A 56,946-nucleotide genomic window follows, 5' to 3' on the forward strand; every position below is an offset into this window, starting at 1 on the left:
CCGTGGCCACGACCGCCGGCAGGGCGAGCAGCTGCCAGCGTCGACGCACGTCGCGGTTCCGGCGGCCGATCCACAGGAAGATCACACTCTCGCTCACCCGGACGAGGAAGTAGCAGGTCGCGAAGACCAGCGGACCGAACAGCCCACCGGGACGGTCGACGAACGCCTTCGGCAGACTCAGCGCCAGCACGAAGGCGGCGGCGATGGTGACGAAGACGACCGCCGGGACGATCCCCTGGTCGGTACGGATCAGGTTGCCCAGCAGGGCGAACGCCGACCAGCACCACCAGAGCAGGGCCAGCAGCACCAGGCACTGGACCAGGCCTTGGGCGGTCGGATTGCCGGCGGTGGCCGTGGTGACGTGCAGGAACGCGAAGACGAAGACCAGGTCGTAGAAGAGTTCCAGCGGGGTCGCCCGCGAGCCCGGCGCACTGCGGCGAACCCCGCGTGTCCCGCTGTTCTGGCCCACCAGGGGAGTCTGGCAGCCGAGCTGGGGCGAATGATGTATTCCCGGCATAATGGTGCCGGGAGATGCCGCTGGTGGTTCGGCGCTGACTCAGGCGATGACGGCGGGCTCCCGCCACCGCTGGCGGCCGGCCCGGTCCAGGTCGTAGCGGATCGCCGCGATCCGCCCGACGGCCTCCACGAGGTCCGCCGCGGGCAGGGTGAAGGGCAGCCGCAGGAAGCGCTCCAGGGTGCCGTCCAGGCCGAACCGGGGGCCGGGGGCCAGCCGTACGCCGACCTCCTCCGCGGCCCGGGCCAGCGCGCTCGAGACCGGGCCGTCCAACTCGGCCCAGAGCGTCACACCACCCCGTGGCACGGTGACCCGCCACTCCGGCAGTTGGTGCGCCAGCGCGCCGAGCAGGGCGTCGCGCTGGACGGCCAACTGGACGCGGCGGTCGGTGACGATGGCCTCGGCGTCGGCGAGCAGGTGCACCGCGACCAGTTGGTCCAGCACCGGGCTGGCCATGTCGACCCCGACCCGCACGGCGGCCAGCCGCTGCACCTGCGGCGCGGACGCGCGCACCCAGCCGATGCGCAGGCCACCCCAGTAGGGCTTGCTCATCCCGCCGATGCTGACCACCCGGCTGTGCCGGTCGTAGGTGGCGACCGGGGGTGGCACCTCGGTGCCGTCCATCGACAGGTCCACGAAGGACTCGTCGATGATCAGATCGGTGCCGACCGCATGCGCGGCGGCCACCACGCGCTCGCGTAGCGACGCGGGCATCAGGTGCCCCGTCGGGTTCTGGAACTCCGGAATCAGGTAGGCCAGCTTGGGCCGGGTCTGTCGGAGAGTGCCCAGCAGCAGGTCGGGCTCCCAGCCGCCGTCGGCGGCCAGCCCGTGGGTGCTGATCCGGGCCCGCCGACCGGCCAGCGCGGCGAGGGCGTTGGGGTAGGTCGGGGACTCGACCAGCACGGTGCCACCCGGGGCCAGTGCGAGCCGCAGCACCAGATCCAGTGCGTGCTGGGTGCCGCTGGTGACCATGATCTGGTCGGCCGAGGTGGGCAGACCCCGGGCGGTGTACGCGTCGGCCACCGCCTCGCGGAGCTCGATGATGCCGGTCGGGTGGTAACCGGCCCCGCTCAGGTAGCGGGGCAGGTCCTCGGTGGCGGCCCGCGCGGCTGACAGCAGTTGCGGCGGTGCGGCCAGCGCGGCGACGCCGAGGTCGAGCATCTCCCGGTCGTCCAGCGGGGTCCACAGGCCGGTGCTGGCCACCCGGTGGTTGCCGGGCAGCATCGTCCAACTGCCGGCGCCCCGACGGCTGGCCAGGTGCCCGGTCTCGCGTAGCTGCCGGTAGGCGGCGGTGACCGTGGTCCGGCTGATCCGCAGCGCCTCGGCCAGCTCCCGTTCGGCCGGGAGGCGGACGCCCAGCGGCAGCCGGCCGTCGGCGAGCAGCCCGCGCACCGAGCCGGCCAGCGCGGCGTAGTCGGGGCTGCGGCGGCGGCCCGGCAATGCATGCCACTGCCCGAGCAGACGGGCCAATTGGACGCCGCGTACCTGCCCGGTCATAGCCACTCCTCGGATATTGGCTTCTTCCTCGACGAGGATTGGCACCTAGGGTGGCATGCATGGCACTGCTTGGCAATTTGCGGCACCGGCCGGTTCGACGGTTGGTCCAGCTCTACCTCGGGCTCACGCTCTACGGCCTCAGCATGGCCCTGATGATCCGCTCCCACCTGGGCCTCGACCCGTGGGACGTGTTCCACCAGGGGCTCTCCGAGCTGACCGGGCTCTCCTTCGGCACTGTCACCATCGGCGTCGGCGCGCTGGTCCTGCTGCTCTGGATCCCGCTGCGGCAGCGGCCCGGCCTCGGCACGGTCAGCAACGTCGTGGTGATCGGCCTGGTCGTGGACGCCACACTGGCCCTGCTACCCGCGGCTGGCCCACTCAGCGCCCAGATCGCGATGCTGGTCACCGGGATCGTCGCCAACGGCGCCGCCACCGCTCTCTACCTCGGCGCCCAGTTGGGCCCCGGCCCCCGCGACGGTCTGATGACCGGGTACGTGGCCCGCCGGCCCGGCCGGTCGATCCGGCTGGTGCGCACCGTCATCGAGGTCACCGTGCTGGCCCTGGGCTGGTGGCTCGGCGGCGAGGTCGGCGTGGGCACCGTCGCGTACGCGCTGGCCATCGGCCCGTTGGCCCAGTTCTTCATCCCACTGTTCGCCGTGCCGGAGGGCACCGCGCCGGACAGCGCCGCGCCTCCGCCGGGCAACCCCGCGCCGGCCACCCCGACCGGCTGAGCCCTCACCGACCGTCCGCGAACCGGTACATGGCGGTGGTGCCGCGCACCGGTTGGCGGGTGGGTGTTCCCTTCCGCGACGCGCGCCGTCATCATCTCTGCATGGGGGAGAACGGTTGGCGCTGGAACGACGCCTGGATCTTCGTGTCGCTCGTCATCGCGAGCGGTGCCGGACGGCACCGTCGGTCGGCGACAAGCCGGCGGCCGGAGGGCGTCCGCCTGACCGACGTGCTCTCCACCGCCGACCACCTCAACCACGCGATTCCGCAGCGGCACGAGGTGGAGGCCGCGGTCCAGCGGTTGGTCGGCGCCGGGCTGGTCAGCGTCGCCGACGGCTGGTTCCGGATCACCGCCGAGGGTGAGCAGCTGTGGCGTACCCGCCCGCGCGCGGGTGTGGCGACCATGGTGGACACCGTGCAGGGAGTGTTGACCCGCCGGCACGCGCCCGGCAGCGCGGACTGGATCCTGGACGAGGCCGACCACGCGGCTGCCGTGCAGGAGTACGCGGTCCGTTCGATTCCCACCCCGCGTCGGTCACCGGAGGGGCACTCCGGCGAGCGCTGAGCTGCTCAGCGCACCGGATGGCCGCCGAGGCGCAGCGCGTCCTTGACCTCGGCGACGGTCAGCTCGCCGAAGTGGAAGACGCTGGCGGCGAGCACCGCGTCCGCGCCGGCGCCGATCGCGGGCGGAAAGTGGGCCACCTCGCCGGCTCCCCCACTGGCCACCACCGGCACGTCCACCACCGCGCGCACCGCGGCGATCAACTCCAGGTCGAAGCCGGCCTTGGTGCCGTCGGCGTCCATCGAGTTGAGCAGGATCTCCCCCGCGCCCAACTCGGCGCCCCGGTGCGCCCACCACACGGCGTCGATGCCGGTGCCACGCCGACCCCCGTGGGTGGTGACCTCGAAGCCGCTGGGCGTGCCGCCGTTCGGCGAGCGCCGCACGTCGAGGGAGAGCACGAGCACCTGCCGGCCGAACCGGTCGGCGATCTCGGCGATCAGCTCCGGACGGGCGATGGCGGCGGTGTTCACGCCGACCTTGTCCGCGCCCGCGCGTAGCAGCGTGTCCACGTCGGCGACCTGCCGGACCCCACCGCCGACGGTCAGCGGGATGAACACCGACTCGGCGGTGCGGCGCACCACGTCGAGCATGGTGCCCCGGTCGCTCGAGGACGCGGTGACGTCGAGGAACGTCAACTCGTCCGCGCCGGCCCGGTCGTACGCCGCGGCCAACTCCACCGGATCGCCGGCGTCACGCAGGTCGAGGAAGTTGACCCCCTTGACCACCCGCCCGGCGTCCACGTCCAGACAGGGGATCACCCGTACCGCCACCGTCATGCCGTGAGCCTATCCTCCGCACGCGGCACGGCGGTCGACCCGATCGGGTCGACCGCCGCGAGAGAGGTCTGCGTCACACGCGGACGAGCATCTTGCCGAGGTTGTCGCCGCGCAGCAGGCCGAGGAACGCGCTCGGTGCGTTCTCGATGCCGTCCACGATCGTCTCGTCGTAGGACAGCGTGCCGTCGCGCAGCCAGCCCGAGACGTCGCGCACGAACGCCGCCCGCACGTCGTTGTGGTCGTTGACCAGGAAGCCGCGCAGGGTGAGCCGCTTGCCGATGACCAGCGCCAGGTTGCGCGGCGCGGCCGACGGTTCGGTGGCGTTGTACTGCGAGATCATGCCGCAGATTGCGGCCCGACCGTGCAGGTTCATGGCCGAGATGGCGGCCTCCAGGTGGTCGCCGCCGACGTTGTCGAAGTAGACGTCGACACCGTCCGGGGCGGCCGCCCGCAGCGACTCGCGGACCCCGTCGTGGTAGTCGAAGGCGGCGTCGAAGCCCAGCGCCCGCAGCCGCTCGACCTTGGCCGGCGAGCCGGCACTGCCGATCACCCGGCCGGCGCCCTTGAGTTTGGCGATCTGGCCGACCAGGCTGCCCACCGCGCCGGCCGCGGCGGAGACGAAGACCGTCTCGCCGGGCTTCATCGCGGCCACCTCCAGCAGCCCGGCGTACGCGGTCAACCCGATCATGCCGAGCACGCTCAGGTACGCGCTGACCGGGGCGATGTTCGGGTCGACGGGGCGGGCCGCGGCGGCGTCGAGCAGCGCGTACTCCCGCCAGCCCAGCCCGTGCAGGACGGTGGTCCCGACGGCGATGTCCGCCGCCTCGCTGGCCACCACCTCACCGATCGCGGCACCGTCGAGCGCCGCGTCGAGCGCGAACGGCGGCACGTACGACTTGACGTCGTTCATCCGTCCGCGCATGTACGGGTCGACGGACATGTACTGGTTGCGGACCACGATCTGGCCCGGTCCGGGCGTCGGAACCTCGGTCTCGACGAGCCGGAAGGTGTCTTCCGTGGGCCAGCCCTGGGGGCGGCTGGCCAGGTGGATCTCACGGTTGCTGGTCACAGGGTGGTCGTCCTCTCGTCCGCGGATTGGGGCCTGGGGCCGCGAGGTCACGCGGTCAGGGTCTCGCGGACGGTCAGGGTGACGTCGACGTTGCCACGGGTGGCGTTGGAGTACGGGCAGACCTGGTGGGCCTGCTCGACGATCTGCTCGGCGACCTCGCGGGGCGCGGCGGGCAGGTCGACGACGAGCTGCACGGTGAGCCCGAAGCCGCCGCTGCCGTTCGGGCCGATGCCCACCTCGGCGCCGACCACGGAACCGGTCACGTCGGCCTTGGCCCGGCGGGCCACCAGCCGCAGCGCGCTGTGGAAGCAGGCCGCGTAACCGGCGGCGAAGAGCTGCTCGGGGTTGGCCGCGCCACCGGCGCCGCCCATCTCCTTCGGCACGGCCAGATCGAGTGCGAACGTGCCGTCGGAGGTCTCGACGTGGCCGTCCCGGCCGTCGCCGGTAGCGGTCGCGGACGCGGTGTAGACAACCTGCATGGTGGTCACTGCTCCTTCTGTCGGTGGATGGTGTCGGTGACCCGGGTGAGGGTGTCGCGCAGCGCGACGAGCTCGTCGAAGCCCAGCCCGGTGGCCAGGGCGATCCGCAGGGGAACGTCGCAGAGCCGCTCGCGCAGCGCCCGGCCCTGCTCGGTGAGGCCCACCTCGACCCGCCGCTCGTCGCGGGCCGACCGCCGCCGCACCACCAGGCCCGCCCCCTCCAGCCGCTTGAGCAGCGGGGAGAGCGTGCCGGAGTCCAGCCGCAGCTCGGCGCCCAACTCGGACACCGTGGGGGCGTCGTCGGGGCGCTCCCAGAGCACCAGCAGCGCCAGGTACTGCGGGTAGGTCAACCCGACCTCGTCGAGGATCGGCCGGTAGACGTCGGTCAGTGCGCGCGACGCGGCGTAGAGCGCGAAGCACACCTGCCGGCGCAGCACCAGGTCATCGGTCACCGCTGAACCGTAGCCCACAATTAAGTTGTGCACAACTTATCGGGGCGCGGGACGGCCCAGCAGGCCGCCTGGGCGGGTACCTCAGCGATCGCCGAGGTACGCCTCCAACTCCACCTCGACCAGGTGCTCCGGGTCCAACAGACCGGCCACCACCACCAGGGTGGCCGCCGGCCGGACCGCGCCGAAGACCGCGTTGTGCGCCCGGCCCACCTCGTCGGCGTGCAGTCGGTCCGTCACGTACATCCTGGTCCGGACCACATCGCCCGGCTCCGCACCCACCTCTGCCAGCGCGGCCAGCCCGATCCGCAGCGCCTGCGCGGTCTGCGCGGCCGCGTCACCGACGTGCACCACCCGGCCGTCCACCGTCGCCGTGCAACCGGCCGTCCAGGCCCGCTCACCGGCCCGGACCACCCGGGAGTACCCGTAGCGCTGCTCCCACGGGCCGCCCGACCCCAGCCGTGTCGTCGTCATGCCTCGGCCAACGTCCGCAGCGCCTCGGCCACCGTGAAGGCACCCGCGTAGAGCGCCTTGCCGGCGATCACGCCCTCCACCCCGGCCGACTCCAGGGTCGCCAACGCCCGCAGGTCGTCCAGGGTGGACACCCCGCCCGAGGCGATCACCGGCCGGTCCGTACGGGCACACACCTCGCGCAGCAGATCCAGGTTCGGCCCGCGCATCGTGCCGTCCTTGGTGATGTCGGTGACCACGTACCGACTCGCGCCCGCCTTGTCCAGTCGCTCCAGCACCTCGTACAGGTCACCGCCGTCGCGGGTCCAACCCCGCGCCGACAGGGTGTGACCCCGCACGTCCAGCCCGATGGCCACCCGGTCGCCGTACTCCGCGACCACCCGGTCACACCAGACCGGGTCCTCCAGGGCGGCGGTCCCGATGTTCACCCGGGCCGCTCCGGTGCCCAGCGCCGCGCGCAGCGACTCGTCGTCACGGATGCCCCCGGAGAGCTCCACCTTCACGTCCAACTGGCGCACCACCTCCGCGAGCAGGTGCGCGTTGGTGCCCCGACCGAACGCCGCGTCCAGGTCGACCAGGTGGATCCACTCCGCGCCGTCCTGCTGCCAGGCCAGCGCCGCGTCCAACGGGTCGCCGTAGATGCTCTCGCTTCCGAGGGCGCCCTGAACGAGCCGGACGGCCCGGCCGTCAGCTACATCCACGGCGGGTAACAGGGTGAGGCTCAAGGTCTTCTCCTCGATCAGGTACGACGGTCCAGGGCGATCACCACGATCGCCGGCAGTACGAGCAGCAAGAGCACGATCAGCGCGATACGCAACGCCAGGTTGTCGACGAACGTCCAGATCAGGATCAACGCCGCGCCGGTGAGCAGCACGATCGCGGCCCGCTCACCCCGAGTGTGCCGGGCCAGCCGCCCGGAGCGACCCCGCCGCAGCCGCGGCGTCAAGCTGCGGACCACCGCGCGACGGCGCTGCCGCCGGGCGACCTGGCGCTGCCGGACCGCCCGCTCCCGGGCCTGCTCGGCCTCCCGCTCCGCCCGCCGGCGGGCACGCTCCCGGCTCACGGCGACGCCCACCGCTCGGGCACCGCGCGACGGTGCTCAGTCACCGCTGGGCAACGTGGCGAGCCAGTTGCGCAGCAGCGCGGCACCGGTGTCGGCGGACTTCTCCGGGTGGAACTGGGCCGCCGACAACGAGCCACGCTCCACCGCCGCGACGAAATCCGTGTCGTGGTGGGCGGTGGTCACCGTGGCACCGGCAGCGGCCAGCGCCGCCGGGTCGCCCATCGCGTACGAGTGGACGAAGTAGAACCGGCTCTGCTCCGTCAACCCGGCGAACAGCACCGACTCCCGCGGAGCCCGGACCGTGTTCCAGCCCATGTGCGGCAACCTGGTGGCGGCCAGCCGGGTCACCCCGCCGGGCAGCAGCCCCAGCCCCTTGGTCACCACTCCGTGCTCGTCACCGTGCTCGAAGAGCACCTGCATGCCCACGCAGATGCCGAGCACCGGCCGGCCAGCAGCCACCCGTTCGGCGATCACCGGACCGGCGCCCAACGCCTCGATCCCCGCCATGCACGCCGCGTACGCGCCCACACCCGGCACCACCAGACCATCCGCGGCAGCCGCTGCGGCCAGGTCGCCGGTCACCCGGACGTCCGCTCCGGCGGCGGCCAGCGCCCGCTCCGCCGAGCGCAGGTTGCCCGAGCCGTAGTCGAGCACCACCACGTCACTCATGTCGTCACCCCGATCACCCGTTCTCCGGCAGCAGCCGCAGCACCCCGGCGACCGTGGCGAGCACCGCGAGCCCCGCGGTGATCAGCACGGCGGCCTTCGGCGCGCCCTGCCGGTAGAGCGACCAGGTGCCGCCCACCAGCACCCCGGCCAGAACCAGCAGCAACGTCGGCAACGCGGCACCCATCAGAGCCACCTTTCATTCGCGACTGCGAGGCTCCGCTGCGCTGCACTCCTCGCGCTCATCAGAGCGCGCCCTTCGTGCTCGGGATCGCTCCGGCAGAACGCGGGTCGATCGAGGTGGCCTCGCGCAACGCGCGGGAGACCGCCTTGAACTGCGCCTCCACCACGTGGTGCGCGTCCGGGTGACCACCCGGCCGGGCCGCCCGCAGCACGTCGACGTGCAGCGTGACCCGGGCCGCCTGGCCGAAGGACTCCCAGATGTGCCGGGTCATGCTGGTCGCGTACACCGGGCCGATGTAGGGGGCGAGCACCGGCTCGTCGTGCACCACGTACGGCCGACCGGAGAGGTCCACCGCGGCCCGGACCAGCACCTCGTCCATCGGCACGGTCGCCGAGCCGTACCGCCGGATGCCGGCCTTGTCGCCCAGCGCCTGGTCGAACGCCGCACCCAGGGCGAGCGCGGTGTCCTCGATCGTGTGGTGCGCGTCGATCTCCAGGTCACCCACTGTGCGCACGGTCAGGTCGAAGCCGCCGTGCCGGGCGATCTGGTGCAGCATGTGGTCGTAGAAGCCGACGCCGGTGCTGATCTCGGCGGCACCGGTGCCGTCGAGATCGATCTCGACGAGGACCTTGGTCTCCTTGGTGATCCGTTCCACCCGGGCGGTCCGACTCATTGCGAAGTCTCCATTGCAGAAAGGAAGGCGTCGGTCTCGGCGGCGGTGCCGGCGGTCACCCGCAGCCAGCCGGGCAGGCCGACGTCACGGACCAGCACCCCCTGCGCCAGCAGGGCGTTCCAGACGATGGTCTGGTCGCCGCCCACCTCGAAGAGCACGAAGTTGGCGTCGCTGTCGGCGACCCGCAACCCCCGCTCCCGCAGCGTCGCCACGATCCGGTCCCGCTGCGCCATGATCGCGCTCACCGTACCGAGAAGGGCATCGCGGTGAGCCACCGCCGCGCGCGCGGCGGCCTGGGTGAGCGCGGAGAGATGGTACGGCAAACGGACGAGCTGCACCGCGCGCACCACCGCCGGGTCGGCGGCCAGGTAACCCAGCCGGCCACCGGCGAAGCCGAACGCCTTGCTCATCGTCCGGGTGACCACCAGCCGTGGGTGGCTGGGCAGCACCGCGAGGGCACTGACCGTCCCGGGTCGGGCGAACTCGGCGTACGCCTCGTCGACGACCACCATGCCGGGCGCGACGTCGAGCACCGCGGCGATCACCGCCGGGTCCAGTGCCGTGCCGGTGGGGTTGTTCGGCGAGCAGAGGAAGACCACGTCCGGCTGGTGCTCGCGGACCTGGGCGACCGCCTCCTCGGCGGTCAACCCGAAGTCGACGCCGCGCGCGGCGGGCACCCACCGGGTGCTGGTGCCGAGGGCCAGCAGCGGGTGCATCGAGTACGCCGGAACGAAGCCGAGCGCGCTGCGCCCCGGCCCGCCGAACGCCTGGAGCAGCTGCTGCTGGATCTCGTTGGAGCCGTTGGCCGCCCACACCTGCTCGACGGTGAGCCCGTGCCCCAGATATTCGGCCAGGTCGGCGCGGAGCGCCACCGCGTCCCGGTCCGGATAGCGGTTCAGCTCGCGCAGCTCGGCCGCGAGCGCCTTGCCGATCGCCTCGACCACCGGCTCCGGCACCGGGTGCGAGTTCTCGTTGGTGTTGAGCCGCACCGGCACGTCCAGTTGCGGCGCCCCGTACGGCGACAGCCCCCGCAGGTCGGCCCGGATCGGCAGATCGTCCAGGCTGGTCACGCCGGCCCTCCCGGGAAACGGGCCTGGACCGCCTGGCCGTGCGCGGGCAGGTCCTCCACGTTGGCCAGGGTGACCACGTGCGGAGCCACCTCGCGCAGCGCGGCCTCGGTGTATTCGATCAGGTGCACGCCGCGCAGGAAGGACTGCACGGACAGCCCGGAGGAGTGCCGGGCGCAGCCGCCGGTGGGCAGCACGTGGTTGGAGCCGGCGCAGTAGTCCCCGAGCGACACCGGCGACCAGGCGCCCACGAAGATCGCCCCAGCGTTGCGGACCCGCAGCGCCCACTCCCGGGCGTCCACCGTCTGGATCTCCAGGTGCTCGGCCGCGTACGCGTCGACCACCCGCAGCCCAGCCTCGAGGTCGTCGACCAGGACCACGCCGCTCTGCTCGCCGGTCAGCGCCGTGGTGACCCGCTCGGTGTGCTTGGTCGCCGGCACCTGCCGGGCCAACTCCGCCTCGACCGCCTCGACCAGCGCCACCGACGGGGTGACCAGCACGCTCGCGGCCAGCGGGTCGTGCTCGGCCTGACTGATCAGGTCGGCGGCCACGTGCGCCGGGTCGGCGGTGTCGTCGGCCAGGATGGCGATCTCGGTCGGCCCGGCCTCGGCGTCGATGCCGACCACGCCGCGCAGCAGCCGCTTGGCGGCGGTCACCCAGATGTTGCCGGGGCCGGTGATCAGGTCGACGGGGTCGCACCGCAGCTCACCCGCCGGATCCACCGCAGCGCCGTACGCCAGCATCGCCACCGCCTGGGCCCCGCCCACGGCGTAGACCTCGTCGACGCCGAGCAGCGCGCACGCGGCGAGCACCCGGGGATCGGGCAGGCCGCCGTTGTCCTTCTGCGGCGGGCTGACCACCACCAGCGAACGCACCCCGGCCGCCTGGGCGGGCACCACGTTCATCACCACTGTCGACGGGTACATCGCCAGGCCACCGGGCACGTAGAGGCCGACCCGGTCGACCGGCAGCCACCGCTCGGTGACGGTGCCGCCGGGCACCACCTTCGTGGTGTGGTCGGTGCGCCGCTGGTCGGCGTGCACCCGACGGGCCCGGGTGATGGACTCCAGCAGCGCGGCACGCACCGCCGGGTCGAGCACCCCCTCCGCCTCGGTGATCGCCTCGACCGGCACTCGCAGCACCTCCGGGGAGATGCCGTCGAACCGAACGCTCGCCTCCTGGATCGCTGGGTACCCATGCTCACGGACCGCCTCCACCAGGGGCCGGATGCGCTCGACGGCGACGGACACGTCGAGCTGGGCACGGGGCAGCAGGCGGCGCGGGTCAGCGAGACCGTCGCGCAGGTCGATCCGATTCAGCACCCTTGCGAGTCTAGGCGGCCGTCCCGACGTCCACCCGAGCCGCCCGTCCGCCGGGACAGTGAGCCGGGCCACGCCCTTGGTGCCGAGATTGGTTAGGCTCGACCATGTGACCGCACGGCTGCCGGTGTTCCCGCTCGCAACGGTGCTCTTTCCCGGGTTGGTGCTGCCGCTGCACATCTTCGAGGAGCGCTACCGGGCGCTGGTCCGGCATCTGGTCGGCCTGCCCGAGGGTGCCCCGCGCGAGTTCGGCGTGGTGGCCATCCAGGCCGGCTGGGAGGTCGCGCCCGCCGGTCCCGCCGGCGCCCCGGCCAGGTCGAGCGTCGGCGAGGTGACGCTGCACGAGGTGGGCTGCACCGCCGAGCTGCGCCAGGTGACCGAGTTGGCCGACGGTGGTTTCGACATCGTCACGGTCGGCCGCCGCCGGTTCCGCATCGCCGAGGTCGACGACAGCGCCGAGCCCTACCTGACCGCCGACGTCGAGTGGCTGCCCGACCCGGGCGGCCCGGACGAGGTGGCCGATCTGCTGGCCGCCCGGGTGATCGCGGTGTTCCGGCAGTACCTCGGCCTGATCCGCTCCGACCCGGAGGAGATCTCCGAGCAGTTGCCGGAGGACCCGACCGTGCTCTCGCACCTGGTGGCGGCGACCGCGGCGCTCACCGTCGACGACCGGCAGCGGCTGCTGGCGATCGACGACACCGCCTCCCGACTCCGCGCCGAGCTGCGGTTGCTCAACCGCGAGGCGGCTCTGCTGCGTCAGGTGCGGGCGGTTCCGGTGCCGTTGTCGGAGCTGGCGTCCCCGCCGACACCCAACTGAACTCCCCCGGCTCGGGCTCCGGGCGTAGCCCCGGCCACCGCGACCAGCCGGCCAGCAGGGTGTACATGACCGCGGCCCCGAACGCCGGCAGCAGCAGGTTGCCGTGCGGCACCGGCAGCACGCCGAGCAGCCAGTCCACTCCGCCGGCCCGCAGGTCGGCGGGTTTGCTGAAGGCCTGCCCGGCCGGGGCGGTCGCCAGCAGCCGCTCGAAGGTGCCAAGACCGATCCGCCGTCCCACCTGCCAGGCCACCGGCGCGGCGACCAGGGTGCCGAGCACCGCGGCGAGCAACCCGACCGGGCCACGCCGCCGACGCAGCACGAACCACAGGGTGAGCGCCACGAGCAGCCCGAAGGCGAGCCCGAGCAGGCTGAACCAGCCGTCGGCGGCGATCGGCTGCTCCGGTTGCGGCTCGGCGTAGATTGCCCCCTCGGCGGTCTTGAGCACCGGGGTGTCCGGCGCGAGCACGGCCCAGAGCAGGCCGAGCGGAACGCCCAGCGCGGCCAGCGCGAGCACGGCGCCCAGCACCGTCGCCAGCGCACGCAGCGGACGACGCGGTTCGTCGAACCGAAGCTCCAGCGAGCTCTGGTACGCCGCCGAGGCCGGCAGCTGACCCGGACCGAACTCGCCCGGCGCTGTCCCGGCCGACGGGTCGACCTCCGGCGGTTTCGCATCCGGCGTACGGGGTGGCGCGGGTTGATCGGCCTCGTCGACGGGCCGCTCACGGTCGGGGTTGTCCGGGCTCACCCGATGATCCTCTCAGGCCCGGTGCGCGGCCGGGGCTCCGGTGGCGGCAGACCAGCTCACCGGGCGAACGGCTCCACCATCATCGCCGCCGCCCGCAGCCACGCCTGCCGGGTCTCCGGCTGGAGCTGGTGGTACTCGATCGACGACCCGGTCTCCAGAGCCGGGTCGTACGGCACGACGGCCACGCCCCGGGTACGGGTGGCGAAGTGCCGCTCCAGGTCGTCCTGGAGCGTCGAGCGACCCGGGGTCGGGCAGGAGATGAGGGTGATCGCGTTGTCCGCCAACTCGCCCATGCCCTCCTCGTGCAGCAGGTCGAGCATCCAGTCCGCGCTGAACGCCGCGTCCTCCCGGGGCACTGTGGTCACCACCAGCTGGTCGGCGGCCTGCATCACCGTGCGCCAGTTGGGGCTCTCCACGTTGTTGCCGGTGTCCACGCAGACCACGTCGTGGGTACGCCGCAGCAGCTCCAGCACCCGTCGGACGGTGAACTGGTCCAACCGCTGCGCGAAGCGCGGGCTCTCCTCGCCGGCCAGCACGTCGTACGAGCCGTCGGAGGCGTGCCGCAGGTAGTCGTCCAGCCGGTCCAGCAGGGTCGCGCCCTCCAGGATCTCGATCTGGGCCAGGTCGCTGATCAGATGCCGGATCGTCCGGGCGTGCCGGGCGCTGCCGGCGCGCAGGCCGAGGGTGCCGCGCAGCTCGTTGTCGTCCCAGGCCAGCACGCCCTTGCCGCGGACGCTGCCGACCGTCGCCGCGGCGAGCACGGTGGCGGTCGTCTTGTGCACCCCGCCCTTGGGGTTGGCGAAGGCGAACACCCGGGGCGTGCCCAAGTCCCGTTGGAGCACCCCGTTGGCGCGCTCCTGCTCCTGGTCGACGGCCGTTGGGCGCCATTCGATCCGGGCCGGGTGGGCACGTTCGGCGACCGCCGAGCCGATCGCCGGGGCGGGTGGTGGCGGAACGGGCGGCGTGACCGGCACGGCGACCGGTGGCGCGGGCGGCGGGGCGACCGGCGGGGGCGGTGGCGCGGCGGCCGGGTAGCCGGTCTCCGGCTGGTAGCCGGTCTCCAGCAGGGCGTACCGCGATTCCACCGGCGGGTCGCCCGGTCGGTAGCCGTTGTCCAGCAACGCGTAGCGCGACGGGACCGGGTCGGGGCCGCGTGCCGGCGGCTCGGGCTCGGCCCGGTACCTCGGCTCGGCCCGGTAGTCCGGCTCGGCCCGATAACCCGGGTCGGCCCGGTAGTCCGGCTCGGCCCGGTAGCCGGGCTCAGCGCGGTACTCCGGCTCAGCGCGGTAGCCCGGCTCGGCCCGGTAGCCGGGCTCAGCGCGGTACTCCGGCTGCTCGGTCCGGTACGCCGGCTCCGCTCGATAGTCCGGCTCGGCCCGATAACCCGGCTCGGTCCGGTACGCGGGCTCGGCCCGGTAGTCCGGCTCGGCCCGGTAGCCGGGCTCGACCCGGTACGCGGGGTCGACGCGGTAGGTCGCCTCGGCCCGGTAACCGGGCTCCGCGCCGTACGACAGGTCGGCGGGATGCCCGATGGCGGGTGCCCGCCCGGCGTAGCCGTTGGGGGCCGCACGCCGTGGCAGCGGGTCCGGCGGCGGCTCCTCGCCGCGCCGCTCCGGCTCGGTCTGCTCCGCGCCGCGACCGCCCAGCCGGGCACGGTCCAACAGCGCGCGCCACCGCGGCGCTGGTTCGGCCGGCCGGCCCCAGCCGGTCTCACTGCCCTCCACGGCCCGCCCTCCCAGCGCCATCGATCTCTGTCTGACAGGCTACGAACCCAACCCTATTCGGACCACACCTCAGAGCGCACACCAGCCGGTGCAGATCACGACGACGGCGATGGCGGCGACGGCTCGGCGAGGGTGGCGTCCGGCGAGGTGGTGACACTCGGCGGCGCCGACTCGGTGGGCTCCGGCTTCGACGTTTCGGGTGACGGAATGGTCACGACTGGTGCAGGTTCCGACGATTCGCCCACGGGGGCCGACGGCGCCGGTGCGCTGATCATCGGCGCCGGCCGCTCGGACTGGGTCGGTGCGGGGCTCGGCCCGGTGTCGGCCGGCGGGCGTACCACGTCACGCTGCTCGGGCAGGGGCGGCGTGAAGACCGTTCGGTCCAGCCGGTACACCTCGGGGGCGGGGTCGACCGCCCGTACATCCGGCCGGGCCGCGACACCGCGCAGCGCCACCGGCGTCGCGCGAACCACCGCCGCGTAGACGCAGGCGCAGCCGGTGCGGTACGCGGCCGCCTCGGCGGCGGCCACCTCGGCACCGCTGGCGTACTGCTCCCGCAACTCCCGCTCGCCCACCCCGTCGCCGTCGACCGCGGCGGCCCTGGCCCGGTAGTCGGCAGCCTCGGTCTCCTTGCGGGCCGCCACCTGTTCCATTCCGGCGACCACGTCGTCGGGCACCCGCAGCGCGGGGATCTTGACGATCTCGGTCTGCCGGCCGGGCAGCGGAACCCGCCCGAAGACGGTCGAGACCCCGACGTCGCCGAGCACCGTCGCCAGCCGCTGCGGAGGCAGGTACGCGTCGAGCGTGACCAGCGCGTACGTCCCGTCCTCGGCGGCCGGGGCGGACGCGGGCAGCGCGGCCAGGTCGGCCGCGGCGGACCGCAGGTAGCCGGGGACGGAGTCACCGTCGGCAACGCCGACCCGGGTCACCTCGCCGACCGTCCGGTCACCGACCGGAGTGTCGTCGACGGCCCAGACGGCGGTGCCCAACACCGCCGCTGCGGAGAGCACCGCGGCCCAACTGAGCACGCCGGAGCGCGCCGACCGGTCGCCCAGCCGGGCCACGGCCCGGGTCAGCGGCGGCAGCAACCGCTGGTCCAGCTGCCGCAGCAGGTTGCCGGCGCGCACGGGCGGGATCCCCTCTGTGGAACGGTGTCGGGCGGTCGCCGCTCAGTCACGCAGGATCTGAAGCGCACGGTCCAGGTCGTCAGGGTAGTCGCTGACGAACCGGACCTCGTCCCCCGTTCGGGGGTGCAAGAAGCTCAGTTCGCGGGCGTGCAGCCACTGTCGGGCCAGGCCGAGACGGGCTGAGAGGGTGGGGTCGGCGCCGTAGGTGAGGTCACCCACACAGGGGTGCCGCAGGGTGGAGAAGTGCACCCGGATCTGGTGCGTCCGGCCGGTCTCCAACCGGACGTCGACCAGGCTCGCCGCCGGGAACGCCTCCAGGGTGTCGTAGTGGGTGATGCTCGGCTTGCCGCCGGAGACCACCGCCCAGCGGTAGTCGTGGGTGGGGTGCCTGTCGATTGGAGCGTCGACGGTGCCCCGCAGCGGGTCCAGGTGACCCTGCACCACCGCGTGGTAGCCCTTGTCGACCTCGCGGTACTTGAAGGCCCGCTTCAACGCCGTGTACGCCTGCTCGCTCTTGGCCACCACCATGATCCCGGTGGTGCCCACGTCGAGCCGGTGCACCACGCCCTGGCGCTCGGCGGCGCCACTGGTGGAGATGCGGTGCCCGATCGCGGCGAGCGCGCCGATCACGGTCGGGCCGGTCCACCCGGGGCTCGGGTGCGCGGCCACCCCGACCGGCTTGTCGACCACGACGATGTCGTCGTCGGCGTAGACGACCCGCAGGCCGGGCACCGCCTGCGGCACCACCGTCGGCGGTGCGACCGGGGCGGGCAGCGTGACGTCCAGCCAGGAGCCGGCCTTGACCTTGTGCGAGTTGGGCCGGGCGGCGCCGTCGACCAGCGCGTCCCCGGCGTCGACCAGGGCCGCGGCGGCGGTGCGGGAGAGCCCGAACAGGCGGGACACGGCCTGGTCCAGGCGCATGCCGTCGAGGCCGTCCGGAACCGGAAGGGAACGGTGGTCGCCGCCAGCGGCGAACGCGGAGGTCATGCCCGCTCCCGCTGCTCGGCGCCCGGCGCGGCGGCGTCCGTCGTGGCCGGGTCGCCGTCGCGCCCCGCCCGCCGGCCGTCACGCTGGCGGCCGGTCAGCTCCAACAGGACGGCCAGCAGCACGCCGCAGACCAGCGAACTGTCGGCCAGGTTGAACACCGGCCAGACCTGACCGTACGGGTCGAAGAGGCTGATCATGTCGACCACGTGCCCGTGGAACGGGGACGGCGCCCGGAAGATCCGGTCGACGAGGTTGCCCAACGCGCCACCGAGCACCAGGCCGAGCGAGATCGCCCAGGGCAGCGAGCGCAGCCGCAGTGCCATCCAGACGATCCAGCCGACCACACCGATGGTGATCAGTGGGAAGACCCAGGTGTGGTCCGCGCCGATGCTCCAGGCCGCGCCGCTGTTGCGGGTCAGGCTCAGGTAGACGAACCCGCCGAGCAGCCGGACCGGCTCCCGGTCGGTCAGCGCGGCCAGCGCGAGGTGCTTGGTGACCAGGTCGGCCAGCAGGGCCACCAGGGCGACTCCGGCGAGAATCGCGACGGCCCGGGGCCGGCGGGTGCCGCCGCCCGGATCGGTGCGGCCGGGTTCGGCGGACGGTACTGCGGTCATGCGCTCCCCATCGACAGTCTTGGCGGTGATCGCTCACCGTCTCGTCGCCGCCGGGGAACGGACCTCAGCGCCGCTCCTCCAGCTGCTTGCACGTCACACACAGGGTGGCCGACGGGAAGGCGGCGAGGCGCTCGACCGGGATCGGGTTGCCGCACCGCTCGCACCAGCCGTAACCACCCTCGTCGAGGCGCTCCAGAGCGCGCTCCACCTGCGTGATCCGTTCCAGAATGCTGTTGGCGAGAGAGATCTCCTGCTCCCGCTCGAGCGTCTTGGTGCCCGTGTCGGCCTGGTCGTCCCCGGCCGAGTCGGTCAGCCGATCGCGCTGCAGCTCGGTGATCTCACTCAGCGTCTGATCGTACTCGGCACGAAGCTCGTCCCGACGCGCCGCCAGCGCCGCCCGGATCTTCTCGGTCTCCGCCGTGCTGCGGGTGGCCTTCGCCGCAGGCTTGCGCCCGGCGGTCCTGGTGTCGGATGGCTTCGCCATGGGTCGCTCCCTCGGCCGGGGAACCGCGCGGTCCGCGGCGCCTGGTCAGGGGGCGCCGGCGAGGGCGTCCCCTATGTACGAAAAGGGGCGCACGGCGACGATGGCCGCGCACTCCGGAGGTTGGCAAGAATACGGAACGTACAGGCGTCCGACAACGTGCCGCACCGTCGCACCGTCTAACAGCCCCTAGCCCTGCCTAACTGGGGCAAAGGGAACGCTAGCAGATCAATTGGGCACCTCATCCCCGTACTCACCAAACCATCGGGCCAGACGACCCCGCCGGCTGACGGCCCGCAACCGCCGCTCCGCCGCGTCCCGCACCCCGGCGGTCGCCACGATCAGCAGACTGTCGCCGGTCTTCAACCGGGTGTCCGGTGCGGGCACGAAGCCCACGCCGTCGCGCAGCACCAGGGTCACCGACGCGCCCAGCGGAAGGCGCAGCTCGTCGACGTGCACGCCGGCCAGTCGTGAGCCCGGTGGCACCTCCACCTGGAGCAGGTCCGCACGCATCCGCTCCAGCGGCGCGGTCTCCACGTGGATCTCGGCGGCCTCGGCCGGCGCGGTCACCCGCAACCAGCGGGCGAACGGCCCCAGCGTCCCGGTCTGCACCAGCGTGAAGATCACCACCAGCACGAAGACCACGTCGAAGAGCCGCTCGGCTCCGGGCACCCGCTCGGAGAGCGGAATGGTGGCCAGCACGATCGGCACCGCCCCACGCAGCCCGGCCCAGGACAGGAACGCCTGTTCTCGAAGGCCGACCCGGAACGGCAACGCCGAGACGGCCACCGACAACGGCCGGGCCAGAAGCACCAGAGCCAGCCCGGCGACCACCGCGGGCAGCACCGCCGCGTCCAGCCGGCCCGGCGACGCCAGCAACCCGAGCAGCACGAACAACCCGATCTGGGCGAGCCAGGCCAGCCCGTCCGCGAAACCGAGAATCGCCTGCCGGTGCGACAGGCGGGCATTGCCCAGCAGCACCCCGGCCACATAGACGGCGAGGAAGCCCGAGGCGTGCAGAACGGCCCCCGCGGCGTACGCCAGCACGGTGATGCCGACCGCGGCGATCGGGTAGAGCCCGGCCGAGGGCAGCGCCGCCCGGCGCAGCGCCCAGGTGCCGGCGACGCCCGCGGCCACGCCCACCGCCGCGCCGACACCCAGCTCGTAGCAGACCAGCGCGACCTCGTACCACCACGGGTGCGCAAAACCCCGATGGGACAGCAGCACCACCAGCAGCACCACCGGGGCGTCGTTCATCCCCGACTCGGCCTCCAGGGTCGCCACCAGCCGGGGCGGCAACCGCAGTCGGCGCAGGGTGGCGAAGACGGCCGCCGCGTCGGTGGACGAGAGCACCGCGCCGTAGAGCAGCGCCAACCGCCAGTCCAGCCCCAGCAGCAGGTGCACGGCCACGCCAACCACCACGATGCTGACGATCACGCCGACCGTGGAGAGCGCGGAGGCCAGCCCGAGCACCGGGCGCAGCGTGGTCCACCGGGCGGTGAGGCCGCCCTCGGCGATGATCACGATCAGCGCGCAGAAGCCGAGGGTCCGGGTCAGCTCGACGTCGTCGAACCGGATGCCCAACCCGCCCTCGCCGATCGCCACGCCCAACGCCAGGTAGACCAGGAGGCTGGGCACACCGAGCCGGGTGGAGAGTCGCACCGCGCCGACAGCGACCAACAGCACGGCCGCACCGAGCAGCAGCGCGATGTCCAACCCGGGCGTCACGGCTGCCTTGCCTGGGCTGTCCTCACTCGGCGGATCCGTCGCGCAGGCGGCGCAGCACCTGGGGCAACTCCGGGCCGGGCCGATCGATCAGGAAGAGCTTGTCCCGGCTGGCCGCGCCGACACGCAGTGACACGGCGGCCGGTCGGACACCCAACGCGCCGGCCAGCGCTCGACGGGCGGCCTCGGTGGCCCGACCGTCGACGGCCGGGTCGTGGACCGCGATCACGAGGGCGGGCCCGTGCGGGCCGTCGAACCGACCACCCACCCGGTCCCGGGAGGCGCCGGGCTTCACCCGTACCGCCACGGTGAGCGTGTCCTGCGCGGGCACCGGTGCCGCTTCAGATCGGCCGGGCGTCGGCGAGGAGAGCGGTCGCCGGGGCGCAGTGCGCGCACGGGGTGAAGCCGAGTTCCACGGCCTCGGCGACCGGCAACGTCTCGGGCTGCCAGCCGATCAGGTGGGGGCAGCCGTCCAGGTGGTAACGGGGGCGGCCATCGACGACCTCGACGGCGTCTGGCAGTCGGGCCACCCGGGCCGCCTCGGCGGCCGTGATCTGCTGGGCTGCCGGCTCGTCGACCGCCGCGACCGCCGGGTCGAAAACGTCGTCCGTCGACGTCGCGATCGGCGACGCCGGGCTGACCGGCCGGGCCCGCGCGGGCGCCTCGTCCGCCGTACTCACCAACGGCGACGCGTCATCGACGTGCGGCGGGTCGACCGGTGAGGCCTCGTCGACCGGCGGCGCATGGTCGACCGGCGGCTCGGGTGGTTGCCGCCACCCGGTGCCGCCGGTACCAAACGTCGTGGGCACGTGCTGGACCGGCACCTCCGGCTCGACCAACGGCGGCCCGTACGCGACACCCGGTGTGGCCTGGCTGGCCGTGCGGGGCGCGTCGGGGTGCCGCCGGTCGGTCCGGCCGGGATCCGCCATGGCGCGGTTGGCGGCTGCCTGGCGGGCGCCCACCACCAACGCCACGGCGGCCAGCAGACTGGCCGCGATGGAGATGACCAACAAGAAGCTGGAGCCACCGGCCAGGCCGAGCACCAGTAGCACCACCGCGACGAGGATGAGCAGAAGACTTGCGACTATCACGGCTCACCCCCGCCGCGTCGAACCGTCCAGGCCGGGCCGGCGACCGTCACCATTGGCGGACAGCGATCGCCGGCCGGTGCTCAGCGTCCGGCTTCGAGGGCGCCGGAGCGCCCGCCGCCGCCGTACGAACCAGCGAGACCTGCTGCGGCCAGCCCGTTGCCGCCAGCGACCCGGCCGGCTTCGGAGCGGGTCATCTCGGCTTCGAGGCCCTGGCCACGACCGTCGAGGTCACGCAGCTGGCTCTCCAGGTACGCCTTGAGCCGGGTGCGGTACTCGCGCTCGAACTGCTTGAGCTCCTCGATGTGCTTCTGCAGTGCCGTGCGCTTGGCGTCCAGGCCGCCCATGGCCTCCTGGTGCCGCTGGCGGGCGTCCCGCTCAAGGGCGTCAGCCTTGGCGCGCGCCTCCCGGGTCACCTCCTCGGCCTTGCCGCGAGCCTCGGACAACAGCTGGTCGGCCTCGCGGCGAGCGTCGGACACGTGGTCGTCGGCGGTGCGCTGGGCCATCATCAGCACGCGCAGGGCCTGCTGCTCACCGTCACCGGTGACGCCGCCGGCCGGGCCGCCGGTCGCGCGGACCTGCTCCAGCTCGGCCTGCATCGCGCGGGCAGCCTGCTCGGCCGCCGACTTGTCGCGCTGCACCCGGTCCAGTTGGGCCTTGACATCGTTGAGCTCCGCCGCGAGTCGGGCGTCGCCGCCGGGGCCGGCGGGGGCACCGCCACGGCCGCCGCGCTCCACCTGGGCGCGCAGCTCGTTGTTCTCCTCGATGAGACGGGCGAGCTCGCGCTCGACCTCGTCAAGGAAGGCGTCGACCTCCTCCTCGTCATACCCCCGTTTGCCGATCGGCGGCTTTTTGAAGGCGACGTTGTGGACGTCGGCCGGGGTCAGCGGCATCGAAACTCCTCGGGTCAGTTGCGGCCGCGAAAGCGCGTCGGTCATCAGGCAGATGCCCTGATCGACGGCCCTAACACGAACTCCATCAGCACGAACAGGATAACCAGGAGCACAAGGGAGGCCAGGTCGATGCTCACGGTACCAATTCGCAGCGGAGGGATCACACGCCTCAACGCGTTGAGAGGGGGATCAGTGACGCTCCACACGGATTCCAATCCTGCCGATGCTCCACGCCCCGGTTGCCAGCGACGGCCGTACTGCAGGACGGCGCTCAACACGAACCGGGACAGAAGAAGGAGCAGGAAGACATAAAGGATCAGGTACAACACTTGCAGTAAGATCGACAACACGGTCAGCGACGTCCCTCGGGTCGGGCGGGATCAACTCAGACTGAAAAAGCCGCCCTCAGCGATCTTGGCTTTGTCCTCTGCGGTGACCTGGACGTTAGCCGGTGAGAGCAGGAACACCCGATTGGTCACGCGCTCGATCGTACCGCGCAGGCCGAACGCCAGTCCGGCGGCGAAGTCCACCAGACGGCGGGCATCGGCCTCATCCATCTCGGTGAGATTGATGATCACCGGGACCCCGTCGCGGAAGTGCTCACCAATGGTGCGCGCCTCCCGGTAGGTGGTGGGGTGCAGCGTGGTGATCTGGTAACGCTGCTCCTCCTCGGGCAGGGCCCGCTCGCGCGACGTGACCTGCGGCGCGAGGGCCAGGTTGTCCCGAGTGTGGTAGGTCAGCGCACCGGAGGTCTCGCCCGCCGACGACCGGGTGATCGACCGGACGCTGGACCGCTCGATCCGCTCCGGCCGCTCACCGTCACCGCGCTCGGACTCGCTCAACCGCCCGCTCGACCGCTCGGAGAGTCGACCCCGCCCGCTGTCGCGCGGCCGGGGAGCCGGCGGCTCCTCGGCGTCGTCCTCGTCGTCGTCGGTGAACTCCTCGGCGTACCGGCTCTGCCGGTAACGCGAGTCGCGGTAGCCACCCTTGTCGTAGCCACCGTCGTCGTAGGCCCGCTCGTCGTCTTCTTCGACCAGACCGAGCCAGACCCCCGCCTTGCGCAGTGCACCCATCCCGCGCCCTTCCGTCCGCCGTGCGGCACGCGCCCCCGTGCCATGTCGCCCGTCGCGAGTGGACAACCATGCCCATCGGACCGGAACGGCAATCCCCCGGCGCGCGATTCGCGTCGCGCGTCACGACCCCCGACTAGGAGACGCCCGCCCCTGAAACAACACTGATGTAATTTGCTTGTCTCGCGGTCAGGCTACCGCAGCGTGGGACGCATTCCGAGCAACGCGCTACCGACGCGGACATGTGTCGCGCCGTAACGGATCGCGATTTCGAAATCTCCGCTCATACCGGCGGACAGCGCGGTGGCTCCCGGATGGACGGCCCTGAACGCGTCGGCGATCTCCGCGAGCCGGGCGAACGCCCGCTCCGGCTCCCACCCCAGCGGAGCGACCGCCATGAGACCGACCAGACGCATCCCCGGCGCGTCGGCCACCGCCTCGGCCACCGGCTCCAGACCGGCGGCCGGATCCGCCGAGCCGGGCAGGGCTCCGCCCCGGGCCGCGTCGCCGTCGATGCTCACCTGGACCAGGGCGTCGAGCGGCTCCTGCCGGTCGGCGGTGGCGGTGGCCAACGCCCGGGCCAGCCGGACACTGTCGACGGAGTGCACCACGTCGGCGTAGCGGACCACCGAGCGGGCCTTGTTGCGCTGCAACTGGCCGATGAAGTGCCAGCGTGGACGCACCCCGGCGGCAGCCACCTCGGCGGCCTTGCCGGCTGCCTCCTGGTCGCGGTTCTCCCCCATGTCGGTCACCCCGAGCCCGGCCAGCGCCAACACGTCGCTGGCCGGGTAGGTCTTCGTCACCGCGATCATCGTGACCTCGGCGCGGTCCCGGCCGGCCTGCGCGCAGGCGTCATCGATGCGGGACCGAACCTGGGCCAGACCGCCCGCGAGTTCGGCGTGCCGATCTGGTCGTACCGTGGCTGAGCTGTCGGTCATCGGCGGTGCTCAGGACCCGTTCTTGAGGAAGTCGGGAACGTCCACGTCGTCGAAGAGCACGCGACGCGGCGACTGGGCCGGAGCCGGGTTGGTGGCCGGCGTCGGCGCCGGGGTGCTCTGCGGCGCCGGCTGGTTGGTGTTGGTCTTGCGGGTCGGCTCGGCCGCCTTGTACGCGGGCGTGCCGCCGTCGAAGCCCGCCGCGATGACAGTCACCCGCACCTCGTCACCGAGCGCGTCGTCGATGACCGCGCCGAAGATGATGTTGGCGTCCGGGTGGGCCGCGTCGGTGACCAGCTGGGCGGCGTCATTGATCTCGAACAGGCCCAGGTCGGAGCCGCCGGCGATGGAGAGCAGCACGCCGCGCGCGCCGTCCATGCTCTGCTCCAGCAGCGGGCTGGAGATGGCCGCCTCGGCCGCCTCGACCGCGCGGTTCTCGCCGCGGGCGCTGCCGATGCCCATCAACGCGCTGCCGGCGCCGCTCATCACGCTCTTGACGTCGGCGAAGTCCAGGTTGATCAGACCCGGGGTGGTGATCAGGTCGGTGATGCCCTGCACACCCGAGAGCAGCACCTGGTCGGCCGTGCGGAACGCGTCCATCATGCTGATGTTGCGGTCGCCCAGGGCCAGCAGCCGGTCGTTCGGGATGACGATCAGCGTGTCGCACTGGTTGCGGAGCTCGTCTATCCCCGTCTCGGCCTGCACCTGGCGGCGCTTGCCCTCGAAGGAGAACGGCCGGGTCACCACGCCGATGGTCAGCGCGCCGAGCTTGCGGGCGATGTTGGCCACCACGGGCGCGCCGCCGGTGCCGGTGCCGCCGCCCTCGCCGCAGGTCACGAAGACCATGTCGGCGCCCTTGAGCACCTCCTCGATCTCGTCGCGGTGGTCCTCGGCGGCGTTCTTCCCGACGTCCGGGTTGGCCCCGGCCCCCAGGCCGCGGGTCAGCTCCCGGCCGACGTCGAGCTTGACGTCGGCGTCGCTCATCAGAAGCGCCTGCGCATCGGTGTTGATCGCGATGAACTCGACGCCCTTGAGCCCAACCTCGATCATCCGGTTGACGGCGTTGACGCCGCCGCCCCCGATGCCGACGACCTTGATGACCGCCAGGTAGTTGTGCGGAGGTGTCATCTCCGGTCCTTTCCTTCGAGATTGGCTTCGGCCGACCGGTTACGGCGTGGCCAGACCAGCGGCCGACGACAGCTGTCACCAACGAGGATCAGGGGTAAACCCTAACCCTCTACTAGAGGCTTACAGTTATGTCAACCACTGAAGCTCTTCGAGGCAACGTAAGCGCCACCGCGCGATGAGCCAAGGACCCGGGCGGCGTGTCGCCGCGCGGAGCGCCACGGGTCACGTCCGCCCACGCTCACGGGTCAACGAAAGGTCACCACATCCGGCGCGCTCACGTCGATCCGGTCGGTGTCCTCGTCGAGCAGCGCGGTGGCCACCCGAGCCTTGTCCGTACCCCGGGTCGCGTCGCCCCAGACCACCGTCCGGTCGCCGCGCAACCGCAGGCTGATCCGGGCCAGCCCCGCCACGTTCACGTCCACCAGTTCCGCACGCAGCTGCGGCGTCAGCGCGACGAGCACCTCCAGCCCGGCCCGGGTGCCCGGGTCGTCGGCGGCCGGCCGAGCCACCGTCACCTGTGGTAGGTCGGCGGGGCGTCGCTCCACGGTCCGGAACGCCACCCCGCTCCCGTCGATCAGGGCGAACGCCTCGCCCTGGGGCACCACCGCCACCGCGGTCCGCTCGGTCACCCGCACCACCAGCGCACCGGGCCAGTCCCGGGAGACCGTGGCCCGCTCCACCGCCGGCAGCGCGCCGACCCGACGGGCGGCGGCGGTCAGGTCCACCCGGGCCAGCGGCACCCCGTCCGGCACCCCGACCGCGTCGTGCACCTGCACCGGAGTGACCAGGTCGGCACCCTCCACGCGCACCTCCCGCACACCGAACAGTCCGGTACCGAGCACCGTCCAGGCGACCAGCCCGGCCAGGGCGAGCACCCCGGCGGCCACCGCCCACGGCAGCGCCGCACGCATGCGGCGCTGCCGGGCACGGGCCATGAACCGGCGGGTCGAGGGCGGTACCGCGTCGCGGCCCGCCCGGACCAACTGCCACCGCCGGGCCGGACCGCGGCGCGGGGCGCCGCCGTCGGCGGCGCTGGTCCGCCCTCGGGCCGGGCCGGGACTCATCCGGCCGTGGGCGCCGAGCCGCCGGGCACGGCGCTGCCACCGAGAGCCGCGCCGTCGCCGCCGGACGTCGTCCCACCCGGCACCGGATCACCGATCGCCGGGGTGGTGGCCACCGGGTCGACGGTCGCGGTCGGTGCCGAGCCGGCCGTACGCTCACCCAGGGCGGCCAGCAGTTCGTCGCCCATCAGCGAGATCGGCGGGGCGCCCATGGTGACCACCACGTCCCCGGAGCGGGCGCGACGAGCCACCTCGACCGGGGCCTGCTCCCACGACTCCACGAAGACCTTGCGGTCGGCGGGCAGATCCACCGCCGCGATCAGCGCCGCCGACCCCTCGCCGGGCTGACGCAACTCACCCGGCCCGAAGACCTCCAGGAGCACCACCTCGTCCGCGATGGCCAGCGCCTCGGCGATCTCCGCCTGGTTGTCGCGGGTGCGATACAGCCGGTACGGCTGGAAGACGACGATCAGCCGGCCGTCCCCGGCGACCTCGCGCAACGTCTGCATCGCCAGCGTCATCGAGGTCGGGTGGTAGGCGTACTCGTCGTAGACCAGCACGCCGTCCGCGACACCCTTGCGCTCGAAGCGCCGTCGCACCCCGGGAAAGACCGCCAGCGCGGCCTCCGCCGCTTCCAACGGCAGTTCCAGCAGGTACGCGGACAGCACCGCGGCAGCGCTGTTCAGCCCCATGTGCCGCCCCGGCACCGGCAGCCGGAACTCGCCCAGCGACCGGCCGTCGATCGCGGCCAGGTAGCGCACCCCACGCGCGGAGGAGACCATCTCGGTCAACCGCAGGTCGGCGTCGGCGGCCTCGCCGTAGGTGAACACCCGCCGTCCCTCGGACCGCAGGCTCTCGGCCAACCGCCGACCGCCCGGGTCGTCGGCGCAGGTGATGATGAACCCGTCCGGGTCGGTGAGGCGGGCGAACTCCACGAACGCCGCCTCCAGCGTCGCGTAGTCGCCGTAGGTGTTCAGGTGGTCCGCCTCGACGTTCGTGATGATCGAGACGTACGGGCGGTAGATGAGGAACGAGCGGTCGCTCTCGTCCGCCTCGACCACGAAGTGCTCGCCGGTGCCGTGGTGGGCGCCCGAACCGACCTCGGAGATCTCCCCACCGATCACGAAGGACGGGTCCACACCGGCCTGCTGGAGCACCATCGTCACCATCGAGGTGGTGGTGGTCTTGCCGTGCGTGCCGGCGACTGCCACCGCCCGACGGCCGGTCATCGCGGCGGCGAGCGCCTCGGAGCGGTGCAGCACCCGCAGGCCACGCCGACGCGCCTCGACCAACTCCAGGTGGTCCTGGGGAATGGCCGACGAGTAGACGACGGTGTCCACGCCGTCGAGGTTGGTCACCTCGTGGCTGAGGTGGATGGTGCCGCCGAGCGCCCGCAGGCCGGCCAGCGACGGCCACTCCCGCAGGTCGCTGCCGGAGACCCGGATGCCACGGGTGAGCAGCAGCCGGGCCACGCCGAGCATGCCCACCCCGCCCACCCCGATCAGGTGGACAGCGCCCAGGTCCTCGGCGGTGAGCGTGCCGGCCGGGGTGAACTGCGCGGTCATCGGGCCACCGCCGCCAGCACGAAGGACCGCAGCGCCTCGTCGCCGTCGCGCCGGCCGTACGAACCGGCGGCGGCACCCATGTTGTAGAGCCGCTGTGGGTCCCGGATGAGGGGGATGACGGTGCGCTCCAGCCAGTCCGGGGTGAGCTCCGCGTCGTCGACCAGCAGCCCACCGCCGGCCTCCACCACGGGCAGCGCGTTGCGCCGCTGCTCCTGGTTGCTGTGCGGGTACGGCACGTAGATGGTGGGCAGCCCGATCGCGGCCACCTCGGCGACGGTCATCGCCCCGCCCCGGGCCAGCATCAGGTCGGCGGCGGCGTAGCCCAGCTCCATCTCGGACAGGTACGGCAGCGTCACGTACGGCACCGGCAGGTCGGTGGGGATCGGCACCGGCTCGTTGCGGGCGCCCATCACGTGCAGCACCTGCACGCCGTTGCGGGCCAGCTCCTTTGCCGCCCCGGAGACCGCCAGGTTGATCGAGCGGGCGCCGGACGAGCCGCCGGACACGAAGAGCACCGGCAGGTCCGGGCGGAGCCCGAAGTGGGCGCGGGCGGCGTTGCGCAGCGCGTACCGGTCCAGACCGGCGATGGCGCGGCGCAGCGGCACCCCGACGACTGTGGCGTCCCGCAGCGACTCGGCCTGGCTCGGCTGGTTCGGGAAGCCGACGGCCACGTTCTTGGTGAACTTCATGCCCAGCTTGTTTGCCACGCCCGGCGGCACGTTCACCTCGTGGATCACCATGGGCAGCTCACGACGCCACGCGGCCAGGTAGGCCGGCACCGAGACGTACCCGCCGAAGCCGACGACCACCTCGGCGCGCACCTCGTCGATCACCTTGCCCGCGGCGCGCGCCGCGGTCCACATCCGGCCCGGTGTGCGGACCAGGTTCATGTTGACCGACCGGGGCAGCTGGTACGCCGGGATCTGTCGCAGGTCGTAGCCCTGCGGCGGGATCAGGTCGTTCTCCATGCCCCGGGGTGTGCCGAGGCAGGTGATCCGGACGCCCGGGTCGTGTCGGCGCAGGCAGTCGGCGAAGGCGAGCAGCGGGTAGACGTGCCCCCCGGTGCCACCTCCCGCGAGCACCACCGAACGCAGCGGACCCATCAGCGTCTCCTCTCGCTCGCCGTACCCCTGCGGCTGCGGTCCTGTCGGACCCCGCGCGGCGCGGCCTGATCGTCGTGGCGCCGCTCGCGGGACCGGGGCACGGACCCTCGGCCAGCGGGCGGCGTCGCCGGTCGGCGACGCCGGCCGGGAAGCGGCGGCAACGGGGCCCAGAGTAGTCGGACCCACCGGGCCGGCGGACGGGCATGCAGTGCTCTGGCCGCATCGGGTTCGGCGCGGGCGAAGGACGCCAGCATGCCGATGCCGGCCAACGTCACCACCAGGGCACTTCCGCCGTCGGAGATGAACGGCAACGGCAGACCGGTGATCGGCAGCAGCCCCACCACCCCACCGATGTTGATCACGGCCTGGCTGACCAGCCAGGTGGTCACGGCGGTGGCGGCGAGCCGGCGGAACGGGTCGTCGACCCGCCGGGCGATCCGGAAACCGGTGTACGCGAGGACCGCGAAGAGGCTGAGCACCACGACGCACCCGATCACGCCCAACTCCTCGGCGATGATCGCGAAGATGAAGTCGTTGTGCGCCTCGGGGAGCCAGTCCCACTTCAGGCTGCCCTTGCCCAGCCCGACACCGAACCAGCCACCGTGCTCGATGGCCAGCCGCCCCTGGTAGAACTGCAGACAGCCGTCAAGTTTGCAGGTCTCCGGGTCCGGTGGATTGAAGAACATGTCCAGCCGGGCGAAGCGGTAGTTGTCCTCACCGCGCTCGCCGGAGCCGGCACCCAGCGAGGCCACCGCTACCAGCAGGCCGATCCCGACCAGCCCGGCCGCCGCCAGGGCGCCGAAGACCCGTATCCGCACCCCGGCGGCCCAGAGCAGGCCCACGATCAGGGCCAGCAGGCAGAGCATCGTGCCGGTGTCGTTGTAGCCGACCAGGACGAAGAGCAGGCCGACCACCGGGAAGAGCGGGGTGGCCAGCTCGCGCCACCACCCGAGCGCGGCGCCCTTGCGGGCGACGATGTGCGCACCCCAGAGCACCATCGCGAACTTGGCCAACTCGGAGGGCTGAAGCTGGATCCCGCCGACGAAGAGCCAGTTCAGCCGCGCCTCGATCGGGCCGATCTGCCCTGTTTTCTGGTTCGTCAGCCGGGCGTAGGCGACCAGCAGGTTGAGCACCACCAGCAGGACGACCGAGGTGAACAGCAGCGGGCGGCCCAGCGACCGGTAGGTGCTGGCCGGCAGGCGCTGGCAGACCCAGAACGCGCCGATGCCGATCACCGCGAAGATGGCCTGCTTGGTCACCGAGGCTGAGGCGTTGCCGTCCTCGGCGTAGTCCTTCACGCTGGTCGCCGAGAAGACCATGGTCAGCCCGATCAGCAGCAGCAGGCCGGAACAGGACAGCAGCAGGTAGTAGGAGGTCAGCGGCCGGTCCAGCAGGCCGCGCAGCGCGGCGAGCCCGCCCGCCGCGTCGAACCCGCGCGGCGGCGTCGCCGTTACGGCCTCCGGCCCGCGTCCCGCCGCCCCGGGCTCCCGCGCCCCGGGCTCCCGCGCCCCGGGTTCGCGGGCCGCCGCGCCGCGCTCCGAACCGCGCGCCCCGGCAGCCACCGGTGTACGCGCCGCGCTCGGCGACCGTCGCGGTCGTCCGACAGTTCCGTCCTCGGTGCCGATTTCCTCCCCCACCCCGACATCATCACCGCTGAACACGCCCCACCGCCCCACAACGCCTCACCGGGCGTGTCGAACCCACCCCCACGCCGCCCTCCCGCGTCGATCTTGCACTTTCCGTGCCGGCAAAACGCCCATAAAGGACGTTCCGCCATCCGAAAGTGCAAGATCGACGGATGAGGGGGTGGGGCGCGGGGCGTCGGCCCGCGGATCAGGTCATGTTGGCGAGGAACTCGCTGTAGAACAGGCCCAGGGCGATGGCCACGCCGATGCCGGCGATGATCCAGAAACGGACCACGATGTTGACCTCGCTCCAGCCGGCCAGCTCGAAGTGGTGCTGGAGCGGAGACATTCGGAACACCCGTTTACCGGTGGTCTTGAAGGAGATGATCTGGATCACCACGGACATCGTGATGATCACGAAGAGCCCGCCGATGATCGGCAGCAGCAGGATGGTGCGGGTGGACATCGCCATGCCGGCGATCAGACCGCCCAGCCCCAACGCCCCGGTGTCACCCATGAAGATCCGCGCCGGGGACGTGTTCCACCAGAGGAAGCCCACACAGGCCCCGGCCGCCGCCCCGGCGATCAGCGCGATCTCCAACGGGTCGCGGACCTCGTAGCAGTACGGCTGGGTGTAGTTCGGGTCGGCGCACCAGTGCCGGTACTGCCAGAACGCGATCAGCGCGTACGCGGCGAGCACCATCACCGACGCGCCGGTGGCCAGACCGTCCAGGCCGTCGGTGAGGTTGACGCCGTTCGTCGCGGCCATCACCACGAAGATGAAGATGATCACCGCGCCGACCTTGCTGACCTCCAGGAAGTCGATGTCCCGGATGAAGCTCAGCGTGGTGCTGCCCACCGTCTCGGTGTTGGTCGCCAGGCCCGAACCGTTGGTCATCGTGCTCGGGAACCACAGCGCGATCACCCCGAAGACCGCACCGACCAGGATCTGCCCGAGCAACTTGCCGCGCTTGTTCAGCCCGGCGCTGTTGCGCTTGCGCACCTTGAGGAAGTCGTCGAGGAAACCCACAGCGCCGGAGAAGACCATCAGCCCCAGCAGTACCAGCGCGGTGATGGTCGGCTCCACCTGGGCGATCTGCTGGTCCGGCAGGGTGGTCAGGGCGAGGTGCCCGGCCACGTACGCGATCACCGTGGCGAGGATGAAGACCACGCCACCCATCGTGGGCGTGCCCTTCTTGCCCTGGTGCATGGCCGGGCCGTCGGACCGGATCGGCTGACCGGCCTTGAGCCGGGTGAACACCTTGATCGCGATCGGGGTGCAGAAGAGCGAGACGAGGAAGGCCACCCCGATGGCGACGATGACCGCCCTCATCGGGTCGACTCCCCACCGGCGTCGGCGCGCAGGGCGTCGGCCACCTCCCAGGTGCGGTACCGGGAGCCCTTGACCAGGACGACATCACCCGGTCGTAGCTCGCTCCGCAGCACCTCGACGGCCGCCGCCTGATCGGTGAGCAGCACCGACTCTCCTCCCCAGTTTGCTACCGCTGTCGCGCCTTCGTGGATCGGCGCGGCCGGCTCACCCACCACGAGCAGCCGGTCGACACCCAGCTCGGCCGCGAGTTGGCCGACCTCGGCGTGGCCGTCGTACTCGAACGGGCCCAGCTCGGCCATGTAACCAAGCACCGCGACGGTACGCCGCCCCTGGCCCATGCTCGCCAGCGCCCGCACCGCTACCGCCATCGAGGCCGGGTTGGCGTTGTACGAGTCGTCGATCACGGTCACCCCGTCGGGGCGGTCGAAGACGTCCATCCGTCGGGTCGAGACCAGCCCCAGTTCTCCGAGGGCCGTGGCCAGCTCGGCCAGCGGCATGCCCAGCTCCCGGACGACCGCCGCCGCAGCGAGCGTGTTCCCGACCTGGTGGCGGCCGGCCAGCCGGAGCCGCACCGGCGCGCGTCCCTCCGGGGTGACCAGGGTGTACGACGGGTGACCCCGCTCGTCGAGCGTGACGTCCTCGGCGCGCACGTCGGCGTCGGGCGCCTCGCCGTAGCGGACCACCCGGGCCTGGGTGCGGCTCGCCATCGCGTCCACCCGGGGATCGTCGGCGTTCAGCACGGCCAGCCCGTCCGGCGGCAGCGCCTCCACCAGCTCGCCCTTGGCCAGGGCGATGGCGTCCTGCGAGCCGAACTCGCCGATGTGCGAGGTGCCGACGTTGAGCACCACGGAGATCCGGGGCGGCACCAGCTCGCACAGGTACCGCACGTGCCCGACCCCGCGCGCGCCCTTCTCCATCACCAGGTAGCGGGTGTCCGGGTCAGCCCGCAGGGCGGTGTACGGGTGCCCCAGCTCGTTGTTGAACGAGCCGGGTGGCGCCACAGTGGCCCCGAGCCGGGAGGTGAGCTGACCGATCAGGTCCTTCGTGGTGGTCTTGCCGGACGAGCCGGTCACGCCGATCACGGTCAGCCCGGGCAGCCGGTCCACCGCGGCGCGGGCCAGTCGACCCATCGCGGTCAGGGCGTCGTCGACCAGCACCATCGGCACCCCGGGCACCTCTCGGCTGCCGAGCACCGCCACCGCGCCGGCCTGGATCGCCGTCGCCGCGTAGTCGTGCCCGTCGACCTTCTCCCCCGGGAAGGCCACGAAGAGCGAACCGGGCCCCACCTTGCGCGAGTCGAACTCCACCGATCCGGTGACGGTGGCGGCCGGGTCGGCGGCCACCAGCCGCCCGTCGACCGCCGCGGCCACCTCGGCCAGGCTCAGCGTGATCACGGCTGACCCGCCAGGTCCCCGAAGCGGGCGCGCAGCGCCTCGGCCAACTCGATGCTGTCGTCGAACGGAAGCACCTGGCCCGCCACCTCCTGGCCGCGTTCGTGGCCCTTGCCGAGCAGCGCGATCACGTCGCCCGGCTGGGCCAGCCGCACCGCCTCGTCGATCGCGGCGCGGCGGCCCGCCACCTCGATGATCCGGGCGGCCGTGCCGGCCCGGTACGCCCCGGCGAGCACCTCGGCGCGGATCTCCCCCGGGTCCTCGGTGCGCGGGTTGTCGTCGGTCACCAGCACCACGTCGGCTCCCTCCGCCGCGGCGGCGCCCATCACCGGCCGCTTGCCCCGGTCCCGGTCCCCACCGGCGCCGATCACACAGATCAGTCGGCCGGCGCTCAACTCGCGCAGCGCGGCCAGCGCGGCCACGATCGCGTCCGACTTGTGGGCGTAGTCGACCACCCCGCGCACCGGCGCGGCCACGTCGACCAGCTCCAGCCGGCCCGGGACGCCCCCGCAGGCGGCCACACCGGTCGCCGCGGTCACCGGGTCCACCCCGGCACCGACCAGTGCGGCGATGGCCAGCAGCGCGTTGGCCACGTTGTGCCGGCCGGGCAGCGCGACACCGGCGGACAGGGCCACGCCGTTCGGGCCGTGCGCGGTGAACCGCTGCGCGTACCCCTCGCCACCCACACCGTCGGCCCACCAGGTCGCGCCCTGCTCACCGGCCGCCGAGTAGGTGACAGTGCTCGGCTTGAGCAGCGGCTTCAACGCCGGGTCGTCGTGGTTGAGCACCTCGACCGCGCAGCGCCCGTCGAACAGTTGGGCCTTCGCGGCGAAGTAGTCGTCGCTGTCGGCGTGGAAGTCCAGGTGGTCGGAGCCGAAGTTGGTGTAACCGCCGACGGCGAACCGCACACCGCCCACCCGGCCCATGGCCAGCGCGTGGCTGGAGACCTCCATGACCACTGCGGTGACCCCACGCTCGCGGGCGGTGGCCAGCATGGCGTGCAGGTCGGTCGCCTCGGGGGTGGTGCGGACACTGTCGATCACCAGATCGCCGAGCCGGGTCTCCACCGTCCCGACCAGCCCGGTGGTGTGCCCGGCGGCCCGCAGCCCCGACTCGATCAGGTACGCGGTGGAGGTCTTGCCCGCGGTGCCGGTCACCCCGATCACTGTGAGATCGGCTGTCGGGTCGCCGTACACGGCCGAGGCCAGCTCGCCGAGCACGGCGCGCGGGTCGGGCACCACCAGGGTGGGCAGGCCGGTTCCCGCCGCCAACTCCGCGCCGGCCGGGTCGGTCAGCAGCGCCACCGCACCCGCCTCGACGGCGCCGGCGGCGAACTCCGCGCCGTGCCGACGGGCACCGGGCAGCGCCGCGTACAGGTCGCCGGGGCGAACCTCCTGGCTGGCGTGGGTGACCCCGGAGACGACCACCGCGGCGGCGTCCGCCGGAAGGTCGACGGCGAGCCGGACGGCGAGATCACCGAGCCGGACTCCGGTCACGGTACGTGGACGTGGATTGCCGGGCACGGCGTCAGACCCTACCCGGTCGTCCGGTTCCGGCCGCACAGCCGCCCCGGTGGTTCGTCGGCACTCACCGATGATGTCCCGCCATCGCTGCTCAGCGCGGATAGACCACGAACTTGGGCGCGGATCCGCCGGTCGAGGGCGGCACCCGGTAGTGACGCAGAGTGAACTGCATCATGTCGCGGAACGCTGGATTGGCGATCGCCGCGCCCCCGCCGTTGGGCGCGTAGACGAAGACGGCGATCACGTAGCGGGGGTTCTCGGCGGGGGCCATGCCGATGAACGAGGACACCTCACCGGGCTGCTTCTTGCCGTTCACCAGCCGCCACCCGGTGCCGGTCTTGCCGGCGACCCGGTAACCGGGGACCGCGGCGGTCAGGCCGGTGGCGTGGTCGACGGTGGTGACCGCCTCCAGCATGGTGCGCAGGGCCGCCGCGTTCTGCGGGCTGAGCACCGACCGGGTCACCGGGGCCGGCGCGGGGGTGCGCTTGCCGTCCGGGCCGATCACCTCCTTGACCAGGTGCGGCTGCACGTACGTGCCGTTGTTGGCGATGGCGGCGTACGCGGCGGCCATCTGCAACGGGGTGGCATCGACGCTGTGCCCGATCGGCACCGACCCGCGCGACGACCCGCTCCACTCGTCGGCCGGCAGCAGTCGCCCGCTGGCCTCGCCGGGCATCCCCTCGCCGGTCGGCTTACCCAGCCCGAACCGCTTCTGGTAGTCGATCAACCGGTCCCGGCCGAGCTTCTCGGCGATGGTGATGGTGCCGACGTTCGACGAGTAGGCGAGCATCCCCGGCACGCTCATCCGCCTGCCGTCGGCCGGGTGCGTGTCGGAGAACCAGGTGTCGCCCATCTTGATGTTGTTGGCGATCGGCAACGTGGTGTCCGGCGTGATCACCCCCTCCTGCAGGGCCGCGCCGTAGGTGATCGCCTTGTGCACCGAGCCGGGGTCGACCACGAAGCTGGTCGCGGCGTCCTCCCGGGCGACCGGGTCGCTGGGCACCGGCTTCGCCGCGTCGTAGGTGGGGTTGCTGGCCTGGGCCAGCACCGCGCCGGTGGGAATCTCGATGACCACGGCGGCGCCGGTGCCGCCCGGCGCCTGGGCCATGCCCGCGCTGAGGATCTGCTGCGTCCGGAACTGGAGGTCGCGGTTGAGGGTGAGAGCGAGCGAACTGCCCGGCTTGGCGAGCGTGGTCCGGCTGTAGCCACCCGGAATGGGCGCGGCGAGGTCGCCGAGGCCGGCCTCGTACACCCGTTTGCCGTCCTGACCGGCGAGCACGTCGTCGTAGCGGGCCTCCAGCCCTTCCAACCCGACCATGTCCTGGCTGGTGAAGCCGATCAGGTTGGCCGCCAGGTCACCGCCGGGCACCTCACGGCGCTCGTCGCGGTGCACCCCGATGCCGAGGAGCTCAAGCGCCTGCACCCGCTTGGCGGTGGAGATATCCACTCCCCGCGCCAGGTACACGAATCGGGACGCCTTACCGTCCTCCAGCTTGCGAGGCTTCATCAGCTCCACGAGCTTCGACACCGGGATGCCGAGCAGCGGGGAGATCGCCTTGGCGACGGCGGCCGAGTCCTTCACCTCGGTCGGGTCGGCGTACACGTACCGGGCCTCGACACTGCGGGCCAGCGGCGCGCCGGTGCTGTCGTAGATCGCGCCCCGCGGCGCCGGCAGCTCGACCGTGCGGAGGCGGTCGCTGATGCCACCCCCGGCGTACGCCGGAGCGTCGACCGTCTGGAGGAAGATCAGCCGGATCCCGATGGTGGCGAAGAGAGTCAGGGCGAGCACAGTGCCCAGCCGCAGCCGCAGCCGCGAGTCGGCCAGCTTCGGCGGGCGTCGTGGCTTGCGCGACGGCCGCCGGGCCGCCGGTCGGTCGGTGCGCCGCGGCGCGCGTGGCGTGGTCCGGCGACGCGGCGGCGGCTCGTCCCCACCCGGGCCACGGGGGGTACGCGGCGCGACGGTGCGCACCACCCCACCGCGTCCGGCCGCCGGAGCGTCGCGCCGGCCGGCCCGGGCGGCGGCCCGACCGCCGTCGAGCACCTGCAACGCCGGCCGGAACGGGTCACCGGACCGGGTGCTGCGCGGCGTACGCCGCTGCTCGGCGCCCTGACCGCGCGCCGGCGTACCGCGCTCCTCGCGGACGGTCCGACCTCTCGGGGTGTACGCCCGGGCACCGGAGATGCCCCCGATACCCGGCTCGCCGGTGCGCGGCTCACCGTCGGCGGCCCCGGCATCACGTGCAGAACCGCGCCGGGACCCCGTAGGGTCCCGGCGCGGCTCGTCAGACCTTGGTGGCACCGGTCAGCCTCCCGCGCCCTGGCTGGTCACCGACGGCTGGCCGTTCGCCGGCTGCGGCACACCGATGGTCTTGCCGTCCGGCAGCCGGATGTAGCCCGGCTCGCCGGCGTCGACCAGGCCCAACCGCCGCGCCTCGGCGGTCAGGTTGCCCGGCGCCTCGAAGTCGGCGATCTGCTTGTCCAGTTGCTGCTTCTCCAGGTCCAGTTGAGCCTGCTGCTGCTGCAACCGCTCCAGCCGGAACGCGTTCTCATTGATCTTGGTGTTGACCGCCAGGATGCCCAGCACCCCGCCGACCACCAGCACCACGATCAGTGCCGCGAACGGCGCACGCGGCACCGAGATCGGCGGCGGCGGCGCCACCCGCAGCCGCGGCGGGCGGGCGCTGGTGGCACTGGCGGCCTTCTCGACCGGCCGCAGCGCGGCGGTGCCCTGAGTCGGGAACTCGCGCGCCCCCCGGGCGCGAGTCTCCCCCTGCCGGTTCACTCGATCGATGCGTGGCGTACCGTTTCCGAGGCGCGGAGCCCGCTCCGCCGCGGTCCGGCCCCCCGACCGCGGTGCGCGCTGCCCGCCGCCGGTGACGTCCCGGCGGTCGCGCTTGTCAATGCTCATGTCCCTCCCCCTCACCGTCCCTCTAGCCGTCCCGGTGCCCCTGACCCCCCACGGATCAGGCGGACCCCGTGCCCGGTTGGTGCATTCCCTTCACCCGTCGGCGAGACCGTTCGCGGTCGGTCCGCCCAAGCTCAGTCGCGTTCGGGTCGAGTCGCTCCGCGGCCCGCAGCCGCACCGAGGCGGCCCGCGGGTTCGCGGCGACCTCCGCCTCCCCCGGCAGTTCGGCGCCCCGGCTGAGCAGCCGGAACGTCGGACCGGACCCGGGAAGCTCGACCGGGAGGTCAATCGGGCCCTTACTGCGGACCCGGTCCGTGAGGGCCGCCTTGGTGAGCCTGTCCTCCAGCGAGTGGTAGGACAGGACCACCATGCGACCGCCCACGGTCAGTGCGTCGAGTGCGGATGGCAACGCTGTCTCCAGCGCTGCCAGCTCTCTGTTTACCTCGATCCGTAAAGCCTGAAACGTTCTCTTTGCCGGGTGACCACCCGTTCGTCGGGCTGGTGCCGGAATGGAGTCCCGAACCAGCTCCGCCAGCAGCGCGGACGAGGTGATCCGGGCCCGCTCCCGCTGCCGGATGATCGCCGAGGCGATCCGGCCGGCGAACTTCTCCTCGCCGTAGACCCGCAGCACCCGGGCCAGGTCCGGATGCGCGTACGTGTTGACCACCTCTTCGGCGGTCACACCCCGGGTCTGGTCCATCCGCATGTCCAACGGCGCGTCCTGGGCGTACGCGAACCCTCGGTCGGGCGCGTCCAACTGCAACGACGAGACACCCAGGTCGAACAGGATGCCGTCGATGGCCGGATAACCCAGCCGGTCCAGCACGTCCGGCAACTCGTCGTAGACGGCGTGCTCCAGGTGCACCCGATCGGCGAACCGGGCCAGCCGGACCCGCGCGTGAGCGAGCGCCTCGGTGTCCCGGTCGAGCCCGATCAGGACCGTCTCCGGATGCGCCTCGAGCACCGCCTCCGCATGCCCGGCCAGACCGAGCGTCGCGTCGACGTGGACCGTCCGGCCGCCTCGACCCAGCGCGGGGGCCAGCAGCTCGAGACACCGCTCGAGCAGCACCGGCACGTGCGTGCCGCGCAACTCCCCCATGATGACCCCCACTGGTTGAAACGTCCGTTCTTCTCGTGCGCCTGTCGTCGGACGGCGCTGCCGTCGTACCGCCAGATCCCCATCCGCTCCCGCCTGACACCGGACCGTCGCCCAATGACTGGATCGTGCGCCTGGCACCGGGGAAGTGATGCCAGGAACTCGAAAGCGGCTGGAGATCTCGCAGTACGTCGGGCGCCGTTACCGCCCTACAGACCGCCGGGCAGCACCCCCTCCTCGATGTCGGCGAAGTCGTCTTCGCTCTCGGCGAGGTAGGTCTCCCAGGCGACCTTGTCCCAGATCTCCACCCGTGTGCTCGCGCCGATCACCACCAACTCGCGGTCCAACGCGGCATAGGCCCGCAGGTGAGCCGGGATGGTCACCCGACCCTGCTTGTCCGGAACCTCGTCGTGCGCGCTGGCAAAGAAGACCCGGCTGTAGGCCCGGGCCGCCTTGTGGGTCATCGGCTGTGCGCGCAACTGCTCCGCGATCCGCTGGAACTCAGGGGTCGGGAAGACGTAGAGGCAGCGCTCCTGCCCTTTAGTGACCACGACACCCCCCGCCAGCTCATCCCGGAACTTGGCCGGAAGGATCAACCGGCCCTTTTCGTCCAGGCGCGGAGTGTGGGTGCCGAGGAACATCGGCCCAACCCCCTCGCCCTTGAGCGGCGTTCGCGGCGCCGCTGACCCCCCGGGCCGGTGAGCCCTCCCGGCCTCACCATTGGTCCCCACTCTACTCCACTTCCCTCCACCCGCAACCAAATTCGCCCGCGTGGCGCGCCTGACCCGGGGACAAAACCGCACGTCACAAGGGGTGGAGCGGAGTGGAGGGCTTCGGCCGCCCCTCGGCGTGGTCCGCTTTCCGACATAGATCGACTCCGTCCGGGGGAGGCCGACCCGGCCGCCCGCGCAGCCACCACTGCCGAACGGTTCACCGTCGGCGGCGATCTGGTGGGGTCGGCGGTCCGGTAACCTCGCTCGCGTGACGGACGCGAAAATGCCCCTACGGGCCAAGGTGGCCAGCTCCGTGTCACGGACCGCCGCGGCGCTCTCCCGGGCGGCCGGCCGTGGCGACGGTTCAGTGATCGGCGGGTGGATCGGCCTGAAGATCGACCCGGACCTGCTGGCCCACCTGTCGGCCGGGCGCGCGATCGCGCTCGTCTCCGGCACCAACGGCAAGACCACCACCACCCGATTGACCTCCGCCGCGGTCGGCGTGCTCGGCCGGGTCGCCACCAACTCGTTCGGCGCCAACATGCCCAGCGGGCACACCTCGGCGCTGGCCAAGGCCGGCAGCACCCCGTACGCGGTGCTGGAGGTCGACGAGCACTACCTGGCGCAGGTGCTGGAGGCGACCGAGCCGCACGTGGTCGCGCTGCTCAACCTCTCCCGCGACCAGCTCGACCGCGCCAAGGAGGTCGCCATGATGGCGCAGCTCTGGCGCGCGGCGCTGGTCCGGCACACCGACGTACGGGTGGTGGCCAACGCCGACGACCCGCTGGTCGTGTGGGCAGCCACCCCACCTGGCGACCCCGCCCGGGGCATCAACCCGCCGCACGTGACGTGGTTCAGTGCCGGCCAACGCTGGCACGACGACTCCTGGGTCTGCCCGGAGTGCGGCTCCACCATCCAGCGCTCCGGCGAGCAGTGGTGGTGCACCGGCTGCCCGCTACGCCGACCGGAGCCGCACTGGGTCGTCGAGGACGAGGGCGTGCTCGACCCCACCGGCGCCTGGCACAAGGTCTCCCTGCAACTGCCCGGCAAGGTCAACCTCGGCAACGCGGCGACCGCGCTGGCGGTGGCCGCCGAGTTCGGCGTCCGCCCGGTCGACGCGGTGTCCCGCCTCGGCATCGTCACCTCGGTGGCCGGCCGCTACGCCCAGGTCGACAAGGACGGGCGCAACATCCGGCTGCTGCTGGCCAAGAACCCGGCCAGTTGGCTGGAGGCGTTCGACATGGCCGACGAGGCGCCGACCCTGCTCTCCATCAACGCGCGCGACCCCGACGGTCTGGACACCTCCTGGCTGTACGACGTCGACTTCGCCCCGCTCCGCGGCCGGCAGGTGTTGATCACCGGCGACCGGGCATACGACCTGGCGGTTCGACTGGACGTCAACGACGTGCCGTTCCAGCACGTCCGCACGTTCGACGACGCCCTCCGGTCGGTCCCGCCAGGGCGGCTGGAGGTCATCGCGAACTACACCGCGTTCCAGGACATCCGAGCGGAGTTGGACCGTGTCATCTGAGAGTCTGCGCATCGTCTGGATCTACCCCGACCTGCTCTCCACCTACGGAGACCGGGGCAACGCCCTGATCCTCGCCCGGCGGGCCCGTCAGCGTGGGATGCCGGTCGAGGTGCTGGAGGTCCGCTCCGACGAGCGGCTGCCCGCGACCGCCGACATCTACCTGGTCGGTGGCGGCGAGGACGGCCCGCAGGCGCTCGGCGCACAGCGGCTGCTGGCCGACGGCGGCCTGCACCGCGCCGTCGCGCAGGGCTCGGTGGTGTTCGGCGTCTGCGCCGGCTACCAGCTGCTCGGCACCTCGTTCTTCGCCAAGGGTGTGCAGTGCCGCGGGCTGGAGCTGCTCGACCTGCGTTCCGACCGGGGCGAGAGCCGGGCCGTGGGCGAGTTGGCCGGTGAGATCGACCCCCGGCTGGGCCTGCCCCCGCTGACCGGTTTCGAGAACCACGGCGGCCGCACCCACCTCGGTCCGGAGGTCTCCCCGCTGGCCCGGGTCACCGCCGGGGTGGGCAACGACGGTGCCACCGAGGGCGCGTGGCGCGGCAAGTTGCTGGGCACCTACTCGCACGGGCCGGCGCTGGCTCGCAACCCGGCCCTGGCCGACCTGCTGCTGCGCTGGGCCACCGGGGCACACCAGCTCCCGCCGTTGGACGACACCTGGTCGGACCGGCTCCGCAACGAGCGCCGCTCCGCGGTGGCCGCCGCCCGGGCATGATCCGTGCCGTCCGGCGGCTGCTCCGGCAGCCGTCGGCCGCCCGATTCGCCCTGCTCGTCCTGCTGATCGGCGGGTGCGGGTTACTGCTGCTGCTGGTGCCGCGGCCGGATCCGGCGCAGTTGCCGCTGGTCGCCGACCGGCTGGGCGACCTCGCCCCGGTGGCGGCGATCCTCGGTGGTGCGCTGCTGCTGGTCGCGCTGGTGCCCCGGACCTTCATCACGCTCGCCGCAGGTGCGATCTTCGGCCCGCTGGAGGGCGCCGCGTACGCCCTGAGCGCCGCGCTGGTGGCGGCGGCGATCGGTTTCACGGTCGGCCGGTTGCTCGGTCGGGAGTTCGTGGCCGAACGGGTCCGCGGTCGCCTGGCCCGCCTCGACGGCTGGTTCGCCCGGCAGAGCGTGCTCGGTGTGGTCACCGTCCGGCTGCTGCCGATCGCCGGCTTCGGCCTGGTCAGCTACGGCTACGGCACCACCGGCGCCCGGGTGCTGCCGTTCCTGGCCGGCAGCGTGATCGCGTCCGCGCCGACCGCCTTCGGCTACGCGGCGATCGGCGCGGCGGTCAGCTCCCCCGGCCACGTCAACTGGTACGCCGCCGCCCCGGCCAGCCTCGGCCTGATCGCCAGCCTGGTGCTCATCCACCAGTGGTGGCGCGCCGAACGCAGCCGCCGTCGCGCCATGCCGGTCTGACCGGCCCCCGCGCCCGCGCCCGCGCCCGCGCCCGCGCCCGCCGATCTTGCAGTTTCTGTCCCGACATACCGTGACGCAGGGGGCGAAACATCAACCGAAACTGCAAGATCGACGGGACGGGGCGGGGCGGGACGGGACGGGACGGGACGGGGCTCGCTCGCGTCAGGCGACGACCGAGACCATCCGTCCCTTGACCACGATGACCTTGCGGGGTTCCTTGCCGTTCAGGGTCGCCGCCACCGCGTCCAGGGCCGCCGCGCGGACGCTCTCCTCGGAGGCGTCGGCGGGGACCTCGATGCGACCACGGACCTTGCCGTTGACCTGCACCGGGTAGGTCACCGTGTCGGCCACCAGCAGCGCCGGGTCGGCGGTCGGGAAGTCCGCGTACGTCAGCGAGGTGTCGTGGCCCAGCTTGCGCCACAGCTCCTCGGCCACGTGCGGGGCGAACGGCGCCACCATCAGCACCAGCGGCTCGGCCACCTCGCGGGGCGTGGCCGACAGTCGGGTCAGCCCGTTGGTCAGCTCGATCAGCTTGGCGATCGCGGTGTTGAACCGGATGCCGTCCATGTCGCCACGGACCCCGTCGATCACCTTGTGCAGCAGCCGGCGGGTCGCCTCGTCGGCCGGGTCCTCGGTGATCCGCAGGGCGCCGGTCTGCTCGTCGACGACGGCCCGCCACACCCGCTGCAGGAACCGGTACGAGCCGACCACCGCACGGGTCTCCCAGGGGCGGGAAACCTCCAGCGGGCCCATCGACATCTCGTACACCCGGAAGGTGTCCGCGCCGTAGGCGGCGCACATGTCGTCGGGCGTCACCACGTTCTTCAGCGACTTGCCCATCTTGCCGTACTCGCGGTTGACCGCCAGGTCACCCAGGTAGTAGGCGCCGTCGCGCTCGAAGACGTCCTCGGCCTGCACGTAGCTGCCGCGCGAGTCGGTGTAGGCGTACGCCTGGATCATGCCCTGGTTGAACAGCTTGCGGAACGGCTCGAACGACGACACGTGCCCCAGGTCGAACAGCACCTTGTGCCAGAACCGCGCGTACAGCAGGTGCAGCACGGCGTGCTCGGCGCCACCGACGTACAGGTCGGTGCCCCCGCAGTCACCGTCGGCGCGCGGGCCCATCCAGTACCGCTCGTTCTCCGCGTCGACGAACCGCTCGCTGTTGGTCGGGTCCAGATAGCGCAGCTCGTACCAGCAGGAGCCGGCCCACTGCGGCATCACGTTGGTTTCCCGGGTGTAGCGCTTCGGTCCGTCACCCAGGTCCAGTTCGACCTCGACCCAGTCGCGCCGCCGCGACAGCGGGGTCTCCGGGTTGCTGTTGGCGTCGTCGGCGTCGAACGTCTTCGGGGAGAAGTCGTCCACCTCCGGCAGCTCGACCGGCAGCATCTCCTCCGGCAGGGCGATGGCCGCGCCGGTCTCGTCGTAGACGATGGGGAACGGTTCGCCCCAGTAACGCTGCCGGGAGAACAGCCAGTCGCGCAGCCGGTAGGTCACGGCGCCGGCGCCGTGCCCGTTCGCCTCCAGCCAGGCGATGATCGCCGCCTTGGCGTCGGCGACCCCCAGGCCGTTCAGGTCCAGGCCGCGCTCGGGCGCGGCGCTGTTGATCGCCGGACCGTCCCCGGTGTACGCCTTGCCGTCGAAGCCCTCCGACGGCTGCACGGTACGGACGATGGGCAGCTCGAAGACCTCGGCGAACGCCCAGTCCCGCTCGTCCTGCGCCGGCACCGCCATGATCGCGCCGGTGCCGTAGCCGGCCAGCACGTAGTCGGCGATGAAGATCGGGATCTGCCCACCGGTGACCGGGTTGGTGGCGTACGCGCCGATGAAGACGCCGGTCTTCTCCTTGGTGTCGGACTGCCGCTCGACGTCGGTCTTGGCGGCTGCCGCCTTGCGGTACGCCTCGACGGCCTCCCGGGGGCCGGCGTGCCCGCCGGTCCAGGCGTCCCTCGTCCCGTCCGGCCAGTTGGCCGGCGCCAGCGTGTCGACCAGCTCGTGCTCGGGTGCCAGCACCATGTAGGTGGCGCCGAAGACGGTGTCCGGGCGGGTCGTGAACACCCGCACCGGTGCCGCGCTGGTCGGGAAGTCGATGTGGGCGCCGGTGGAGCGGCCGATCCAGTTGCGCTGCATCAGCTTGATCGGCTCGGGCCAGTCCAGGCTGTCCAGGTCGTCCAGCAGCCGGTCACCGTACGCGGTGATCCGCATCATCCACTGCTTCAGGTTGCGCTTGAAGACCGGGAAGTTGCCCCGCTCGGAACGGCCGTCGGCGGTGACCTCCTCGTTTGCCAGCACGGTGCCCAGCCCCGGGCACCAGTTCACCGGCGCCTGCGAGACGTACGCCAGGCGGTGGTCGTCGACGACCTGGCGACGCTCGGCGACGCTCAGCTCGGCCCAGGCGCGGCCGTCCGGGGTGGGCCGGTTACCGCCCTCGAACTCGGCGATCAGCTCCGCGATCGGACGGGCCCGGCCGGCGTCACCGTCGTACCAGGAGTTGAAGATCTGCAGGAAGATCCACTGGGTCCAGCGGTAGAAGTCGGTGTCGATGGTGGCCACCGAGCGGCGTTCGTCGTGGGCCAGCCCCAGCCGGCGCAGCTGCGCCTTGTACCGCTCGATGTTTGCGACCGTGGTGGTCCGGGGGTGGGTGCCGGTCTGCACCGCGTACTGCTCGGCGGGCAGGCCGAACGCGTCAAAGCCCATCGCGTGCAGCACGTTGCGGCCGGCCATCCGCTGGTAGCGGGCGTAGCAGTCGGTGCCGATGTAGCCCAGCGGGTGGCCGACGTGCAGGCCCGCCCCGGAGGGGTACGGGAACATGTCCAGCACGTACAGCTTCTCCGCGCCGGCGCGTGGGTGGGTCGGGTCGGCCAGCGGGCCGGTCGGGTTCGGTGCGTGGAAGGTGCCCTCGCGCGCCCAGGTGTCCTGCCAACGAATCTCGATCTCGTCGGCCAGGGCCGCGGTGTACCGGAACGGGGGAATGTCGCCCGCCGGTGCGGCTGCCTCACTCATCGTCTCTCCTCGCTTCGCTTCGCTTCGTCTCGGCGCCACCGGGCCGGGCCGGTGGCGGGCACAAAAAAGCCCCTCGCGCAGGAGGGGCCGCCGTGCTGTCGCTGCGTTCAGCGCATCAGCACGGCCCGGTAAGAAGCAGGAAGACTCCGGCCATGCCCCGCAGTGTACCTCGCCGTCCGGTGCGACGGCGTGCCGCCGCCGGGCGGGAGGCGAGCCGGTCACCCGGCCGCGGCGAACCGGGCCGTGTCGGTGGTGAAGCCCCCGCACTGCTGGGAGTTGAAGACCACGGCGTCCTTGCAGTACGCCGGGCTGGAGGTGGCGGTGGCGTTGGTCAGCAGCACTGTGGCGTAGTCCCGCCGGCTGCCACGTCGACGTGGTCGGCGTGCAGACGCCACTGCGCCACGCCGCCGCCGAGGCGTACGCCACCGTCGTCGGCCCGCTCGTAGATGTCGCCCCTACCGACCGGCCGGTCCACACGAGCGACCGGCCGGTTACCCGGTGAAGCGGCGGCCACTCCTCCCCGGCGAATATTCCGGGGCGTAACCGGCGGACTACCTGCGGGGGTCGGCGATAACGACAAACATGGTTAGCCTGAGAGACTAGTGAGATTCCTGCGGCAAACGAGGCTCGACGTCGCGAACCCAACGGCGGGTCCAGGTGCTCTCTAGAGAGCTGCCGTGACGGCGACGAGGAGGAGGCCCGTGACACAACAGACCTGGGACGAGGTGGGCGGCCTGTTGCCGCACGACGAGTTCCGCGCCGCCAGCGAGGCCATCGTGGCCAACATCGAGCAGGTCATCGAGGGTAAGACCGCCACCGTGCGGCTCGCCCTGGCCGTCCTGCTCGCCGAGGGTCACCTCCTTATCGAAGATGTCCCGGGTGTCGGCAAGACCAAGCTTGCCAAGGCCCTCGCGCGGTCCATCGACTGCACCGTGCGACGAATCCAGTTCACCCCCGACCTGCTGCCCAGCGACGTCACCGGGGTCAGCGTCTACAACCAGGAGACGCACGACTTCGAGTTCCGCCCCGGCGCCGTGTTCGCCAACCTGGTGGTCGGCGACGAGATCAACCGGGCCTCGCCGAAGACCCAGTCGGCGTTGCTGGAGTGCATGGAGGAACGGCAGGTCACCGTCGACGGGGTGACGTACCAGCTCCAGACCCCCTTCATGGTGATCGCCACCCAGAACCCGATCGAGATGGAGGGGACCTACCCGCTGCCGGAGGCGCAGCGCGACCGGTTCACCGCCCGCATCGCGATGGGTTACCCGGACTCCAACGCCGAGCTGGCCATGCTCGACGGGCACGGTGCCACCGACCCGCTGAACGAGCTGCGCGCGGTCTCCGACGCGGCCATCGTCCGGCAGTTGATCGCCACCGTCCGGCAGGTGCACGTGGCGGACGCGGTCAAGCAGTACGCGATCGACCTGGTCACCGCCACCCGCGAGGCCCCCGACCTGCGGCTCGGCGCGTCCCCCCGGGCGACCCTGCAACTGTTGCGCACCGCCCGGGCGGTCGCCGCCCTGGAGGGCCGCGACTACGTCCTCCCCGACGATCTGCAGGCCCTGGCGGTGCCGGTGCTCGCCCACCGCATCATCCCGACCGCCGACGCGCAGCTCGCCCGGCGCACCACCGACGCGATCGTCTCCGAGCTGGTGCACCGACTGCCGCTGCCGCACGACCGGCAGCGCAACCCGTACGACACCCGGCCACCCGCCACCGGCAACGGTCGCGCACCCTACGAGCCGCGGAGGCCATGACGTGCGTGCCGGGCTACGCGGGCTGACCACGCGCGGGCGGTCCTTCCTCGCCGCTGCGGTCGCGGCGGCGGTCTCGGCCGGCATCCTCGGCGAGAAGGACCTGCTCCGGGTGGCTGTGCTGTTGGCCATCCTGCCGTTGCTGGCCGCCGCCTACGTCGGGCGGAGCCGCTACAAGCTGGCCTGCAACCGTTCCCTGGACCCGCACCGGGTTCCGGTCGGCGCCAACTCCCGGGTGGTGCTGCGCCTGCAGAACCTCTCCCGGCTGCCGACCGGCACCCTGCTCCTGGAGGACCGGCTGCCCTACGCTCTGGGCAGCCGGCCCCGGGTGGTGTTGGAGCGGCTCGGCGCGCACCAGGCCAGCTCCGTGGCGTACACGGTGCGGGCCGACGTGCGGGGTCGCTACGACGTGGGCCCGCTGGTGGTCCGGATGACCGACCCGTTCGGTCTCTGTGAACTCACCCGCTCCTTTCCCAGCACCGACCACCTGACGGTCATCCCGCAGGTCACCCCGCTGCCGTCGGTCCGGCTCCCCGGGGAGTACGCGGGCAGCGGCGACAGCCGGGCCCGCTCGGTGGCGGTGCACGGCGAGGACGACGCGGCGACCCGGGAGTACCGGCGCGGCGACGACCTGCGCCGGGTGCACTGGAAGTCCACGGCCCGCACCGGTGAGCTGATGGTGCGCCGCGAGGAGCAACCGTGGGAGAGCCGGGCCACCGTCGTCCTGGACACCCGGGCGTACGGCCACCGGGGCGAGGGGCCGACGGCCAGTTTCGAGTGGTCGGTCTCGGCCGCCGCGAGCATCGCCGTCCACCTGCGGCAGGCCGGTTACAAGTTGCGCCTGGTCACCGGCTCGGGGGCAGATGTGGATGCCTCGGAGGCCGGCGGGGACGGCGCGCTGCTCGACCACCTCGCGGAGGTCCGACTGGATCAGCGCGCCGAGGTCACCGGCCTCGTGCAGCGGGTCCGCCAACGCGCCGACGGCGGTCTGATCATCGGCCTGTTCGGCACTGTGAGCGTCGCCGAGGCGGAGCTGCTGGCCGGGCTGCGGGGCAACGGCGCCACCTGCGTCGGCTTCATGCTGAACAGCTCCACCTGGCTCAGCCTGCCGGAGAAGGCGCGGGCCGAGGCGGAGCACGCCCACGCCGCCGCCGTCCTCGCCATGTTGCAGAGTGGCTGGCGGGTGGTCGGCGTCGACCACGGCGGCCGGCTGCCGGCGCTGTGGCCGCAGGTCGGTCGGGGCGCCCAGGGGTTCGCCCTGCGGGCCGCGCTGGCCGAGACGGTCGCCGGCGGTGTGCGATGAACGGAAGGCTCCCCTCATGATCAGCAGTCGGAACATCGGCATGGTGGCTGCCGCTGCCACGCTGCTGGCCGCCGCGCCGTTGTCGGCCATCTTCCAGGGCTGGACGTGGTTGATCGAGTCGATCATCGCGGTCGCCGTGGTGGCCGGGGTGGCCGCGCTGACCCGCCTCGCCCGGGCACCTCTGTGGGGCCAGGTGCTGGGCATGCTGGCCGGCCTGATGCTCGCCCTGACCTGGTTGTTCCCCAGCGGCCAGGAGCTGTTCGCGATCCTGCCCACACCGGGCACGTTCGCGTACTTCGGCGACCTGCTCGCCGGCTCCATGCAGGACATGCGCTCGTACGGGGTCGAGGTCCCGGACACCGACCCGCTGCTGTTCATCGCCGTGCTCGGCGTCGGCGCGGTGGCCGTGCTGGTGGACGTACTGGCCGTGGGGCTGCGCCGGCCCGCGCTGGCGGGGCTGCCGATGCTCGCCATCTACTCGGTGCCGGTCGCCGTCTACGTGGACAGCGTCCCCGCGGTGCCGTTCGTGGTGGGCGCCGCCGGTTACCTCTGGCTGCTGGTCACCGACAACGTCGACCGGGTGCGTCGCTTCGGGCGCCGGTTCACCGGTGATGGCCGCGACGTCGACGTGTGGGAGGCCTCTCCGTTGGCGTCCGCCGGCCGTCGGCTCGCGGCGGTCGGGGTGGCCCTGGCGGTGATGCTGCCGCTGGCGGTGCCCGGCATGACCGGCGGGCTGCTCGACTCGCTCAGCCAAGGGCCGGGCAACGGCACCGGCAACGGGTCCGGCTCGGGCGGCACGTCGGGTCGGATCGACCTGTTCGCCTCGCTCGCCGGCCAGCTCAACCAGTCCCAGGTGGCCGACCTGGTAAAGGTGAAGACGTCCGAGCAGAGCCCGTTCTACCTGCGCTACGCGGTCGCCGACGAGCTGCGCCCCACTGGTTTCCAGGCGCGCAACCCCAGCGGCCGGTCGGTCAACAAGGACCTGCCGAACCCGGCCGACCGGGCCGGTCCAGGTGTGCAGCAGGCCACCTACCAGGCGACCGTCGAGGTCACCAAGAGCTTGAGCATGTCGCTGATGCCGGTGTATGCCGAACCGACCCGCGCCGACGACCTCAGCGACAACTGGCTCTACGACGCCAACCAGCAGGTCGTCTTCTCCAACCGGGAGAACTCCCGCGGTCGGAAGTACTCCTTCGACTACGTCCGCTCGACCTTCACGCAAGATGCCTTGCGGGCCGCGAAGCCGCTGCCGACCGAGCACCCCGTACGCCGACAGATGACCGCCACCCCCGGGCCGGTGTCCGAGGTGGAAGAGCTGGTCAAGGGGCTGATCCAGGGCAAGCGCACGGATTACGACAAGGTGTTGGCGATCTACCGGCACTTCTCGGCGGACAACGGGTTCAGCTACCGGTTGAGCACCGAGAGCGGCAGCAGCGGTCAGGACATCGTCAACTTCCTGACCAACAAGGTCGGCTACTGCCAGCAGTACGCCGCAGCGATGGCCTGGCTGGTCCGCTCGGCCGGCATCCCGGCCCGGGTGGCGTTCGGGTTCACCAACGGCAGCAAGCGCGACGGTGACACCTTCACGCTCACCAACCTCAACCTGCACGCCTGGACCGAGGTCTACTTCGACGGGGCCGGTTGGGTGCCGTTCGACGCCACCCCGGCGTACGGGGTTCCCGGCTCGACCCGGTCGGCCTGGGCACCGGACACTGACGCGCCGGAGGCACCCAGCCCGAGCAGCGGCGCCACGAGCACCCCGACGGACCCGGGCGCCTCGACCGGCCCGGAGGGCTCGGACAACGCCGACCGGGACATCGACGAAGGGCTGGCCCTCGGCGGAACGACACCGAACGAGCAGCCACCGGTCTGGCCCTGGTGGGCGGCGGGCCTGGTGGCCCTGCTGGTGCTGCTCGCGCTGCCCGCCCTGCGCCGGATGGCACTGCGCCGCCGTCGCAGTGGCCGCGCGGCGAGCGTGGCGATGGCCTCCGCCACTGTCGACGGCGGCAGCGAGCCGGGGGCACGTCCGGTGGTGGTCACCGCGGACGCCAACCGGGCCCGCGCGGACGCGCACGCCGCCTGGGCGGAGCTGCTCGACACGCTTGTGGACTTCCGGGTCCCGGTCGATCCGACCGAGACGCCCAGGGCGACCGCGGACCGGCTTGTCCGGGACGCCCTCGACGATGACGACGCGATCGGGTCGGCGCGGCTGCTCGGCCGGGCGGAGGAGCGGGCGCGCTACGCGCGCGATCCGCTGACCGGTGAGCGGTTGCTGCCGGCGCTACGCGCGGTCCGTGCGGCGCTCGCCACACGGGCGGACCGACGGACCCGCCTGCTCGCCGCCGTGCTGCCGCCCTCGGTGCTGCTGCGCTGGCGCACCACCATGGCCGACAGGTCCAGCCGGATGGTGGCGCTCACCGGGCAGGCCCGGTACCGACTGCTGCGGTGGAACCCTCGACGGCTGCTGGCCGACCGGGCCGCTCGCTGACCGACCAGTTGGCTTGGGCTGGGGCGGCGGCCCACCGCCGCCTCAGCCCCTGCGCCCGGCTTACCGTTTCCATGATCAGGTGATGAGAAGTAGGTCTGCGGGACGTCTCGTGCCTACTTCTCATCACCTGATCATGCGTCGGACACCGGCGCGGCCGGCGCGGCGGCGCGGCCGGCGCGGCGGCGCGGCCGGCGCGGCGGCGCGGCCGGCGCGGCGGCGCGGCCGGCGCGGCGGCGCGGCCGGGGAGTCGGCGGGGCTGGCAGCGGTAGAGGGCGCGCGGATACGCCGGAGGTCGCCGGGGCTGTGCCCGGCGACCGCTCGTCGCGGCGTACGGCCCGCCTCAGCGGCGGGACCGGCTCAGCGGTGCCCCTCCGGGCGCTGCCGCCACCTGTCCTCCATGCGGTCCAGGAGTGACGACCGGCGACCGGATCGGCCACCGCGGGGACGACGACGACTCGTCGTGCCGCCCACCACGTGCAGGTCGGGTGACTGCGCCCGCCGGTGCGACTGCACCGCGAACGCGGCCGACGCCAGCATGACGACGAAGCCCGCCACCGCCAGCGGTGGAGTCTTGATCACCGCGCCATAGACCAGTAGAGCCAAGCCAGCGATGATGACGCCGGCGGCGACGAGCAGGCGACGCCGCGCATGGAAGCGCGGATCGCTGGCGCGCACGGCCGAGGCGAATTTGGGGTCCTCGGCAAGCGACCGCTCGATCTGCTCGAACAGCCGCTGCTCGTGCTCCGAGAGCGGCACGGCACTCCTCCCCGGTCACGTTGGTCGGGCCCACTCGGGCCGACAGACCGTGGCAGCCATCCGGCTGCTTACCCGCAAGTCTACGAGGGGGGTCGCGCGTCGGAAAGCGGGACGACCTATGGGCGGGGTGGATTTTCGTTTCGACGGGGATCACGGTCGCCCATCAGACTGGCCGGACCTATGACGGACCGCCCGAAACGGGCAGCGGCGGCGTCCGCGGCAGCTTCCGCCTCGCGCCAGCCGCGCTCGGGCGCGCCGAGGGTGAGTTGCCGGGGAGCGCCCTGTGCCGAGGCGAGCCCTTCCACCCGGACACCGACGAGTCGGATCCGCTCGCCCGGGTCCAACACGGTGTAGAGCGCCCAGACCGTGTCGAACATCTCGCGGGCGGTGTCGGTGGGAACGTCGAGGGTGCGAGACCGGCTGACGGTGCGGAAGTCGGCCAGTCGGACCTTGAGTGAGACGGTGCGCCCGACCTGCCCGGAGCCGCGCAACCGGACACCGACCTTCGCACTGAGCGCGAGCAACGCACGGCGGATCTCCAGCGGGTCGGCCACGTCGACGTCGAAGGTCACCTCGGCGCCGATCGACTTGTCGACGTGCTCGGGGCTGACCCCGCGCGGGTCGCGCCCCCAGGCCAACTCGTGCAGGTGCGACGCCGAGGCGGCACCGACGGCTCGGCGGAGCATGCCCACCGGCGCCTCGGCGAGGTCGCCGACCGTGGTCAGGCCGAGCCGGCGTAGTGCCTCGGCGGCGCGCTCCCCCACCCCCCACAGGGCGTCCACCGGCAGCGGGTGCAGGAAGTCGAGCACCTGCCCCGGGGGCACGACCAGCAGGCCGTCCGGCTTGGCCCGGGTGGAGCCCAGCTTGGCCACGAACTTGGTCGGCGCCACCCCGACCGAGCAGGTCAGCGCCTGTTCGTCGGCGACCCGGCGACGGATCAGCCGGGCGATGGTGGCCGGGGAGCCGAAGAGCCGACGGGCGCCGGTCACGTCGAGGAACGCCTCGTCGAGGGAGAGCGGCTCGACCAGCGGCGTGACGTCCCGGAAGATCTGCATGACGGCCCGGGAGGCGGCCGTGTAGGCGGAAAAATCCGGTGGCAGATAGACCGCGTGGGGGCAGCGGGCCCGGGCCTGACTGGTCGGCATCGCGCTGCGGACGCCGTACCGGCGGGCCTCGTAGCTGGCCGAGCTGACCACCCCGCGCGGGCCGACACCGCCGACGACCACCGGCCGGCCGCGCAGCTCAGGGCGGCGGCGCACCTCGACGGCGGCGAAGAAGGCGTCCATGTCGACGTGCAGGATCGGGCTGGCGGAGTCGTCGGCGTCCGGCCCGAAGCGCGGATCGTCGCCCCGGGGCAACGACTGGCTGCGGCCCATCCCGGCAGGTTAATCCGGAGGTACGACACCACCACCGGCCAGCGGGCGAACCGTCCCCGGGTCAGCCCCGGACGACCAGCAGCGGCACGGTCAGCTCCGCGGCGGTGTCCGACCCGTGGTAGGCCACCAACTTCGACGCCATCGGCCGCTCAGTGCGACTGGCCATGACCGCGTACGTGTCGTTGCAGATCACCACCACGTCGCCGATCCGGCCCAGGTGCTCCTCGGGCACCGGCCCGAACCAGCCGGTGGCCACCACCTCGTCGCGGGTGCGTACCCGGGCCGCGGCGCCCAGCACCTCCGACCAGGCGGCCCGCACGTCGTCGACCGCGCCCGGCTCGACGTGCAGGTAGCGCACCCTGGCCTCGCCGGCCACCAGTCGCACGCCGGCGCGCAGTCGCGGATCGATGTCCAGGTCGAAGCGGTGCGCGGCAGGGATGTCGAGCTGCCCGTGGTCGGCGGTCACCAGCAGCGCCGCGTCCGGGGGCAGCCCGTCGACCAGTCGGGCGACCAGGGCGTCCACCTCGGTGGCGGCGACCCGCCAGAGTGCCGAGTCGACGCCGCTGAGGTGGCCGTGCCGGTCCAGGTCGGCGTGGTAGCCGGAGACCAGGGTGGGCCCGGTGCCGGCGGCCAGCGCGGCCAGCATGGCGGTGGCCACCGCGTCCCCGCCGACGGCGCCCCGGAAGTCGCCACCCCGGTTGGCGGCCACTGTCAACCCGGTGCCGCCGAACTCCGGCCGGCTCACCACGGTCGTCGTCACGCCGGCGGCGCGGGCCCGCTCCAACTGGGTGGGCACCGGCTGCCAGCGCAGTGGCGACGGATCCGCGGCCCAGTCGGTGTGGGTGAGCACCCGATCGGTGCCGGGCACCCGCACGGTGAAGCCGAGCACGCCGTGCGCGCCCGGCGCGACGCCGGTGCCCAGTGACACCAGGCTGGTCGGGGTGGTGGACGGGAAACCGGCGATGAGCGGTCGGGCCACCGTCGCGGCGAGCCCGGCGAGGGTCGGCGCGTACGGCGCCGCGGTCGGCAGCTGGTACCACCCGAGCCCGTCGACGAGCAGCACGGCGATCCGGCGTACCCCGGCCAGCGCGGGCCGGAGCCCGAGCGGGTCGGTCGAGCCGGGGACCCCGAGCACGGCCAGCGCGCTGGGGAGCACCTCGGCGAGGCGACCGCCGCCGTGGTCCGGCCCGAGGATCTCCAGCGGCGCCGGCCGGCCACCCGGCTCGGCGGTCATGCCGGCCGGCGGGCGAACAGGTGCAGTTGGGCGGCCAGGTCCCGGTACGGCGGTTGGGCGGCCAGCGCACGTTCCAGCTCGACCACGGCGGCGGACTGCCCGTCGGCGACCGCGGCCGGCAGCAGGTCGGCCAGCACGCGTACCCCGTGGATCTCCTCGACCACCAGCCCGGCGGCACCGAGCAGCGCGGCGGCGCCGGGGGCGTCGTAGCGTCGGCGCAGCGTGTCGCGCGGGCCCGCGGTGCCGGCCGGATCGGCGGCCAGGGTGGTCGCGACGTCCAGGTGCCCGTTCATCGCGCGGCCCAGCACGGCGGCGGCTCGGCCGGCCACCAGCACACTGGCCGCGCCACCCGGGCGCAGCGCGGTGGCCAGCGCGGTCACCACCGGCGTCGGGTCGTCGACCACCTCCAGGACGGCGTGGCAGAGCACCAGGTCGACGCCGGCCGGCTCGACCAGCCCGGCGAGGGCGTCACCGTCGCCCTGCACGGCGGCGATCCGGTCGGCCACCCCGGCCTCGGCGGCGCGGCGGGTGAGCGCGGCGAGCGCGTCGGGGCTGGCGTCGACGACGGTGACCCGATGCCCGGCGCGGGCCAGCGGAACGGCGAAACCGCCGGTGCCGCCTCCCACGTCCAGCACGGTCAGCTCGGCGTCGCCGCGCCGGTCCAGCTCGGCGCGGAGCACCGACCAGATCACGGCGGTGCGGGGTGTCAGCGGCGGCTCGGCGAACCGGCCTCGGGTCTGCTCCACCCGGCCGAGCCTAGTCACTCGGCCCGGTGGTGGCGTGGGCGTGTGGCGGGGGCGCCCACCACACGCCCGATCGGTGCGTGGCGCGGCGGCCGGTCAGGCCTCGGTGCCCTCGGCCTCGTCCTCCGCCCGGGACCGGCGCTCGTTGGCCACCGGACCGTTTGTCACCTCGTACTCGCGGGGGTCGGCGAGGTGCGACGGCACCCAGCCGTTGCCCAGTCGGGTCCGCCGGGCGTTGGCGATTCCACCGGTGTACGCGTGATTTCCCGTCACTGTCGTTCCCCCTCACGGATCACGGGCGGCTCTGCCCGCTCGGGACGAGTCTCCCGCTCGACGGCTCGGGAAACCGTAATGTGGATCACTGGATCAGCGGAAGTCGCGGGAGGCCGGACTCACCGGCGGCTCGATGGCGTCCAGACGGTCTGCGACCAGGTTGGTCACCCCCTCGTGCCGCTGCAACCGCCCCCGGACCACCAGCGCGGCGCTGGTCCGCGCCACCCGCCGGTAGCGCTGCCACAGCCCCGGCGAACAGGTGACGTTGAGCATCCCCGTCTCGTCCTCCAGGTTGAGGAAGGTGACCCCGCCCGCGGTCGCCGGGCGTTGCCGGTGGGTGACGATGCCACCGACCCGGATCCGTTGCCCCGGCTCCACCCGACCGAGCCGGGCGATCGGCACCGCGCCGAGCACGTCGAGCTGACCCCGGATGAACCGGGCGGGGTGGCTCTCCGGTGACAACCCGGTGGCCCACACGTCGGCGACCAGCCGGTCCACCGCCTCCATCCCGGGCAGCGTGGGCGCCGCCGCCCCGGTCACCGTGCCGGGCAGCCGACCCGGCCGGTCCTGGGCCGCCGCACCGGCGGCCCACAGCGCCTGCCGTCGGGTCAGCCCGAAACAGGCGAAGGCGTCCGCGGTGGCCAACGCCTCCAGTTGCGCGGCGGTGAGACCGAGCCGCCGGGCCACATCCGGCATGTCCCGGTACGGCCCACCGGCGACCCGTTCGGCCTCGATCCGTTCGGCCACGTCGGCACCGAGGGTCCGCACACTGGACAGGCCGAGCCGGACGGCGGGGCCGCCCAGCCCCCAGGCGTGCGGCGGCTCCCCCGGCCCGCTGCCCCACCGGGTCTCCGGGGTCGACTCCAGCACCGCCAGCGCCCCGCTGGCGTTGATGTCCGGACGACGGACCTCCACCCCGTGCCGGCGGGCGTCGTCGACCAGGGTCTGCGGCGAGTAGAAGCCCATCGGCTGGGCGTTGAGCAGCGCGGCCAGGAACGGTGCCGGGTGGTAACGCTTGAGCCAGGAGCTGGCGTAGACCAGGTAGGCGAAGCTCATCGCGTGGCTCTCCGGGAAGCCGTAGCTGGCGAACGCGGTGAGCTTGCGGTAGACGTCGTCGGCCAGCTCACCGGTGATGCCCCGCTCGGCCATCCCGGCGTAGAGCCGGTCGGCGATCCGGGTCATCCGTTCGACCGAGCGTTTGGCCCCCATCGCCCGGCGCAACTGGTCGGCCTCGGCCGCGTCGAAGCCGGCCAGGTCGATGGCGAGCTGCATCAGCTGCTCCTGGAACAGCGGCACCCCCAGGGTCTTCTCCAGGGCGTTGCGCATCAGCGGGTGCGCGAAGGTCACCGGCTCCTGGCCGTTCTTGCGGCGGATGAACGGGTGCACCGAACCGCCCTGGATCGGGCCGGGGCGGATCAGCGCCACCTCGACCACGAGGTCGTAGAACTCGCGGGGCTTGAGCCGGGGCAGGGTGGCCATCTGGGCCCGGCTCTCCACCTGGAACACCCCGACCGAGTCGGCCCGGCAGAGCATGTCGTAGACCTCCGGGTCGTCCAGGGTCATGTCGCCCAGGTCGAGCCGGGACCCGATCATGTCGTAGCCGTAGTGCAGGGCGGAGAGCATGCCCAAGCCGAGCAGGTCGAACTTGACCAGACCCACCGCGGCGCAGTCGTCCTTGTCCCATTGCAGGACGCTGCGCCCGGGCATCCGCCCCCACTCCACCGGGCAGACCTCGATCACCGGCCGGTCGCAGATCACCATGCCGCCGGAGTGGATGCCCAGATGCCGCGGGAACGTCTGCAGCTCGTTGGCGTACTCCACCACCTGCTCGGGGATGTTCTCGACATCGACCGTGGCGACCGAGCCCCACCTGTCGATCTGCTTGCTCCAGGCGTCCTGCTGCCCCGGCGAGTAGCCGAAGGCCTT

Annotated in this window: 56 protein-coding genes (2 of these 56 running past the window's edge); 9 read left to right on the plus strand and 47 right to left on the minus strand. The window is 72.7% G+C overall.

What is annotated here, in order from left to right; all coding sequences use genetic code 11:
* On the minus strand, positions 1–517 hold the beginning of the coding sequence (locus ACFYP0_RS11635; protein ID WP_386995587.1) for a low temperature requirement protein A. It extends 836 nt beyond the left edge of the window; only the first 517 of its 1,353 coding nucleotides appear in the window; its start codon is at positions 515–517; the stop codon falls past the left edge of the window.
* Between the two features lie 39 nt (positions 518–556).
* Positions 557–2,011 carry a MocR-like transcription factor YczR gene (gene yczR, locus ACFYP0_RS11640; protein ID WP_355502235.1) on the minus strand — a complete coding sequence of 485 codons (1,455 nt, stop codon included), beginning with the start codon at positions 2,009–2,011 and terminating at the stop codon, positions 557–559.
* 59 nt (positions 2,012–2,070) lie between these two features.
* Here yczR and yczE point away from each other — a divergent pair, with 59 nt between their 5' ends.
* Both yczE and ACFYP0_RS11650 read left to right on the plus strand, forming a co-directional pair.
* The gene (gene yczE, locus ACFYP0_RS11645) at positions 2,071–2,742 is read left to right on the plus strand and encodes a membrane protein YczE (RefSeq protein ID WP_386995590.1); all 672 of its coding nucleotides are present in this window, start codon (positions 2,071–2,073) and stop codon (positions 2,740–2,742) included.
* A gap of 101 nt (positions 2,743–2,843) precedes the next feature.
* Positions 2,844–3,305, plus strand: a complete 462-nt coding sequence (locus tag ACFYP0_RS11650) for a hypothetical protein (protein WP_091407765.1) — start codon at positions 2,844–2,846, stop codon at positions 3,303–3,305.
* A 5-nt stretch (positions 3,306–3,310) separates the two neighbouring features.
* On the opposite strand, the gene hisF is transcribed toward ACFYP0_RS11650, so the two are convergent.
* The 12 genes from hisF to hisD all read right to left on the minus strand — a co-directional run bounded on the left by hisF (position 3,311) and on the right by hisD (position 11,521).
* On the minus strand, positions 3,311–4,078 hold the full coding sequence (gene hisF, locus ACFYP0_RS11655; protein WP_112582731.1) for an imidazole glycerol phosphate synthase subunit HisF: 768 nt from the start codon (positions 4,076–4,078) through the stop codon (positions 3,311–3,313).
* A 73-nt stretch (positions 4,079–4,151) separates the two neighbouring features.
* Positions 4,152–5,147, minus strand: a complete 996-nt coding sequence (locus tag ACFYP0_RS11660; protein WP_386995594.1) for an NADP-dependent oxidoreductase — start codon at positions 5,145–5,147, stop codon at positions 4,152–4,154.
* A 47-nt stretch (positions 5,148–5,194) separates the two neighbouring features.
* Positions 5,195–5,626, minus strand: a complete 432-nt coding sequence (locus ACFYP0_RS11665; protein WP_124854361.1) for an organic hydroperoxide resistance protein — start codon at positions 5,624–5,626, stop codon at positions 5,195–5,197.
* 5 nt (positions 5,627–5,631) lie between these two features.
* Positions 5,632–6,078, minus strand: coding sequence for a MarR family winged helix-turn-helix transcriptional regulator (locus tag ACFYP0_RS11670; protein ID WP_124854338.1), 447 nt, complete (start codon positions 6,076–6,078; stop codon positions 5,632–5,634).
* Positions 6,079–6,159: 81 nt separating this feature from the next.
* On the minus strand, positions 6,160–6,549 hold the full coding sequence (locus tag ACFYP0_RS11675; RefSeq protein WP_112582733.1) for a RidA family protein: 390 nt from the start codon (positions 6,547–6,549) through the stop codon (positions 6,160–6,162).
* Positions 6,546–7,271, minus strand: coding sequence for a bifunctional 1-(5-phosphoribosyl)-5-((5-phosphoribosylamino)methylideneamino)imidazole-4-carboxamide isomerase/phosphoribosylanthranilate isomerase PriA (gene priA, locus ACFYP0_RS11680; protein ID WP_124854339.1), 726 nt, complete (start codon positions 7,269–7,271; stop codon positions 6,546–6,548). The genes ACFYP0_RS11675 and priA overlap by 4 nt, the downstream gene beginning before the upstream one ends.
* A gap of 14 nt (positions 7,272–7,285) precedes the next feature.
* A complete protein-coding gene (locus ACFYP0_RS11685; RefSeq protein WP_091407752.1) occupies positions 7,286–7,609 on the minus strand; it encodes a hypothetical protein in 324 nt (107 codons plus the stop codon).
* 36 nt (positions 7,610–7,645) lie between these two features.
* The gene (hisH, locus tag ACFYP0_RS11690) at positions 7,646–8,278 is read right to left on the minus strand and encodes an imidazole glycerol phosphate synthase subunit HisH (protein WP_124854341.1); all 633 of its coding nucleotides are present in this window, start codon (positions 8,276–8,278) and stop codon (positions 7,646–7,648) included.
* Positions 8,279–8,291: 13 nt separating this feature from the next.
* On the minus strand, positions 8,292–8,462 hold the full coding sequence (locus ACFYP0_RS11695; RefSeq protein WP_167493684.1) for a hypothetical protein: 171 nt from the start codon (positions 8,460–8,462) through the stop codon (positions 8,292–8,294).
* A gap of 58 nt (positions 8,463–8,520) precedes the next feature.
* The gene (hisB, locus tag ACFYP0_RS11700; protein ID WP_030334475.1) at positions 8,521–9,132 is read right to left on the minus strand and encodes an imidazoleglycerol-phosphate dehydratase HisB; all 612 of its coding nucleotides are present in this window, start codon (positions 9,130–9,132) and stop codon (positions 8,521–8,523) included.
* Positions 9,129–10,202: a histidinol-phosphate transaminase gene (locus ACFYP0_RS11705; RefSeq protein ID WP_386995597.1), complete on the minus strand. Its 1,074-nt coding sequence runs from the start codon at positions 10,200–10,202 to the stop codon at positions 9,129–9,131. The genes hisB and ACFYP0_RS11705 overlap by 4 nt, the downstream gene beginning before the upstream one ends.
* A complete protein-coding gene (gene hisD / locus ACFYP0_RS11710) occupies positions 10,199–11,521 on the minus strand; it encodes a histidinol dehydrogenase (protein ID WP_124854343.1) in 1,323 nt (440 codons plus the stop codon). The genes ACFYP0_RS11705 and hisD overlap by 4 nt, the downstream gene beginning before the upstream one ends.
* 106 nt (positions 11,522–11,627) lie before the next feature.
* Between hisD and ACFYP0_RS11715 the strand changes: the two genes are divergently transcribed.
* Positions 11,628–12,335, plus strand: coding sequence for an LON peptidase substrate-binding domain-containing protein (locus ACFYP0_RS11715; protein WP_124854344.1), 708 nt, complete (start codon positions 11,628–11,630; stop codon positions 12,333–12,335).
* Here ACFYP0_RS11715 and ACFYP0_RS11720 read toward each other — a convergent pair.
* The 25 genes from ACFYP0_RS11720 to mraZ all read right to left on the minus strand — a co-directional run bounded on the left by ACFYP0_RS11720 (position 12,250) and on the right by mraZ (position 39,095).
* Positions 12,250–13,080 carry a DUF2567 domain-containing protein gene (locus ACFYP0_RS11720; RefSeq protein ID WP_124854345.1) on the minus strand — a complete coding sequence of 277 codons (831 nt, stop codon included), beginning with the start codon at positions 13,078–13,080 and terminating at the stop codon, positions 12,250–12,252. The two genes, ACFYP0_RS11715 and ACFYP0_RS11720, sit on opposite strands and share 86 nt — an antisense overlap.
* A 56-nt stretch (positions 13,081–13,136) precedes the next feature.
* On the minus strand, positions 13,137–14,825 hold the full coding sequence (locus ACFYP0_RS11725) for a MinD/ParA family ATP-binding protein (protein WP_124854346.1): 1,689 nt from the start codon (positions 14,823–14,825) through the stop codon (positions 13,137–13,139).
* A 74-nt stretch (positions 14,826–14,899) separates the two neighbouring features.
* Entirely contained in the window at positions 14,900–15,931 is a 1,032-nt protein-coding gene (locus ACFYP0_RS11730) for a hypothetical protein (RefSeq protein WP_124854347.1), read from the minus strand.
* 42 nt (positions 15,932–15,973) lie between these two features.
* Positions 15,974–16,918: an RluA family pseudouridine synthase gene (locus ACFYP0_RS11735; RefSeq protein ID WP_124854348.1), complete on the minus strand. Its 945-nt coding sequence runs from the start codon at positions 16,916–16,918 to the stop codon at positions 15,974–15,976.
* The gene (gene lspA, locus ACFYP0_RS11740; RefSeq protein WP_124854349.1) at positions 16,915–17,532 is read right to left on the minus strand and encodes a signal peptidase II; all 618 of its coding nucleotides are present in this window, start codon (positions 17,530–17,532) and stop codon (positions 16,915–16,917) included. Before lspA ends, ACFYP0_RS11735 begins: the two co-directional genes overlap by 4 nt.
* A gap of 64 nt (positions 17,533–17,596) precedes the next feature.
* Complete coding sequence (locus ACFYP0_RS11745) at positions 17,597–18,016, minus strand: TraR/DksA family transcriptional regulator (RefSeq protein ID WP_124854350.1); 420 nt, start codon at positions 18,014–18,016, stop codon at positions 17,597–17,599.
* Positions 18,017–18,241: 225 nt separating this feature from the next.
* Positions 18,242–19,741, minus strand: coding sequence for a potassium/proton antiporter (locus ACFYP0_RS11750; protein WP_124854351.1), 1,500 nt, complete (start codon positions 19,739–19,741; stop codon positions 18,242–18,244).
* 22 nt (positions 19,742–19,763) lie between these two features.
* Positions 19,764–20,069 carry a DUF167 domain-containing protein gene (locus tag ACFYP0_RS11755; RefSeq protein WP_124854352.1) on the minus strand — a complete coding sequence of 102 codons (306 nt, stop codon included), beginning with the start codon at positions 20,067–20,069 and terminating at the stop codon, positions 19,764–19,766.
* 10 nt (positions 20,070–20,079) lie between these two features.
* Positions 20,080–20,829: a hypothetical protein gene (locus ACFYP0_RS11760; RefSeq protein WP_124854353.1), complete on the minus strand. Its 750-nt coding sequence runs from the start codon at positions 20,827–20,829 to the stop codon at positions 20,080–20,082.
* 80 nt (positions 20,830–20,909) lie between these two features.
* Complete coding sequence (locus tag ACFYP0_RS11765) at positions 20,910–21,719, minus strand: DivIVA domain-containing protein (protein WP_124820047.1); 810 nt, start codon at positions 21,717–21,719, stop codon at positions 20,910–20,912.
* Positions 21,720–21,763: 44 nt separating this feature from the next.
* Positions 21,764–22,069, minus strand: a complete 306-nt coding sequence (locus ACFYP0_RS11770) for a YggT family protein (protein ID WP_030334503.1) — start codon at positions 22,067–22,069, stop codon at positions 21,764–21,766.
* A gap of 30 nt (positions 22,070–22,099) precedes the next feature.
* Complete coding sequence (locus tag ACFYP0_RS11775) at positions 22,100–22,792, minus strand: cell division protein SepF (protein WP_124854354.1); 693 nt, start codon at positions 22,790–22,792, stop codon at positions 22,100–22,102.
* 191 nt (positions 22,793–22,983) lie between these two features.
* Positions 22,984–23,727 (minus strand): YggS family pyridoxal phosphate-dependent enzyme, encoded by a 744-nt coding sequence (locus ACFYP0_RS11780; RefSeq protein WP_124854355.1) that lies wholly within the window; start codon positions 23,725–23,727, stop codon positions 22,984–22,986.
* A gap of 9 nt (positions 23,728–23,736) precedes the next feature.
* Positions 23,737–24,852, minus strand: coding sequence for a cell division protein FtsZ (gene ftsZ, locus ACFYP0_RS11785; protein WP_124854356.1), 1,116 nt, complete (start codon positions 24,850–24,852; stop codon positions 23,737–23,739).
* A 245-nt stretch (positions 24,853–25,097) separates the two neighbouring features.
* Entirely contained in the window at positions 25,098–25,916 is an 819-nt protein-coding gene (locus tag ACFYP0_RS11790) for a cell division protein FtsQ/DivIB (protein ID WP_124854357.1), read from the minus strand.
* A complete protein-coding gene (gene murC, locus ACFYP0_RS11795; protein ID WP_124854358.1) occupies positions 25,913–27,478 on the minus strand; it encodes a UDP-N-acetylmuramate--L-alanine ligase in 1,566 nt (521 codons plus the stop codon). Before murC ends, ACFYP0_RS11790 begins: the two co-directional genes overlap by 4 nt.
* Positions 27,475–28,581 (minus strand): undecaprenyldiphospho-muramoylpentapeptide beta-N-acetylglucosaminyltransferase, encoded by a 1,107-nt coding sequence (murG, locus tag ACFYP0_RS11800; RefSeq protein ID WP_124854359.1) that lies wholly within the window; start codon positions 28,579–28,581, stop codon positions 27,475–27,477. The genes murC and murG overlap by 4 nt, the downstream gene beginning before the upstream one ends.
* Positions 28,581–29,972 (minus strand): FtsW/RodA/SpoVE family cell cycle protein, encoded by a 1,392-nt coding sequence (locus tag ACFYP0_RS11805; RefSeq protein WP_124854362.1) that lies wholly within the window; start codon positions 29,970–29,972, stop codon positions 28,581–28,583. Before ACFYP0_RS11805 ends, murG begins: the two co-directional genes overlap by 1 nt.
* Before the next feature lie 442 nt (positions 29,973–30,414).
* The gene (gene mraY / locus ACFYP0_RS11810; protein ID WP_030334519.1) at positions 30,415–31,539 is read right to left on the minus strand and encodes a phospho-N-acetylmuramoyl-pentapeptide-transferase; all 1,125 of its coding nucleotides are present in this window, start codon (positions 31,537–31,539) and stop codon (positions 30,415–30,417) included.
* Positions 31,536–32,933: a UDP-N-acetylmuramoyl-tripeptide--D-alanyl-D-alanine ligase gene (locus tag ACFYP0_RS11815; protein ID WP_124859404.1), complete on the minus strand. Its 1,398-nt coding sequence runs from the start codon at positions 32,931–32,933 to the stop codon at positions 31,536–31,538. The genes mraY and ACFYP0_RS11815 overlap by 4 nt, the downstream gene beginning before the upstream one ends.
* Positions 32,930–34,492, minus strand: a complete 1,563-nt coding sequence (locus tag ACFYP0_RS11820) for a UDP-N-acetylmuramoyl-L-alanyl-D-glutamate--2,6-diaminopimelate ligase (protein WP_386995610.1) — start codon at positions 34,490–34,492, stop codon at positions 32,930–32,932. Before ACFYP0_RS11820 ends, ACFYP0_RS11815 begins: the two co-directional genes overlap by 4 nt.
* 52 nt (positions 34,493–34,544) lie before the next feature.
* A complete protein-coding gene (locus tag ACFYP0_RS11825; protein WP_386995612.1) occupies positions 34,545–36,752 on the minus strand; it encodes a peptidoglycan D,D-transpeptidase FtsI family protein in 2,208 nt (735 codons plus the stop codon).
* Positions 36,753–36,755: 3 nt separating this feature from the next.
* A complete protein-coding gene (locus ACFYP0_RS11830; RefSeq protein WP_124859410.1) occupies positions 36,756–37,361 on the minus strand; it encodes a hypothetical protein in 606 nt (201 codons plus the stop codon).
* A gap of 55 nt (positions 37,362–37,416) precedes the next feature.
* A complete protein-coding gene (gene rsmH / locus ACFYP0_RS11835; protein ID WP_124859486.1) occupies positions 37,417–38,457 on the minus strand; it encodes a 16S rRNA (cytosine(1402)-N(4))-methyltransferase RsmH in 1,041 nt (346 codons plus the stop codon).
* 206 nt (positions 38,458–38,663) lie between these two features.
* Positions 38,664–39,095: a division/cell wall cluster transcriptional repressor MraZ gene (mraZ, locus tag ACFYP0_RS11840; protein WP_030488958.1), complete on the minus strand. Its 432-nt coding sequence runs from the start codon at positions 39,093–39,095 to the stop codon at positions 38,664–38,666.
* A gap of 355 nt (positions 39,096–39,450) precedes the next feature.
* On the opposite strand from mraZ, the gene ACFYP0_RS11845 reads away from it, so the two are divergent.
* The 3 genes from ACFYP0_RS11845 to ACFYP0_RS11855 are packed head-to-tail and all read left to right on the plus strand — an operon-like array spanning position 39,451 to position 42,090.
* Positions 39,451–40,698 carry a MurT ligase domain-containing protein gene (locus ACFYP0_RS11845; RefSeq protein ID WP_124859488.1) on the plus strand — a complete coding sequence of 416 codons (1,248 nt, stop codon included), beginning with the start codon at positions 39,451–39,453 and terminating at the stop codon, positions 40,696–40,698.
* Positions 40,688–41,407 (plus strand): type 1 glutamine amidotransferase, encoded by a 720-nt coding sequence (locus ACFYP0_RS11850; protein WP_091407683.1) that lies wholly within the window; start codon positions 40,688–40,690, stop codon positions 41,405–41,407. The genes ACFYP0_RS11845 and ACFYP0_RS11850 overlap by 11 nt, the downstream gene beginning before the upstream one ends.
* Positions 41,404–42,090: a TVP38/TMEM64 family protein gene (locus ACFYP0_RS11855; protein WP_356979676.1), complete on the plus strand. Its 687-nt coding sequence runs from the start codon at positions 41,404–41,406 to the stop codon at positions 42,088–42,090. Before ACFYP0_RS11850 ends, ACFYP0_RS11855 begins: the two co-directional genes overlap by 4 nt.
* 162 nt (positions 42,091–42,252) lie before the next feature.
* Here the strand turns inward: ACFYP0_RS11855 and leuS are convergent, their stop codons facing one another.
* Entirely contained in the window at positions 42,253–45,093 is a 2,841-nt protein-coding gene (gene leuS / locus ACFYP0_RS11860) for a leucine--tRNA ligase (protein ID WP_355494221.1), read from the minus strand.
* 218 nt (positions 45,094–45,311) lie between these two features.
* Positions 45,312–45,488 carry a hypothetical protein gene (locus tag ACFYP0_RS11865; RefSeq protein ID WP_356979678.1) on the minus strand — a complete coding sequence of 59 codons (177 nt, stop codon included), beginning with the start codon at positions 45,486–45,488 and terminating at the stop codon, positions 45,312–45,314.
* Positions 45,489–45,794: 306 nt separating this feature from the next.
* On the opposite strand from ACFYP0_RS11865, the gene ACFYP0_RS11870 reads away from it, so the two are divergent.
* From ACFYP0_RS11870 to ACFYP0_RS11880, 3 genes are read left to right on the plus strand one after another with little or no spacing between them, the layout of a single operon-like run.
* A complete protein-coding gene (locus ACFYP0_RS11870; RefSeq protein WP_355494220.1) occupies positions 45,795–46,850 on the plus strand; it encodes an AAA family ATPase in 1,056 nt (351 codons plus the stop codon).
* Position 46,851: 1 nt separating this feature from the next.
* Positions 46,852–48,150: a DUF58 domain-containing protein gene (locus ACFYP0_RS11875; RefSeq protein ID WP_355580870.1), complete on the plus strand. Its 1,299-nt coding sequence runs from the start codon at positions 46,852–46,854 to the stop codon at positions 48,148–48,150.
* A 16-nt stretch (positions 48,151–48,166) separates the two neighbouring features.
* Positions 48,167–50,638 (plus strand): transglutaminase TgpA family protein, encoded by a 2,472-nt coding sequence (locus ACFYP0_RS11880; protein WP_356979680.1) that lies wholly within the window; start codon positions 48,167–48,169, stop codon positions 50,636–50,638.
* Between the two features lie 357 nt (positions 50,639–50,995).
* Here ACFYP0_RS11880 and ACFYP0_RS11885 read toward each other — a convergent pair whose 3' ends face one another.
* The 6 genes from ACFYP0_RS11885 to ACFYP0_RS11910 all read right to left on the minus strand — a co-directional run.
* Positions 50,996–51,394 carry a DUF3040 domain-containing protein gene (locus ACFYP0_RS11885; RefSeq protein WP_088988398.1) on the minus strand — a complete coding sequence of 133 codons (399 nt, stop codon included), beginning with the start codon at positions 51,392–51,394 and terminating at the stop codon, positions 50,996–50,998.
* A gap of 116 nt (positions 51,395–51,510) precedes the next feature.
* A complete protein-coding gene (locus tag ACFYP0_RS11890; protein ID WP_124853935.1) occupies positions 51,511–52,770 on the minus strand; it encodes a DNA polymerase IV in 1,260 nt (419 codons plus the stop codon).
* 61 nt (positions 52,771–52,831) lie between these two features.
* Positions 52,832–54,004, minus strand: coding sequence for an alkaline phosphatase family protein (locus tag ACFYP0_RS11895; protein ID WP_356981098.1), 1,173 nt, complete (start codon positions 54,002–54,004; stop codon positions 52,832–52,834).
* A complete protein-coding gene (locus tag ACFYP0_RS11900) occupies positions 54,001–54,768 on the minus strand; it encodes a methyltransferase domain-containing protein (RefSeq protein ID WP_124853937.1) in 768 nt (255 codons plus the stop codon). Before ACFYP0_RS11900 ends, ACFYP0_RS11895 begins: the two co-directional genes overlap by 4 nt.
* Before the next feature lie 75 nt (positions 54,769–54,843).
* Positions 54,844–55,020 (minus strand): hypothetical protein, encoded by a 177-nt coding sequence (locus ACFYP0_RS11905; RefSeq protein WP_167493679.1) that lies wholly within the window; start codon positions 55,018–55,020, stop codon positions 54,844–54,846.
* Between the two features lie 93 nt (positions 55,021–55,113).
* Positions 55,114–56,946, minus strand: the 3' portion of a protein-coding gene (locus tag ACFYP0_RS11910; protein WP_356981100.1) for an error-prone DNA polymerase. It continues 1,536 nt past the right edge of the window; the window shows 1,833 of its 3,369 coding nt (coding positions 1,537–3,369); its start codon lies off the right edge, out of view — the gene reads right to left on this strand; its stop codon occupies positions 55,114–55,116.

Origin of the sequence: Micromonospora arida, from assembly GCF_042873195.1 — a bacterium.
Classification (GTDB): domain Bacteria; phylum Actinomycetota; class Actinomycetes; order Mycobacteriales; family Micromonosporaceae; genus Micromonospora; species Micromonospora arida.

Coding starts and splice junctions, on each gene's coding strand:
- yczR (WP_355502235.1), bottom strand. CDS start 2,011: ATGACCGGGCAGGTACGCGGCGTCCAATTGGCCCGTCTGCTCGGGCAG.
- yczE (WP_386995590.1), top strand. CDS start 2,071: ATGGCACTGCTTGGCAATTTGCGGCACCGGCCGGTTCGACGGTTGGTC.
- ACFYP0_RS11650 (WP_091407765.1), top strand. CDS start 2,844: ATGGGGGAGAACGGTTGGCGCTGGAACGACGCCTGGATCTTCGTGTCG.
- hisF (WP_112582731.1), bottom strand. CDS start 4,078: ATGACGGTGGCGGTACGGGTGATCCCCTGTCTGGACGTGGACGCCGGG.
- ACFYP0_RS11665 (WP_124854361.1), bottom strand. CDS start 5,626: ATGCAGGTTGTCTACACCGCGTCCGCGACCGCTACCGGCGACGGCCGG.
- ACFYP0_RS11675 (WP_112582733.1), bottom strand. CDS start 6,549: ATGACGACGACACGGCTGGGGTCGGGCGGCCCGTGGGAGCAGCGCTAC.
- hisH (WP_124854341.1), bottom strand. CDS start 8,278: ATGAGTGACGTGGTGGTGCTCGACTACGGCTCGGGCAACCTGCGCTCG.
- ACFYP0_RS11695 (WP_167493684.1), bottom strand. CDS start 8,462: ATGGGTGCCGCGTTGCCGACGTTGCTGCTGGTTCTGGCCGGGGTGCTG.
- hisB (WP_030334475.1), bottom strand. CDS start 9,132: ATGAGTCGGACCGCCCGGGTGGAACGGATCACCAAGGAGACCAAGGTC.
- ACFYP0_RS11725 (WP_124854346.1), bottom strand. CDS start 14,825: ATGGCGCTGGGAGGGCGGGCCGTGGAGGGCAGTGAGACCGGCTGGGGC.
- ACFYP0_RS11735 (WP_124854348.1), bottom strand. CDS start 16,918: ATGACCTCCGCGTTCGCCGCTGGCGGCGACCACCGTTCCCTTCCGGTT.
- lspA (WP_124854349.1), bottom strand. CDS start 17,532: ATGACCGCAGTACCGTCCGCCGAACCCGGCCGCACCGATCCGGGCGGC.
- ACFYP0_RS11745 (WP_124854350.1), bottom strand. CDS start 18,016: ATGGCGAAGCCATCCGACACCAGGACCGCCGGGCGCAAGCCTGCGGCG.
- ACFYP0_RS11765 (WP_124820047.1), bottom strand. CDS start 21,719: ATGCCGCTGACCCCGGCCGACGTCCACAACGTCGCCTTCAAAAAGCCG.
- ACFYP0_RS11775 (WP_124854354.1), bottom strand. CDS start 22,792: ATGGGTGCACTGCGCAAGGCGGGGGTCTGGCTCGGTCTGGTCGAAGAA.
- ACFYP0_RS11780 (WP_124854355.1), bottom strand. CDS start 23,727: ATGACCGACAGCTCAGCCACGGTACGACCAGATCGGCACGCCGAACTC.
- ftsZ (WP_124854356.1), bottom strand. CDS start 24,852: ATGACACCTCCGCACAACTACCTGGCGGTCATCAAGGTCGTCGGCATC.
- ACFYP0_RS11790 (WP_124854357.1), bottom strand. CDS start 25,916: ATGAGTCCCGGCCCGGCCCGAGGGCGGACCAGCGCCGCCGACGGCGGC.
- murC (WP_124854358.1), bottom strand. CDS start 27,478: ATGACCGCGCAGTTCACCCCGGCCGGCACGCTCACCGCCGAGGACCTG.
- murG (WP_124854359.1), bottom strand. CDS start 28,581: ATGGGTCCGCTGCGTTCGGTGGTGCTCGCGGGAGGTGGCACCGGGGGG.
- mraY (WP_030334519.1), bottom strand. CDS start 31,539: ATGAGGGCGGTCATCGTCGCCATCGGGGTGGCCTTCCTCGTCTCGCTC.
- ACFYP0_RS11830 (WP_124859410.1), bottom strand. CDS start 37,361: ATGAGCATTGACAAGCGCGACCGCCGGGACGTCACCGGCGGCGGGCAG.
- rsmH (WP_124859486.1), bottom strand. CDS start 38,457: ATGGGGGAGTTGCGCGGCACGCACGTGCCGGTGCTGCTCGAGCGGTGT.
- mraZ (WP_030488958.1), bottom strand. CDS start 39,095: ATGTTCCTCGGCACCCACACTCCGCGCCTGGACGAAAAGGGCCGGTTG.
- ACFYP0_RS11845 (WP_124859488.1), top strand. CDS start 39,451: ATGCCCCTACGGGCCAAGGTGGCCAGCTCCGTGTCACGGACCGCCGCG.
- ACFYP0_RS11855 (WP_356979676.1), top strand. CDS start 41,404: ATGATCCGTGCCGTCCGGCGGCTGCTCCGGCAGCCGTCGGCCGCCCGA.
- leuS (WP_355494221.1), bottom strand. CDS start 45,093: ATGAGTGAGGCAGCCGCACCGGCGGGCGACATTCCCCCGTTCCGGTAC.
- ACFYP0_RS11880 (WP_356979680.1), top strand. CDS start 48,167: ATGATCAGCAGTCGGAACATCGGCATGGTGGCTGCCGCTGCCACGCTG.
- ACFYP0_RS11890 (WP_124853935.1), bottom strand. CDS start 52,770: ATGGGCCGCAGCCAGTCGTTGCCCCGGGGCGACGATCCGCGCTTCGGG.
- ACFYP0_RS11895 (WP_356981098.1), bottom strand. CDS start 54,004: ATGACCGCCGAGCCGGGTGGCCGGCCGGCGCCGCTGGAGATCCTCGGG.